Source organism: Brotaphodocola sp. (assembly GCF_050873365.1).
GTDB lineage: Bacteria > Bacillota > Clostridia > Lachnospirales > Lachnospiraceae > Brotaphodocola.
Genome location: NZ_JBNMIQ010000004.1, coordinates 115,344 through 171,739, shown reverse-complemented (window position 1 = coordinate 171,739; position 56,396 = coordinate 115,344). Strand labels below are relative to the sequence as shown.

General features: G+C 49.2%; 43 protein-coding genes (1 of these 43 only partly in view). 41 read left to right on the top strand and 2 right to left on the bottom strand.

Annotated features, from left to right (window positions below; all coding sequences use genetic code 11):
• The first annotated feature begins 254 nt into the window (after positions 1–254).
• The 3 genes from ACR0QT_RS03695 (at position 255) to ACR0QT_RS03685 (ending at position 3,494) form a co-directional block, all read left to right on the top strand.
• On the top strand, positions 255–809 hold the full coding sequence (locus ACR0QT_RS03695; protein ID WP_432629548.1) for a tripartite tricarboxylate transporter TctB family protein: 555 nt from the start codon (positions 255–257) through the stop codon (positions 807–809).
• Positions 810–821: 12 nt separating this feature from the next.
• A complete protein-coding gene (locus tag ACR0QT_RS03690; protein WP_432629547.1) occupies positions 822–2,330 on the top strand; it encodes a tripartite tricarboxylate transporter permease in 1,509 nt (502 codons plus the stop codon).
• 105 nt (positions 2,331–2,435) lie between these two features.
• The gene (locus ACR0QT_RS03685) at positions 2,436–3,494 is read left to right on the top strand and encodes a tripartite tricarboxylate transporter substrate binding protein (RefSeq protein WP_432629546.1); all 1,059 of its coding nucleotides are present in this window, start codon (positions 2,436–2,438) and stop codon (positions 3,492–3,494) included.
• A gap of 334 nt (positions 3,495–3,828) precedes the next feature.
• Here ACR0QT_RS03685 and ACR0QT_RS03680 read toward each other — a convergent pair whose 3' ends face one another.
• Positions 3,829–4,761 carry a LysR family transcriptional regulator gene (locus tag ACR0QT_RS03680; RefSeq protein WP_432629545.1) on the bottom strand — a complete coding sequence of 311 codons (933 nt, stop codon included), beginning with the start codon at positions 4,759–4,761 and terminating at the stop codon, positions 3,829–3,831.
• 270 nt (positions 4,762–5,031) lie between these two features.
• On the opposite strand from ACR0QT_RS03680, the gene ACR0QT_RS03675 reads away from it, so the two are divergent.
• The 4 genes from ACR0QT_RS03675 (at position 5,032) to ACR0QT_RS03660 (ending at position 9,017) form a co-directional block, all read left to right on the top strand.
• A complete protein-coding gene (locus ACR0QT_RS03675; RefSeq protein ID WP_432629544.1) occupies positions 5,032–5,883 on the top strand; it encodes an MBL fold metallo-hydrolase in 852 nt (283 codons plus the stop codon).
• A gap of 86 nt (positions 5,884–5,969) precedes the next feature.
• Positions 5,970–7,250, top strand: a complete 1,281-nt coding sequence (locus ACR0QT_RS03670; protein WP_432629543.1) for an SLC13 family permease — start codon at positions 5,970–5,972, stop codon at positions 7,248–7,250.
• 267 nt (positions 7,251–7,517) lie between these two features.
• Positions 7,518–8,405, top strand: coding sequence for an MBL fold metallo-hydrolase (locus ACR0QT_RS03665; protein ID WP_432629542.1), 888 nt, complete (start codon positions 7,518–7,520; stop codon positions 8,403–8,405).
• Between the two features lie 366 nt (positions 8,406–8,771).
• Positions 8,772–9,017 carry an HPr family phosphocarrier protein gene (locus ACR0QT_RS03660; protein ID WP_432629541.1) on the top strand — a complete coding sequence of 82 codons (246 nt, stop codon included), beginning with the start codon at positions 8,772–8,774 and terminating at the stop codon, positions 9,015–9,017.
• Positions 9,018–9,097: 80 nt separating this feature from the next.
• Here the strand turns inward: ACR0QT_RS03660 and ACR0QT_RS03655 are convergent, their stop codons facing one another.
• The gene (locus tag ACR0QT_RS03655; RefSeq protein ID WP_432629540.1) at positions 9,098–9,973 is read right to left on the bottom strand and encodes a LysR family transcriptional regulator; all 876 of its coding nucleotides are present in this window, start codon (positions 9,971–9,973) and stop codon (positions 9,098–9,100) included.
• A gap of 191 nt (positions 9,974–10,164) precedes the next feature.
• Between ACR0QT_RS03655 and ACR0QT_RS03650 the strand changes: the two genes are divergently transcribed.
• The 34 genes from ACR0QT_RS03650 to ACR0QT_RS03485 form a co-directional block, all read left to right on the top strand.
• Entirely contained in the window at positions 10,165–11,490 is a 1,326-nt protein-coding gene (locus ACR0QT_RS03650; RefSeq protein ID WP_432629539.1) for a circularly permuted type 2 ATP-grasp protein, read from the top strand.
• On the top strand, positions 11,472–12,143 hold the full coding sequence (locus tag ACR0QT_RS03645; protein ID WP_432629538.1) for an alpha-E domain-containing protein: 672 nt from the start codon (positions 11,472–11,474) through the stop codon (positions 12,141–12,143). The genes ACR0QT_RS03650 and ACR0QT_RS03645 overlap by 19 nt, the downstream gene beginning before the upstream one ends.
• A gap of 56 nt (positions 12,144–12,199) precedes the next feature.
• A complete protein-coding gene (locus tag ACR0QT_RS03640; protein ID WP_432629537.1) occupies positions 12,200–13,018 on the top strand; it encodes a transglutaminase family protein in 819 nt (272 codons plus the stop codon).
• Positions 13,019–13,121: 103 nt separating this feature from the next.
• Complete coding sequence (locus ACR0QT_RS03635; RefSeq protein WP_432629552.1) at positions 13,122–14,060, top strand: M14 family metallopeptidase; 939 nt, start codon at positions 13,122–13,124, stop codon at positions 14,058–14,060.
• Positions 14,057–14,992, top strand: coding sequence for a M14 family metallopeptidase (locus ACR0QT_RS03630; RefSeq protein ID WP_432629536.1), 936 nt, complete (start codon positions 14,057–14,059; stop codon positions 14,990–14,992). The genes ACR0QT_RS03635 and ACR0QT_RS03630 overlap by 4 nt, the downstream gene beginning before the upstream one ends.
• A 261-nt stretch (positions 14,993–15,253) precedes the next feature.
• On the top strand, positions 15,254–16,966 hold the full coding sequence (locus ACR0QT_RS03625) for an ATP-binding protein (protein ID WP_432629535.1): 1,713 nt from the start codon (positions 15,254–15,256) through the stop codon (positions 16,964–16,966).
• Positions 16,967–16,971: 5 nt separating this feature from the next.
• Positions 16,972–21,516, top strand: a complete 4,545-nt coding sequence (locus ACR0QT_RS03620; RefSeq protein WP_432629534.1) for a leucine-rich repeat protein — start codon at positions 16,972–16,974, stop codon at positions 21,514–21,516.
• Positions 21,513–22,466 (top strand): AAA family ATPase, encoded by a 954-nt coding sequence (locus ACR0QT_RS03615; protein WP_432629533.1) that lies wholly within the window; start codon positions 21,513–21,515, stop codon positions 22,464–22,466. Before ACR0QT_RS03620 ends, ACR0QT_RS03615 begins: the two co-directional genes overlap by 4 nt.
• Positions 22,459–23,625 (top strand): DUF58 domain-containing protein, encoded by a 1,167-nt coding sequence (locus ACR0QT_RS03610; protein WP_432629532.1) that lies wholly within the window; start codon positions 22,459–22,461, stop codon positions 23,623–23,625. The genes ACR0QT_RS03615 and ACR0QT_RS03610 overlap by 8 nt, the downstream gene beginning before the upstream one ends.
• A 102-nt stretch (positions 23,626–23,727) precedes the next feature.
• Positions 23,728–26,076, top strand: coding sequence for a transglutaminase-like domain-containing protein (locus tag ACR0QT_RS03605; RefSeq protein WP_432629531.1), 2,349 nt, complete (start codon positions 23,728–23,730; stop codon positions 26,074–26,076).
• A gap of 221 nt (positions 26,077–26,297) precedes the next feature.
• Positions 26,298–26,777 carry an S-ribosylhomocysteine lyase gene (locus ACR0QT_RS03600; RefSeq protein ID WP_432629530.1) on the top strand — a complete coding sequence of 160 codons (480 nt, stop codon included), beginning with the start codon at positions 26,298–26,300 and terminating at the stop codon, positions 26,775–26,777.
• A 149-nt stretch (positions 26,778–26,926) separates the two neighbouring features.
• Complete coding sequence (locus ACR0QT_RS03595; protein WP_432629529.1) at positions 26,927–27,511, top strand: sigma-70 domain-containing protein; 585 nt, start codon at positions 26,927–26,929, stop codon at positions 27,509–27,511.
• Positions 27,512–27,951: 440 nt separating this feature from the next.
• Positions 27,952–31,716 (top strand): phosphoribosylformylglycinamidine synthase, encoded by a 3,765-nt coding sequence (locus ACR0QT_RS03590; protein WP_432629528.1) that lies wholly within the window; start codon positions 27,952–27,954, stop codon positions 31,714–31,716.
• 480 nt (positions 31,717–32,196) lie between these two features.
• Complete coding sequence (pckA, locus tag ACR0QT_RS03585; protein ID WP_432629527.1) at positions 32,197–33,804, top strand: phosphoenolpyruvate carboxykinase (ATP); 1,608 nt, start codon at positions 32,197–32,199, stop codon at positions 33,802–33,804.
• A 240-nt stretch (positions 33,805–34,044) separates the two neighbouring features.
• The gene (locus ACR0QT_RS03580; RefSeq protein ID WP_432629526.1) at positions 34,045–34,893 is read left to right on the top strand and encodes a Cof-type HAD-IIB family hydrolase; all 849 of its coding nucleotides are present in this window, start codon (positions 34,045–34,047) and stop codon (positions 34,891–34,893) included.
• 195 nt (positions 34,894–35,088) lie between these two features.
• Complete coding sequence (locus ACR0QT_RS03575; protein WP_432629525.1) at positions 35,089–36,408, top strand: aspartate kinase; 1,320 nt, start codon at positions 35,089–35,091, stop codon at positions 36,406–36,408.
• Between the two features lie 179 nt (positions 36,409–36,587).
• Positions 36,588–38,729, top strand: coding sequence for a M28 family peptidase (locus ACR0QT_RS03570; protein WP_432629524.1), 2,142 nt, complete (start codon positions 36,588–36,590; stop codon positions 38,727–38,729).
• Positions 38,730–38,829: 100 nt separating this feature from the next.
• The gene (locus tag ACR0QT_RS03565) at positions 38,830–40,473 is read left to right on the top strand and encodes a phosphate--AMP phosphotransferase (protein ID WP_432629523.1); all 1,644 of its coding nucleotides are present in this window, start codon (positions 38,830–38,832) and stop codon (positions 40,471–40,473) included.
• 38 nt (positions 40,474–40,511) lie between these two features.
• Positions 40,512–41,747 carry an NAD(P)/FAD-dependent oxidoreductase gene (locus ACR0QT_RS03560; protein ID WP_432629522.1) on the top strand — a complete coding sequence of 412 codons (1,236 nt, stop codon included), beginning with the start codon at positions 40,512–40,514 and terminating at the stop codon, positions 41,745–41,747.
• A gap of 262 nt (positions 41,748–42,009) precedes the next feature.
• Positions 42,010–42,717, top strand: coding sequence for a (d)CMP kinase (gene cmk, locus ACR0QT_RS03555; protein ID WP_432629521.1), 708 nt, complete (start codon positions 42,010–42,012; stop codon positions 42,715–42,717).
• Complete coding sequence (locus ACR0QT_RS03550) at positions 42,714–44,642, top strand: bifunctional 4-hydroxy-3-methylbut-2-enyl diphosphate reductase/30S ribosomal protein S1 (RefSeq protein WP_432629520.1); 1,929 nt, start codon at positions 42,714–42,716, stop codon at positions 44,640–44,642. Before cmk ends, ACR0QT_RS03550 begins: the two co-directional genes overlap by 4 nt.
• A gap of 151 nt (positions 44,643–44,793) precedes the next feature.
• Entirely contained in the window at positions 44,794–45,840 is a 1,047-nt protein-coding gene (locus ACR0QT_RS03545; protein ID WP_432629519.1) for an amidohydrolase family protein, read from the top strand.
• A 235-nt stretch (positions 45,841–46,075) separates the two neighbouring features.
• Positions 46,076–46,393 carry a PadR family transcriptional regulator gene (locus ACR0QT_RS03540; RefSeq protein WP_432629551.1) on the top strand — a complete coding sequence of 106 codons (318 nt, stop codon included), beginning with the start codon at positions 46,076–46,078 and terminating at the stop codon, positions 46,391–46,393.
• On the top strand, positions 46,390–47,214 hold the full coding sequence (locus ACR0QT_RS03535; protein WP_432629518.1) for a DUF1700 domain-containing protein: 825 nt from the start codon (positions 46,390–46,392) through the stop codon (positions 47,212–47,214). The genes ACR0QT_RS03540 and ACR0QT_RS03535 overlap by 4 nt, the downstream gene beginning before the upstream one ends.
• Positions 47,211–47,351, top strand: coding sequence for a hypothetical protein (locus tag ACR0QT_RS03530; RefSeq protein WP_432629517.1), 141 nt, complete (start codon positions 47,211–47,213; stop codon positions 47,349–47,351). Before ACR0QT_RS03535 ends, ACR0QT_RS03530 begins: the two co-directional genes overlap by 4 nt.
• A 126-nt stretch (positions 47,352–47,477) precedes the next feature.
• Positions 47,478–47,672 (top strand): PspC domain-containing protein, encoded by a 195-nt coding sequence (locus tag ACR0QT_RS03525; protein WP_432629516.1) that lies wholly within the window; start codon positions 47,478–47,480, stop codon positions 47,670–47,672.
• Between the two features lie 126 nt (positions 47,673–47,798).
• A complete protein-coding gene (locus tag ACR0QT_RS03520) occupies positions 47,799–48,011 on the top strand; it encodes a small, acid-soluble spore protein, alpha/beta type (RefSeq protein ID WP_432629515.1) in 213 nt (70 codons plus the stop codon).
• A gap of 110 nt (positions 48,012–48,121) precedes the next feature.
• On the top strand, positions 48,122–49,435 hold the full coding sequence (gene cbiD / locus ACR0QT_RS03515) for a cobalt-precorrin-5B (C(1))-methyltransferase CbiD (protein ID WP_432629514.1): 1,314 nt from the start codon (positions 48,122–48,124) through the stop codon (positions 49,433–49,435).
• A gap of 146 nt (positions 49,436–49,581) precedes the next feature.
• The gene (locus tag ACR0QT_RS03510) at positions 49,582–50,796 is read left to right on the top strand and encodes a cobalt-precorrin 5A hydrolase (protein ID WP_432629513.1); all 1,215 of its coding nucleotides are present in this window, start codon (positions 49,582–49,584) and stop codon (positions 50,794–50,796) included.
• A gap of 164 nt (positions 50,797–50,960) precedes the next feature.
• Positions 50,961–52,553, top strand: a complete 1,593-nt coding sequence (gene cobK, locus ACR0QT_RS03505; RefSeq protein WP_432629512.1) for a precorrin-6A reductase — start codon at positions 50,961–50,963, stop codon at positions 52,551–52,553.
• Between the two features lie 127 nt (positions 52,554–52,680).
• Positions 52,681–54,873, top strand: a complete 2,193-nt coding sequence (locus ACR0QT_RS03500; protein WP_432629511.1) for a cobyrinate a,c-diamide synthase — start codon at positions 52,681–52,683, stop codon at positions 54,871–54,873.
• On the top strand, positions 54,870–55,445 hold the full coding sequence (locus ACR0QT_RS03495) for a bifunctional adenosylcobinamide kinase/adenosylcobinamide-phosphate guanylyltransferase (RefSeq protein WP_432629510.1): 576 nt from the start codon (positions 54,870–54,872) through the stop codon (positions 55,443–55,445). Before ACR0QT_RS03500 ends, ACR0QT_RS03495 begins: the two co-directional genes overlap by 4 nt.
• Entirely contained in the window at positions 55,442–56,224 is a 783-nt protein-coding gene (locus tag ACR0QT_RS03490; RefSeq protein ID WP_432629509.1) for an adenosylcobinamide-GDP ribazoletransferase, read from the top strand. The genes ACR0QT_RS03495 and ACR0QT_RS03490 overlap by 4 nt, the downstream gene beginning before the upstream one ends.
• A gap of 79 nt (positions 56,225–56,303) precedes the next feature.
• Positions 56,304–56,396: the start of a bifunctional adenosylcobinamide kinase/adenosylcobinamide-phosphate guanylyltransferase gene (locus ACR0QT_RS03485; RefSeq protein WP_432629508.1), read on the top strand. 303 nt of this gene lie beyond the right edge of the window; 93 of the gene's 396 nt are visible here — the first part of the coding sequence; the start codon lies at positions 56,304–56,306; the stop codon falls past the right edge of the window.

Here is a 56,396-nt window from a genome sequence, read left to right as displayed (position 1 = left end):
ATCTATAAGGGGTCACCTCCGTAGCATTAAACTTTGGTCGGTAAAATGATTTGGGAGGCTTCTTATAGATGTATTTTATTACAACAAAAAGAATGTTGGAAGTATGTTTTTCAACACACCCCAACATTCAGTATAGAACCAAAACAAAAAGGTCTATTGTGAAATTAACTTTGCTTATTCTGTGAATAAAGAATAAATATTGGCAATCTTTCTGTGAATTTGATATAAATAATTCATAAACAAAGAGAGAGGTCATGAAGACATCAACAAAGGAGGAGTCGAGTGATGGCACTGAGAAAGGAGGAACAGAGATGTTTTTCAAGAAGTATGGAGACATTGTAGTCGGTATCTTTTTCATGGCACTGTCCGCAGCTATGATGGTGATGGCGCAGATGCTCCCGAAGTCAAAGGTTATGGAGGTTGGACCGGAATTCATGCCGATGGTAATCGGAGTAATCACCTTTGCACTTGCAGCAGCGCTTACATTCTTAAGCATCAAGAACTTCAAGATGCATAACGCGGAGATCAAGGCAGATGACATAGAGGACTGCGATTACAAGCGTGTGCTTGAGAGCGTGATTCTGATGCTGATCTACGTGTTTGTGATGAAGCCGGTTGGTTTCATTCTTTCCACCCTGGTATTCCTGTTCTGCCAGATGATGGTTCTTTCCCCGGACGACGAGAGAGGAAAGAAGCAGGCAATTTTACTTGCAGTGATCGATGTGGTGTTTACCCTTGTGGTATTCTTCCTGTTCCGTTATGGATTTAAGATCGTTCTGCCGGCAGGAATTTTCTCAATTAATTTGTAGGAGGCGAAAGAGATGCAGGCATTAGGACTTTTGGGAAATGCGTTTGTGAGCATTATGCACCCGGCATCCATTCTGTTGATGATCGCCGGCGTAGCAATTGGTATTGTATTTGGTTCGATTCCGGGACTGTCCGCTTCGATGGCAGTGGCACTGATGTTGCCGTTGACCTTCTCGATGACACCGTCCCTCGGTATGAACACTCTGGTAGCTGTCTACATCGGAGGTATCTCCGGTGGACTGATTTCCGCAATTCTGCTGAACATGCCTGGTACGGCATCTTCCATCGCAACGACGTTTGATGGATATCCGATGGCGAAAAAGGGCGAGGCAATGAAGGCTCTGGGACTTGGAATTGTGTTCTCCGCAATGGGTTCCATCTTCTCCTTCCTGGTACTTACTTTCTGTGCACCGCTTCTGGCAGATGTGGCACTGAAATTTACTCCGGCTGAGAACTTTGGTATCTGCTTCTTCGCTCTGACGATGGTAGCAATCCTTTCTTCCGGAAACATGATTCGCGGTCTTTTAGCTGGTATGCTCGGTCTGATGTTTACCCTGATCGGTATGGCTCCGATCGATGGAACCGCACGTTTTACCTTTGGAAATCCAAACCTGATGGCAGGTTTTGATACCCTTCCTACCCTGATCGGTATCTTTGCAATCTCCGATATCCTGATCACCGCTGAGGCAATGGGTAACGGAAAACTTGAGACAATCCCGATCAAGAAAGTAAAGGGATTTGGATTCAGCATGAAAGAGTTTGTTTATCACCTTCCGAACTTCCTGCGCTCCGCACTGATCGGAACCGGAATCGGTATCCTTCCTGGAATCGGTGGTTCTACTTCCGGAATGCTCTCCTATGTAACTGCTAAGAACATGTCCAAGCATCCGGAAGAGTTCGGAAAAGGATGCCCGGATGGTATCGTAGCAACTGAGTCTGCAAACAACGCAACAATCGGTGGTGCAATGATCCCGCTTCTGGTACTTGGTATCCCGGGTGATGGCGTAACCGCAATGATGCTTGGTGGTTTCCTGATTCACGGTCTGTCCGCAGGACCTCTGCTGTTCGTAAAGAACGGTGATGTCGTATACGGAATCTTCGCTGCATGTATCATCTGTACGCTGATCATGCTGGTTGTAGAGTGGACCTGTATCAAGGGCTTCGTACAGGTACTGAAAGTTCCGAAGCACATCCTGCTTCCGCTGATCCTGGTTCTGTGCTGTGTAGGTGCTTATGCAACAAACAACCGTATCTTCGATGTACAGTCGATCTTGATCTTCGGTGTGGTTGGATACCTCTTCCACAAGTTCAAACTGCCGACGACTCCGTTTGTTCTGTGCTTCCTGATTGGTAGCATGCTTGAGACTTACCTGCGCCGTGGTATCATGCAGTACAAGTCCTTCGGTGCATTCTTCACAAGACCGATCTTTGATGCATTCTTCTTCGTAGCAGTAGGAGTTCTGGTTTGGTCCGTATTTAAGGAGCTGAAAGCCTTCTACGCAAAGAAAAAAGCATTAGGTTAAAAAAGGCAAACAAAAAGGGAAAAGTAAAGACAAGTTAAGAAACTTAGAAAGCAATATAAGCAATATAAAACTATATAAAAAATAAAGGGAAAAGGAGATACAACTATGAAAAAGAGATTTCTGGCAACGGTACTGGCAGGAGCAATGGTAATGGGTTTAGCAGGATGCAGTGGCGGAGCTGACAGCACGACTGCAACGACAGCAGCACAGAAGGCTGACACCGCAACCGAGACCAAGGCTGAGGGTGGCGAGAGCAAGGCAGATGCATCCACCGCTACAAGCGATTGGAAGCCGGCTTCCACCGTATCCATCGTTGTACCGGCAGGTGCAGGTGGTAACACGGACCTTTCCGCTCGTGTATTTGCTCAGTACGCAAAAGAGCTGACCGGTGTTGATTTCATCGTTGTAAACGCAAACGGTGCAGCAGGTTCCGTAGCAGCAAACCAGGTACTTTCCGCAGAGCCGGATGGCACGACCTTCCTGTATGGCCATAACCTCGTAAACGTTGCAAACATTGCAGGTGTAACCGACTACAACTACACCGCATTCAAGCTTGGCCCGACTTTCGCAAAGGATCCGGCACAGCAGTTGTATGTAAACGCTGAGAAGTACAAGAGCTTAGATGAGTTCATCGAGGCAGCAAAGGCAGCACCGGGACAGCTGAAGGCTTGTACTGAGGTTGGTGCATACACCTACTACGAGTTACTTGCATTTGAGAAGGAGGCAGGCATCGATCTGGATCTGGTAGATGTAGGTTCTAACTCCGATAAGATCGCAGCAATGCTTTCCGGTCAGGTAGACCTGATGCCGGGTGCATACATCAACTGTAAGGATTATCTGACTGCTGGACAGTTCGCTTGCCTGGGTGCTCCGACTGAAGAGCGTTATGACCTGATCAAGGACATCCCAACTCTGAAAGAGCAGGGCGTCGATCTGGTATATCCGGACTGTGACTTCTCCTTCTACTTCCCGAAGGATACCTCCGATGAGATCATCGCTTGGTATGAGAACCTCGTTCAGCAGATCCTTGACGATCCGAAGGCACAGGAAGCAGTTGCAAATGTAGATATGATGCCATACTACTTAAGCGCAGCAGATTCTGAGAAGAACGATGAAGAGATCTTCAACACGATCTCGGAGATCGCTAAGAGCGTAGAGCAGTAAGCAGAGTTAGAGATTGATGGAATAAATGATGTGGCTATCCTGTCTATCATGAGATTGCTTAGATTGCCTGAGAATCAACTGAAAATTTGATGATGAAATCCGAGAACCCCGCAGGTGGAAATTCCGCTTGCGGGGTTCTTTTTGCGCATCCACTCTGAGTTCAAGTCGACGCTCGCGGAGACTTGGCGCGTGATTCTGGTCAGCTCTGCTGACATTTTCCAATCAGAATCACTGCGCACCCTCGCGGAGCGTATAACTCAGAAGGGGATTGTCTCCCCTCCTGAGAAAGTTTGCGATACCCCCACCTATAGAGGAGGGGGACATCCACTCTGAGTTATAATCCCAAACTCTTATCCATCTGTCCGCGCACATAGTCGGTGGCGAGTGCGATGAAATATTTTTCCGGTTTTGTCAGGTAGGAACCCTTCAAAAACGAGATGCTTCGCATCCAGCGCAGTCTCGGCGGAACGGTGAAGTAGACGATCTCCTCGCTCGGACGGACGTAGGACTGCGGGAAAAAGGCGGGGGCGATCTGGGATTTCACCATGCTGACAACGGTCGCTGTGCTGATGGATTCAAACAGAATCTTCGGGGAGAATCCGGCGTGAGAGAAGCAGAGATCTATCATATCGCGCATTCGAGTCTCTTTTCCGAGGAGAATAAACGAATTGTCCCGAAAAAGCGTGAGATCGATCTCAGGCAAGGTTTCCCAGCTCTTCTCGCCTGCGAGATGGGCGAGCGGGTGAGAGAATGGCACGCCGAGCACCATATATTCGGAATCCATGTTGATGTACTCGAGATCCGGGTGGACGCTTCGCTCATAGTAGGAGTTGCAGGCAAAGTCCACAACTTTCTGAAGAATCAGTCGCTCCATCTCCTTGACGCGAGCTTCGTGGATCTCAAACGTGATATCCGGGTATTTTTGATGAAAGACGGGGTAAATCTTGGCGAACATTCGAGATCCCGCCTCCGGCGTGTAGGCGATCGAGATCTCACCGCGTCTCTCCTCGGCAATATCATGAATGATTTTATACGTTTCCTTTTTCATGGAAAGCATTTCTTTGGCAGTATCGAGATAGATTTTTCCCGCATAGGTGGGAATCATCGTCCGGTTACGGCGCTCAAAGAGGGGAACTCCGAGTTCCTTCTCAAGGCGCAGTAACTGCTGATTCAGTGCCGGCTGGGTGAGAAACAGCCGTTCCGCTGCCCGGGAAATGCTCTTTTCCTGTTCAATCGCAAGAATGTATTCCAATTGATGAAGATCCATCGCTTTCCTTAACCTTCTTTCTTTTTGCTTTCTTTTTTTGTTTCCTTTTTTCAAATCCCAGATTTTCGAAGTTCGGAGATCGATATCCCGCAAATTTGTTAACAAACTAATCTAATAAATACTTAGAGAAAATCTAATTTTCAATAAGTTGTATTTAGGTATTGATGTAATTATAATAAAAACAGATCAAAAAAACAACGTTGTTGAAAAGAAAATAGTAAAAATAACAAGAGATCCAAGAAGGGTTTTGTTAAAAAGGAGAGTATTTACATGGGATTTCGATGCACACCACCGACAAAAGATCCGGTAGCGACATTGGCATATAAGCCGTGGACACTGGCGATCAAACCGTTTCAGGTAGCTCCTCAGACCTGGTATGTCGCAGGTCAGACCTGGGTTGGCTGTTACCTGATCGATACTGGGGACGGACTGATTCTGATTGACACGGCAATCACGGAGAGCCTCTACATGCTTGTGGATTCGATTTATCGTCTCGGCTATAAGCCGGAGGATATCAAGATGATCCTGATCAGCCATGCGCACTTTGACCACTGTGGTGGAGCACGGGCGATGAAAGAGCTGACCGGAGCACCGCTTTACATGTCCAAGGAAGACTGGGAGTTCATGAAGGCATGTCCGGAGGAGACGATCGCAATCGACAAGGACGATCATCCACAGCCGTTTGAGCCGGATGGCTTCTTCTCAGATGACGAGCCGATTCGCCTCGGAAATGTGGAGATTCGCACAATGCTGACTCCGGGTCACACCGTTGGTTGCACGAGCTTTTTCTGGACAGTGACCAATCCGGCAAACGGAGAGAAATATGTGGTTGGCATGCACGGTGGTGTCGGCGCCAACACGATGAATAATAAGTATTATGTGACAAGCCGTTATCTGACCCCGGATCTGCGTGAGCGTTTCTTAAATGACGCAAAGAAAGTTCGCAACATCCATGTGGATATTGCACTTCCGAGCCATCCGAATCAGATCGAGATCGTGGATCGCGCAGGAACATACACGGATGAGAGTCAGCCATTCCTCGATGACACGATCTGGGCACAGTTCGTCGATGAGAGAGTGCGTCAGGTTCGCGCAGTGATGGAAAAAGAGAACGAAAAGTAAAAGTTTGTGCAACGCATGGACTGTAACGACAGAGGAAACAAACTGGCATCAGGGATTTTTCAAAGGAGAAGTCAAAGGAGAAGCGTATGGAAATGTATATTGTACTTGCGGTGACGCTGTTTATGATGGTGATGTTCGTCTGGCACAAAGTGCCGTTTGGTGTGACGACGATGACCTGTTGTATCGTGCTTGCCGCAACGGGAGTGCTGAAACTTTCAGCAGCCTTTACTGGATTTGGAAACAAGATTGTAGTTTTGATTGCACCGATGCTTGCACTGAGCACAGCACTCACAAAGACGAGTCTCGTCGCCCGGATCGGCACGATGATGCAGACGATGAAGGGAAAGAGTGGAATTGCTCTGATTCTGATGTTCTATGTGGTTGGTATGATTTTTGCACAGTTCATTCCGAGTACCGCAGTCATCAGTATTATGATCGTCTTTCTGATGACGCTCGGAAACACCGGTGATGTGACCGCAAAGAGACTTCTGCTTCCTCTGCTCGGTGTTCTGTGTGCCTGGAAATTCCGTTTCCCGATCGGTCTCGGAGCTTCTACGTTTGCACAGATCAACGGCTACTATGAAGGAATTATTTCTGATCCGTCCATGCAGTTGACGATGATGGATCCGTTCTTCTTTGCAATCCCGTCGATGATCGTTCTGGCAGGTTTCTGCATCTTTGGATGGAAGTTGATGCCGAAGGATGAGGGAGATGTCGATAAGAGCGCTCTGAAAGAGTCCAAGAAGGCAAATGCTCTGACCCACGGTCAGGAGATGTATGTTTATGCAGTATTTGCAATCGTTATGCTGTTAATGATCTTAAACAAATGGACCGGAAACCTTCTGTATCTGGCACCGGGCATGGGGGTTCTTGCTCTGCTCTACGGTGGAGTGATGAAGCCGGATGAGGCAGTAAAGTCGATGACGGTTGATATGATCTGGATGATTGCAGGCGTTCTGGTTGTAGCTGATGCCCTCGGTTCCTCCGGTGCAGGTGATTTGATCGGAAATGCAGTTCTGGCAATCCTTGGTGAAAATCCGAGCTCGATGATGGTAATGTTTGTTTTCTCAACCGCAACGATTGTGATGACAACCTTCCTCTCCAACACCGCAACGCAGGCAGTTCTGATCCCGATCGCAGCATCGATCTGCCTGGCCGGTGGTTGGGACCCGAGAGGCGTTGTGCTGATCATCGGTACTGCAAACATGTTTGCACTCGGATTCCCGTCTGGTTCCGGTGAGGCGGCTGTTGCATTTGCAGCGGGTGGATATAATCCGGTGAAAGTTCTGAAATTTACCGTTCCGTACATGATTTTGGCGATTATCACCTGTGCGCTGACCGCCCAGTTTATGTATCCGCTGTACTAAAAACAAACGGAATCACGGCGCAATCATGACGCGCAAAAACAGAGTTTATAATTTATAAGAAAGAAACTCAGGCTGAGAAGATTTTGATGCTCCTACCTTTATGATGGGACGGTCGAAATCTGTCTCAGCCATTGAAGCATAAAAAGACAGAAAATCAGAAAAAAGAGCAAAGAAACAATCGAAAATGGATTGACAATTTACTCAGCCGATCCTAATCTTGAAAGATTAATAACTAAGCAAACGCAGTAGAAGAGGGGAGAAAAAATTATGTCGATGAAATCGGAGTACGAGGAGTATCGGAATCGTCAGGAGAAAATGAGAAAAAATCCGATGGCGCGTTACTGGATCAATCAGGAATCCCGGTATGTAAAGCCGTTTCAGATGTATGGAAATCTGTATTATGTGGGAGATAGCTGGGTGTGTGCACACATCGTGGATACGGGCGAGGGACTTCTTCTGTTTGATGCCGGAAACTGTGGAAACGGCGCAACTGCAATGCTGATTCAGGCGATCTGGGAGATGGGATTTAATCCGGCAGACGTGAAATGGCTGGTTCTCTCCCACGGACATGTGGACCACATCGGAGCAGTCAATTTCTTCAAGAGAATGTTTGGAACGAAGATCTATCTGGGCGCGTTGGATGCAAAGATGTTCCGTGAGCACCCGGAACTTGCACTTGTGCAGGAGAGCACCGACTACATGGATGAGCTTTTTGTGCCGGATGTGGAGATCCATGAGGGGGATAAGATCAGATTTGGAAACACGGAAGTGGAATTTCATGAGGCTCCGGGTCACACGGAGGGCGTGATTTCCTGCTTCTTTGATGTGACGGACGGCAAGGAGACGAAGCGCGTCGGATACTATGGAGGATTTGGATTTAACACGCTTCAGAAATCGTTCCTGCTTGAGATCGGAGACACCAGTTATTCGATGAGGGAGACGTATCTGCGCTCGATCGAGAAAGTGATCAATGAGAAAGTCGACATCTTCATGCCGAACCACTGCGTCAATGTCGACCTCTTGAACAAGAGACAGTTTATGATCGATCATCCGTCCGAGCCGAATCCGTTCGTCGATGAGAATGCGTGGAAGAATTATCTCCAGATGAAGTATGATGACTTGAAAAAACTGATGGCAGATCCCGCACAGAATTAATCGGTGTCAGAACAATCGCATAAGAAAACAAAAAATGAATGAGTTTTTATCCGCAAAAAACCGCCTTTTTTCTGCAAAAATGGCGGTTTTTTTGATTGTGTTTTTGAATTTGTACAGGCTTTTTTCTGTAAAACGTGGGCAAAGGATTTGTAAAGGACAAAAAAAGAGCGAAACGAGGTGGAACCGATACCGGAATTTGTACAGTTTTCCTATAAAATCAGGGCTTCCCACGCACACACGGAAATTTGACATGGACAGCGAAACATGGTATACCTTTCACAACCAGTAGACATGATGTTACTGTTCAAGCGTTTCGCAAACGGTAATATCATAATTTCTTCCAATTTAGAAAAGGAGTTGTTGATTATGAAGGAAAGAAAAATCAGACTGGCAACATTGGATGAGGCAAAGGCGTTTGTAACAGCAGCAGGAAAGTGCGATTTTGATATTGATGTTTATTATAACCGTGTCGTGATTGATGCAAAGTCGATCTTAGGTGTTTGCAGTCTGGATCTGACAAAAGATCTGACTGTGAGAATGTACGGAGAAAATCCGGAGTTTGAGGCAGTCTTGGACCAGCTTGCACCGGAGAAGAGCAGACAGATTGCGTAAGAGAAAATGATTTGTGAGGAACGAAAGGGCAGGGGAATTTTCCCCGCCCTTTTTTAATTCATAGAAAATTGCGTCCTGTTTTACAGCATTTCCATAAACTGTCGTGCCGCCTGCGAGATCGGCACATTCTCATTGTGTGCGACAACCATCTGTCTTGTCGGAAGCTCCTCCTCGAGGTTGACGACAAACAAACTTTTCTCATTCTCCGGAATGCAGTAATCCGGCACAAAGGCAATGCCGAGTCCGATTCTTGCAAGATCGATTAGAAGGTCGTTGCTTGAAATCTCAATTTCCGGAACAAGGTCAAGCTGGTGGCGCTGGAACATGCTGTGCAGAAATTCGCTCGTCGTGCTCTTGCGGTCGAGCATCAGAATCGGGTAGGTCTGGAGCTCTTTTAAGGAGACACTCTTTCCGCGCAGGGCAGAGTACTCCTCATTTGCGACAAAGACATCGTGGAACTCGCGGATCACACGCACATGATGACCGCTTGAGAGACCGGAGTTCGGATAGTTTGTGATCGCAAAGTCGACCTGACTGGACTCGAGGAGCTTGGCGCAGGCGATTGAGGTCTGATTTGTGACCTTGATATGGACGCCCGGATAGAGGCGATGGAATTCTTTTAAATAGTGAAGCAGATAGTAACGGCAGATCGTGTCACTTGCACCGATGCGAAGCTGACCGCCGTTTAAGGTGTTCGCCTCGAGAAGCTGATTTTCACCCTGACGGATCAGATTCATTGCCGGTTCAATGTGCTTGAGCAGGATCTCCCCCTCCGGTGTCAGCTGAACGCGCTTCGTACTGCGGATAAACAGAGGCTGATTCAGCTTTTTCTCTAAGACTTTAATCGACTGGCTGACCGCAGACTGAGAGATAAAGAGCTGTTTGGAGGCTTCTGAGAAGCTCAAGGTATTTGCGACATGATAGAATACTTTATATAATTCGTAGTTGATATCCATGATTATTAGTTCTCCTTATAAATTAAATTTATTTTATCAGAAAATGCGAAGATTGTAAATGGATAATTTGACAAACAAGAAAAAACGTTGTATAGTGGTTTTATAAAGTAAAGGCGCTTTGGGTCTCCCAGAGCGCCTTTTTCTATATTCGATATCCGCTCGGATAGAACAAAAACAAAGGGGAGACGCTGATGAGAGAACTGATTGAGCACAGAGAGGGAATCAACCGCCTGATGGCACGGTACGGAGTGAAGTTCGGAATTTACAAGAACAACGAATTTCATGAGCAGTTATTTCCATTTGATCCGATGCCGAGAGTGATTTCAGCGGACGAATTCGAGGTCCTGCGAAAGGGATTGACGCAGAGAGTCGACGCGCTGAATGCATTTCTTGCAGATGTCTATGGAGAGAAAAAGATTGTAAAAGATAAGGTGATACCGGAAGATTTTATTTTTTCATCAAAGGGCTATCTCCCACAGTGTGAGGGAATCGTCCCGCCGAAAAAGATTTACAGCCACATTTCCGGAATTGATCTCGTTCAGGCGAAGGATGGCGAGTGGTACATTCTCGAGGACAATTTGAGAATCCCGTCCGGAGCGTCCTATCCGATGATTGCGAGAGAACTGACGCGCCGGGCTTCTCCGAGAACGTTTATCAACAACCACATCGAGGATAACCGCGGTTATGCGTCTATGCTCAAGCAGATGATGGACAATGTGAATACGGGCGGAATCAATGTTGTTCTGACCCCGGGACGCTACAATGCAGCCTTCTTTGAGCACTCTTATCTTGCAGAGCGCTCGGGAGCGATTCTTGCGATGCCTCAGGATCTGTTTGTGGAGAACAACTACCTCTACTATCGCCAGTATGGAGGAAATCCGCTGAAAGTCGGAGCTGTTTACCGCCGGATTTCTGATGAGTACTTAGATCCGATGTGCTTCCTTCCGGAGTCCCTGATCGGCGTTCCGGGTATCATGGAGGTCTACCGGAGCGGTCATGTCGCCCTGATCAATGCGCCGGGCAATGGCGTTGCCGATGACAAGGGAATCTATTACTTTGTTCCGCACATGATCAAATATTATCTCGGGGAAGATGCGATCCTCAAGAATGCGCCGACGTATCTAGCATTCTATGAGAAAGACCGCAACTTCATTCTCGAGCACTTGAACCGTCTCGTCGTCAAGGATGTCTCGGAGGCAGGCGGATACGGAGTTGTCTTTGGAAGCGATTTGAGCGCAGAAAAACTTGAGGAACTTAAGCAGATTATTATCAACGAGCCTCGCCGTTTCATCGCGCAGGAGGTCATCGACTTTATTGACCTCGACATTGTGGACGACAGCAAGGCCGGCGATCATCTTGTGCCGAGAAAGGCGGATCTGAGAGCCTTCGTGCTCACCGGAGAGAAGACGATGGTCTGGCCGAGCGGTCTTACCAGATTTTCGAGAAATCCGGATTCGTTTGTAGTGAACTCATCTCAGGGAGGAGGATTTAAGGACACATGGGTATTATCTCGTTAGAAAAGGCGGATCACCTGTTTTGGCTTGGACGTTACACAGAGCGGGTGTTCACGACATTAAATACATTTTTTACTTACTATGACAAGATGCTCGACATCGAGGACGATGTGTATAAGAAATTCTGTGAGAAATTGGCGATTCCGATGGTGTACAAGGATAAGGAGGATTTCATTCGCACTTATCTCTTTTCCGAGAACGATCCGAACTCGGTGTACAGCAATATGCTCCGCGCATTTGACAATGCGGTTGTGCTCCGCGATGAGCTGAGCAGTAAGACGCTCTCCTATATTCAGATGGCACTCGACTGCATCGAGCACGCGAAGGATTCGCAGGCACTTGTCTACGATCTTCAGCCGGTCATCGATGATCTGTTTGCGTTCTGGGGCTGTCTCGATGACAATGTGGAGGACGAGGAGTGCCGAAACATCATCAAGTGCGGAAAGTATTTGGAGCGCCTTGATCTGTATATGCGCCTCGACTATCCGTACCGCCAGATTGAAAAAGAATATAATAAATTCCTAAACCGCTTGCATAAAATCCGGATTGGGTATAATCTGTCAGAGGTAGATAAGCTGTCTGAGATCATCAATCTGGGAGAAGACTGGAAATCCCGCTATTACGAAGCGATCAATGCGCTGTGGAGAGTCTTTTGAGTCTCTTGACGGAATCTTTAATCTTTTAACTGCAAAAGAGTGACAGAGGTGATGATTTGAAGAATCTGCGTTTTCAATATGAAATGACGCTGACTCTGGACCGGGAGGTGCGGGACCATCATGTTCTGCTTCGCTGTCGTCCGATGGAAAATGAGATCCAACATCTGACTTCCTATACCTGCGAGGTGTCGCCAAAGATTTCGCTTCACCTCTCGCAGGATGGATTTGGCAATCTGGGCTATACAGGAGTCATTCAGGAACCGCACCGTTTTTTCGCGGTGAAGGCGAGCGGAATCGTACAGAAGATAGAGGGACGGTGCACGGATTTTCATCCGATGTACCGCTTTCCGTCTGTCCGCACAATGCCGGATCAGAACTTGCGCGCGTTTTTGCACGATGTCGAGGGAAGGCTTGGCACTCCCGTGCGGACGTTTCAGGACGTCTGTTTTCTGATGCAGTGTCTTCATGAGCATTTGGCATATGTTCCTGGAGCGACGACGACGGCAACGACGGCGGGAGAGGCGCTTGCGGGAGGCAGAGGAGTCTGCCAGGACTATGCACACATTATGATTGCGCTGTGCCGGATTGCCGGCATCCCTGCGCGCTATGTCGCCGGAATGATTGTCGGGGAGGGCGCGACGCATGCGTGGTGTGAGGTCTGGCTGTCTGACGCCTGGATCGGACTGGACCCGACAAATGGCTGTCTTGCGAAGGATTCTTACATCCGTCTCTCTCAGGGGCGGGATTTCGTGGATGGAGCAGTCGATCGCGGATGCTTCGTGGGATTTGCGTCTCAGACTCAGCAGATCTATGTGAAAGTAGAAGAAGTTGAAGAACCAGAAAACAACCCGTCAGAGGAGAGTTCCCCGGTTTAAGTCGGGAACGTTCACCTTGGTGGACCCGATGATGGGAGAGAACGACGACAGAAGTCAGAAATAAAAAACGACAGAAGTAAAGAGGGCAGAGCAAATGGAAGAGATGACGATGGACGTGGTCTCGGTCGGACTTGCGGTGGACGAACAGCTTCGCGTGAAGAAACATGTGTTAGAGCCGGACGGCTATGACGGAAGCGGAAAGAGAATCTGCATTGTGACCGGAACCCACGGAGATGAGCTGGAAGGTCAGTATGTCTGTTATGAGGTAAACCGGAGAATCCGGGAACACAAAGAATGTCTGAAAGGACGGGTGGAGATTTACCCGGCGTTAAATCCGCTCGGTGTGGATTCGATTTCCCGTGGAATCCCGATGTTTGATCTCGATATGAACCGAATTTTCCCGGGAAGTGAGGGCGGAAGTGTCGCAGAGCATGTCGCCGCAAAGATTGTGCAGGATATTGCGGGGGCAGATCTCTGTCTTGACATTCATGCGAGCAACATTTTCCTCAGGGAAATTCCGCAGGCGAGAATCAATGTCAATGTAGCGGAGGGATTGCTCCCGTTTGCGAGACGGCTGAATCTGGATTTTGTCTGGGTGCATGCAGCGGCAACGGTTCTTGAGTCCACGCTTGCGCACAGCTTAAATTCAATCGGCACACCGACGGTTGTCGTCGAGATGGGTGTTGGCATGCGTCTGACGGAAAGTTTTTGTCACCAGCTGACCGACGGAATCTTCTGTGTGATGAAGGACCTTGGAATCTGGGATGGGGAGACGATTGAGCCGAAGGAGCCGATCGTATCTGAGGATGGAAAAGTTGGATTTTTGAATGCCGGAGCACCGGGAATCTTTGTGCCCTGTGTGGAACACTGGAGAAATGTGGAGGAAGGCGAACTCATCGGACGAATCCTTAATCCGCTTGAGGGAACGGTCGAGGAGGAAGTGCGCGCCCCGATTCACGGAATGCTCTTTACGCTTCGCGAGTATCCGGTTGTGTCCTGTGGTTCTCTGCTTGCGCGTGTCCTGGGAGGTGATTACGAATGAGAAAAGAAAAAATTTTCACTCTGAAAAACTGCTACCGGGATGACATGGATGTTTACGGATTTCATTTCGGAAGAGGAGAGAAGTCGGCATGTATCGTCGGAGCGATGCGTGGAAATGAGGTTCAACAGCTTTACATCTGTTCTCAGCTTGTGAAGGCACTCAAGGAACTTGAGGAGAAGGGCGCAATCGTCCATGACAATGAGATCCTCGTGATCCCGTCGGTCAACCACAGTTCGATGAACATCGGAAAGCGGTTCTGGGCGACCGACAACACCGACATCAACCGGATGTTTCCGGGATACAGTGAGGGCGAGACGACGCAGAGAATTGCGGGAGGTGTGTTTGAGGCGATTCAGGGATACAGCTACGGAATCCAGTTCCCGAGTTTCTATATTCCCGGAGATTTTGTGCCCCATATCCGCATGATGGAGACGGGATTCCAGAACCCGAGCCTTGCAAACCTTTTTGGTCTGCCCTATGTTGTGATCCGCAAGCCGAAGCCGATAGACACGGCAACGCTCAACTACAACTGGCAGATCTGGAACACGAATGCATTCTCCGTCTACACGAGTGCGACGGATTACATCGATGAGCCGTCTGCACGGATGGCAGTGGCATCGGTGCTTCGTTTCCTGACGAGAATGGGAATTTTGCGCTACACAAGCCACAGCGGATACATCGCAAGTGTGCTTCGGGAGGACGATCTGACGAATGTGAAAAATGACCTTCCGGGACTCTACCGCAGACATGTGAATCCGGGTCAGGAGGTACACCGCGGGGAAGTACTTGCGTCGATCATCGATCCGCTTGAGGGAGAGGTCATCAGCCAGATCCTCTCACCGACCGATGGCATAGTCTTCTTTGCTCACCATGCCCCGACTGTTATGGAGGGAACGATCATCTTCAAGATCATCCGTCGCCTGCACGAATAAGTGTTTTTTTGCCTCTGCTCACAAAAATTTTGATATATTTTTGTGGGCAGAAGCCTTTTCTAAGGCTATACATCCGTGAAAAATTATTGTATACTAATAACGATATAGAGCTGGAAAGCCATCTTATTGTAAATACATAAAAAGCTATAAAGATGATATATGAGATATATGATATATTAGATAAGATATAAAAGCTATAAGGATATGATATAAAGACGGGATAGAGGGATTTTTTACCGCACATTCGGGGGGAATAATATAATGGAGAAACTCATACAGATTTTGCAACTGCTTGGAAGTTATCGAATCCCGGCAGTTATTTTTAGTGTGGAGGTTTTTGTGGCAGTCTGTCTGCTACTTGCCGGCTTGAGTCTGGGTGGAGGGTACCATTATCGAAATTTCCGTGCGAATCGGGGTGGAAAGCGGGCGCGACAGGCAAAAAAGATCTTCTTTGAGCGTGATCGTGAGCCGGAGCTGTTGATTCGCAGAAAAGACCGCTATCCGGAATTTCAGACAGAGAGCTTTGCCCGAGTGTTCGGTGTGACGAAAGAGCAGATGCAGGCGGATTTAACCTGCTTTTTGGATCAGGTAGAGGAAGACTTTGGAAAGAAGCTCTGGAAATCCTATCAGAGATGGGATGGAAAGAGCGAGTTTGAGACAGAGATTCAGCTCAAGGACAGTGAGCGCTGGTATCGGATTCGGGTGCTCAGAAGCCGGGACGAGCAGTATGACTGGTTCCGCTTTGCAGACATCACGCAGTATCGCACTCAGATCACGCAGACGGAGGAGAAACTTGAGAAGGCGGAGGAAGTCAGCCAGTCCAAGACGACCTTCCTCTCAAACATGTCTCACGAGATTCGTACCCCGATGAACGGTATCATCGGTATGCTCACACTCGCACATGGCAAACTGAACGGTCATCAGGCGGAGCCGTATATTGAGCGGGCGGAACAGCTCTCCCAGTATCTGTTGTCTGTCATCAACGATATTCTCGATATGTCTCGAATTGAGGCGGGCAAGATTGAACTCGAGAAGAAGGCATTCAGTCTTCAGGCGATGGCGGAACAGCTCAGAGCGATGTTCCAGAAAAATATCGAGGCGAAGGGTGTGGCTTTTTCGGTGGAGCTTCAGGATTTTGATCTCGATTGGGTCATCGGAGACGAGCTTCGCCTGTCTCAGGTTCTTGTAAACTTCCTCTCAAATGCCTCCAAGTTTACGAGCAGTGGAGAGATTCGGGTGGTTTTCCGTCAGCTCTTAAAAGAAAATGGAAGAGTCAGTCTGATGATGCGGGTGCACGATACCGGTACCGGAATGGATGCCTCGTTTGTCAGCCGAATCTTTCGACCGTTTGAGCAGGAGAACAGCCACATTGCAAGACAGTATGGAGGATCCGGCCTTGGAATGGCGATCACCGATCAGATTGTGCGCCTGATGGGCGGAGAGATCGTGATTGACAGTATGAAGGGGCGAGGATCAGACTTTACGGTTTATTTGACTCTGCCGATTGCAGAAAACCAGAATGTCGACAAGCAGGCACTCGAGGAGGAGCGTGCTGTGGAGTCGTTTGATTATCAGGGTATGCACATTCTGATGGCAGAGGACAATGAGGTCAATGCAGAGATTGCAGTCAGCATTCTTGAGATGGACGGGGCGAAGGTCGACACGGTTGTGGATGGACAGCAGGCAGTCGAGCAGTTTGAGTCCTGCCCGCCGGGAACGTATGACTTTATCCTCATGGATATTCAGATGCCGGTGATGGATGGAAGAACAGCGTCGAGAGCGATTCGTGCGATGAATCGTCCGGATGCAAAGACGATTCCGATTTTTGCGCTGTCGGCAGATGCGTTTGTGGAAGACCAGAGATTGTCGGCAGAGAGTGGAATGAATGGACATTTCTCGAAGCCGATTGATTTTGAGAAGATGAAGAAAGAGATTGGAAAGATACTGATAAAAGGAAAGCGAGTCGGAGCGTGAATCGTATGAGAGAAGAGAAAAGCGGTCAGAGAAAGGAAAACGGACCGTCGAGTGAGATCGAATCGGAACAAAAGAAGATTGAGAAGATCGATGGAAAAAATACGGAAAAAGACGGATGGAAGAAAAAAATGCCGAGGGGAAGAGTTGTCGCAGGTGCGCTTGCTCTCGTGCTCTTCACCGGAGGGTCTGCCGTTCTCTGGAAAGAGTATCAGGCGGGAGCCCTTTTCCATCCGGAATATTTTTTGAGCCGTCAGGAACTTCGGGGAAACCAGATCTCCTTTGCGGACAGCGATCGCTATGCGAAGAACAATCTGCCGGAGAAGGACTCCTCCGACAATGAGATGCTTGAGAAAGATCCGCAGGCGCAGGAGAAGACGGGCCAGGAGATGAATGACGTCTCTCCGCGTGTCACGATGGATGAATCACAGAAGCAGGCTGGGGATGCCGGCAATCTTCTGCTTGAGCAGATGCCGGAGGCTGGAAATGCGAACGCTTCTGGCGGAGGTCTCTCTGATTTTGAAAACAGTGGAGCAATGATGCTTGTCGCAGGTGGGGATGACGGGGAGCAGGCAGAACACGTCTCGATTGGAAATGTGACGAGTGGTCTGACAGACGGAAAAAATCAGAATCCCCCTGACACGGCGGGATCAATTGTGAGCGGAAAGACCGACAGTGAGAAGGAAAATGGATCGCCATCTTCCGGCGGTGGAAGCAATGGAGGCGGAGGAAACAGTGGAAATGGTGGAGACAATCCATCCGTTCCGGATCATTCGGATAATCAGAATCCGTCAAACCCGGATACACCAAGCCCGAGTCCAACTCCCACACCGGATACGCCGAGCAACAATCCGACAGAGGGAAAGGATTCCAATTTGAGCGATCCGGACTATCCGGACAATTCCGAGAAACCGCAGCTCCCGAAAGACCCGTCGTGGAGCGGAGACTCAACGATCTACCCGTCGTTTCCGGACTCGGGAATCATCTCGGATGAGCGCGCCCAGGATGCCAAACTTGTGCTGATTCCGAGCATTGATAGTTCTGCGGAGACGCTTTATCAGGGAGCGGTTCTCACAAAATGGAAACTGCTCTGCTCGCTCTACGCCTATGTCGATGTGGGAGGAACGAGATACCGTCTGACGGACTACAATGACAATTTCCGCATCGGAGAGTTTCCGGAGACGGCGACGAAGGATATGACCGTAAATTTTTATTTCCGCGGAAATGCAAACTGTCCGTGGCAGGAGGTCTCCTACACGTTTCCGGTCGAGTACAGCAAGATTGTGATGATGGGAATGCCGGACGAGAACGGAAATCGGGAAGTGGTGGATACGATTTATCCGGATGAGGGAAGTGAAATCTATCTGCCGAATGAGACATTGAAACTTGCAGGTGTGGAAAACTGGGAGTCGGTCGGGGACTGGATGACCGAGATGTTTCCGCAGTGGTCTCTGACTGAAGGCGGAGAGGATATAGGAAGCTACTTCAGGGTGGACAAGCCGGGAAGATATGTGTTCTATCCGCTCTCGAGAACCCCACTGCCGGACGGATTTTATGGAGTGTTTGACATCAATGAGGATCGGACAACCGGAAGTCTCTTTTTAGAGCAGAAGCTGACATTCTGGCCATCTAGGCAGGAGCGTTTTGAGATTCCACAGGGAATTCAGGGCGTGGAACAGGATCTGTTCTTCATTGCCGATGATGTGGCGGAGACTGCGTGGATTCCGGAGAGCGTCCAGTTTATCGACAGCCCTGCGTTTGAAGTAAAAAAAGAATATCAGGTATCCGAGCAAAACCGGTATTTTACGGTGAAAGACGGGATGCTTTTTGACAAGCTGAAGAAGGAACTCATCGGAATTCCGCTTGAGTGTGAGAGCGTGGAGGTTCCAAAGGACATCGAGGTCGTGTCTCTGTCGAGCAAGAATTCGATTCAGGAGATGACGTTTCTGTCTGCGACTCCGCCGGAGATCGATCTGAGCTGTCTGAACAATGCGACGCTGATTGTTCCGGAAAGTGCATACGGGCGGTATCTGTTCGCCTGGGGATCAGAGCTTGGAACAAACCATCTGACAACGGGCGGAGAGGAAGAACCCGATTACGATTACCGGGACGGAGCACTGTTCTCGAAGGACGGAAAGACGTTGTATCAGGTTTCCAAAGAAAATTCCGGTCTCTATTTTGTGCCGGACGGAGTGGAGAGCATTGCCTCGCAGGCATTTGAAGTTTCGGAGTACATAGACCGCGTATTTTTACCGGAGAGTTTGCAGAAGTTGGAGTCGGAGAGTCTGAGCGGAGAGAGCCTGACGGAACTCTTTTTTGCATCCGAGGTTCCGCCGGAGATTGAGAAAGACACATTTGGCGAGATTGAGACGGCGCTTGAGCGAGGGCTCCATGTCCGGGTCGCAGAGGGAAATCGAGATGCCTACCTGGAAGCTTGGGGACCGGTTCTCGGAGAAGAGCAGGCAGATAGACTGATTGTGGATGAGCCGTTTGACTTGGTGGAGACGGAGAGCGGTCTGTCGTATCTGAATCTGCCTGACGGAGCCGTTCTTCTTCAGGCACCGGAGGATCTGACTTCATTTGATGACATTGTCGCGGAGGCAGGCGAGGATATTGTCTGGAAGGAGATTGGTGTTCGTGCGTTTGGAGCGTGCGAGTCGCTTGAGACGATTGAACTTCCGGAGACGATTGAAAAGATCGGAAAAGAAGCCTTTGTTCAGTGCAAGAGTCTTCAGATTGCGGTCTGCAAGACGAAGGAAACGATCGAGGTTGGAAAGAATGCCTTCCCGACGATTCGAGCAGTTACCTTTGACGCGTTGAAGGTGAATTTTGCGGAAGATGAAGAAAATATGATTTACACCTCCTGCTATGTGAATAACGACTGCGAGGTATCCGGCGGTAGGATGCCGTATCTGGTCAACCTGTGGGGAACTTCCTACGAGTTGGTGGATTCCGATCAGACCGGACGTTTTCTGTATGGAATGGATGGGGATGTCTCTTACCTGATCGGTGGAACGACCGATGTTTCGGGAGAGATTGTGGCTCCGGAAGGAACGATTCTTCGAGAGATCGGATACTATGCACTCGAAAACTGTGAGGGAGATTTAACGATCCCGGAGGAATCCTCAAGGGGACTGTGGTTTGTCGGTCCGGGAGCGTTCCGAAATTCCGGACTTTCCGGAAGCATCGCGTTCTCATCGGCGGTCTGGAGAATTGAGGAAAATGCGTTTGCCGGATGTTCGGGAGTCACGGAGATTTGCTTTGACGCGGAACCGGATGAGCCGGTCGATGAGACGCCACTTGTGATTGGAGATCAGGCATTTGCGCACACATCGATTGAGGAAATCTGCTTCCCACACACCCTCAGCACGCTTGGTCAGTATGCGTTTTTACAGTGCCAAAATCTGGAGCGGGTTGTATTTACCAGTGAGGAGGCGCCGACGCTTGTGACATTCAGCCGTGGCAGTCAGTATATGTTTGGCTGGGAGGGAAATGACGATCAAGAGGTGACGATCGCCCTCGAGGAGACGGCAGAGGGCTGTGAGCAGGAGTATATCGATAAATGGAAGTTGAGCATGTTCGGCTATCTCTCCAAAGAGGAGATGGCACAGGATATGTCGTTTAATCTGATGATGGATGTCATGCTTGACTGGCCTGGCGAGATCTGGGGAGAGGATGGCGAGTACACGCCGGAATTCACTGCGTACTTTGATGACTATGTGGATGTGAAAGTTGATCAGAAGCTCTATGAGACGGAAGTTCTGCTGAGCGAGATGATGGGAATCGATCCGCCGGAGGAGCCGGACTGGGTACTTCCGAACCCGGATGATTATCTCACGGACAGCACGGAGGAGATTGAGAATCCGGATGAATTGATTGAGGAGATTCTTCCGGCAAATCCGACTGAGGAGGAGCCGGTCAACCCGAGTGATCCGACAGAGGCAGTGGACGAGGTCATCGACGAGATCGGTGAGGATGATAAGACGGATAAGGCCGATGAGATTGAGGATACCGATGAGATCAAGGACTCCGATAAGTCCGACTCTTCGTCATCGAAGGATGAAGATAAGGATGCGGAAGATGGAAATGCCGAATCGCCGGATTCCGATGCGGATGACGGGGAGACACCGGGTGACGAGTCCGATGACAAGTCTGACGATAAATCGGATGGCAAATCGGATGATAAGTCGGATGATAAATCCGGGGAGACAAAAGATGACGGATCTGATGGAAAATCGGATCATGAATCGGGCAATAACTCGGATAATAACTCGGACAATAACTCCGATGAGTCGACGGATGACACGGCGGATGAGACCGGAGATTCGGACATCGAAGACGGTCAGGATGGAGATGATAACGAGGTTGGTGAGGATGCCGATGACAGCAATTCGGATATAAGCTCCGATTTGGAGGATGAAAAAGCAGGGCAGGAAGTCGAGGATTCTGAAGAGGACGCGAAGACTGCACAGGATAAAGAGACGAGAGAGACGACAGAAAAAATAAGAGAGACAGAAAAGACAGAAGAGACAGAGGGGGAATCGCAATCATGATATTGGAACAGTCGGAGCATATCATTCATGAGGTAAAAAAAGTTTTTATCGGAAAGGATGATACCATCCGCCGGGTACTGACAACCATCTATGCGGGAGGTCATATTCTTCTTGAGGATTGTCCGGGAGTGGGAAAGACGACGCTTGCGCTGGCGTTCTCGAGAGCACTCGGTCTGGATTACAGACGAATTCAGTTTACGACAGATACCCTTCCGTCAGACATCACGGGATTTACCATGTACAACACACAGACAGGAAAGTTTGAGTATCGGAGCGGTGCGACAAACTGCAATCTTCTTCTTGCGGATGAGATCAACCGAACCTCTCCGAAGACACAGTCGGCTCTGCTCGAGGCGATGGAGGAGCGGAGTGTGACGGTGGACGGTGTGACACACCTGCTTCCGAATCCGTTTATCTGCATTGCGACGCAGAACCCGATCGGAGCATCCGGAACACAGGCACTTCCGGAGTCCCAGATGGACCGTTTCATGGTGCGTCTCTCGATCGGTTATCCGTCGGATGAGGATCAGTTGAAGATTTTAAGAACGAGAAAATATACGAATCCGCTGGATGACATTCAGGTGGTTTCCGGGGCAGAGAATATCGTGGATATTCAGAATTACCTCTCGTCGATGACGATGAGCGATGAGGTTCTGTATTATCTGATTCATCTGTGTGAGGCAACGAGACAGGATGCAATGGTAGATCTTGGCGTGAGTCCGCGAGGTGTGCTCGCACTGACGCAGATGGCGAGGGCACATGCGATGCTCGAGGAGCGCAGTTATGTGATTCCTGAGGATGTTCAGGCGACGTTTGAGGATGTCTGCGCGCATCGTCTGATTCTCAAACCGCAGGCGAGAGTTGAAGGTGTGACGGAGAGGGATGTGCTTCAGAAGATTTTGATGCAGGTGAAACCACCGTCCGCTCCGAAGAGGTGGAATCATGGCTAAGATCCGGGGTGTCTATGCGCTGGTAGCGGAAGCGACATTGGCACTGTTTCTGTGGCAGAGAGAGTGGTTTGTATTTGGAATTTTTCTTCTTGAGATTCTGTGGTTTGTGGTGCTCTGGCTGTTGATTCGCATGGAGGCGCCTGAGATTCAGGTTTCGATCCGCACCTCCGCAAAGTGGAGGGCGGGAAAACCGCTTCAGATGGAAATTCGTGCGGACAGTCGCCGATTGCTTTCAGCGGGCATTCTTGAGGGAAGTCTGGAATGTGAGAATCTGATGATCGGAGAGACTAAGATTGTACCGATTCGAATGAATCTCTCTGCAAAGTCCATTTCGCTGACGCTTCCGATTGAGACGAATCTGTGTGGCAGAATCCGAATCCGTTTTAAAAATGCCAGATGTTATGATTTATTTGGTCTCAACTGTGCACCTGTTCCCTCGGCAGAAGAATGTCAGATCCTGCTGTATCCGGCGCAGTGTCCGGTCGAGATTATAAAGCAGGGAACTCCGGCAGGAGACAGTCTCGATGGAACGCAGATGGCATCGAAGAAGGGAAAAGATGCGAGTGAGGTCTTTGATCTGAGAGAGTATCACGTTGGGGATGATTTCCGTTCGATTCACTGGAAGCTGACCGGAAAACTCGGGGTGATGATGGTGAAGGAGGCGAGTGATCCGACCCGCCATGATACACTGATTCTTCTTGACATCGGGCGTTCGGATGAGAGAGAGAGAGTTTCCTCTGAGGCACTGAGCTTTGCGTTCTCTCTGACGGCGGGAATCTGTGGAAAATTGCAGGAATCCGGTTTCTTTTTTGACGCGGGACTTCCGGTCAACGGACAGGTCCTGATCCGTCAGGTTTCGGATGAGAGAGAGTACGAAAAAATGCTCGACGCGTGGATGTATCTGGTGATTCCGGAGAAAAGCGGTTCGGGACTCTTGTGGTTTGAGGCAGAAAACATGCAGAGAACATTCCGCAGGGTGATCTATGTGACCGCAGGTACCTGTCCGGAGGCATTTTTCCACTTGCCTGAGAATCTGGACATCACGGCAATCTGTGTTCAGGATGAGGGCGCGATCCGCGTATCTCAGCAGGGCAGAAGAGTGCTGATGGAAGTTTCCACGGAAGAACTGATCAAGAACACATTCCGCGTGGTGATTTAGAATTGAGCTTGTGTCAGAAGTAAATTGGAATGGAATTGAATTGGGATTAGAAGTGAACTGGAATTGGGTTAGAAAGAGTTTTGGTTAGGAGAAGGACAGCTGATGAAGAAGGAAAAGAGGCAGGACAGACAACAGAGATGGAAAAATTATGCAGATTTATTCAGCTATACGGTGTTAGGTCTGTTTCTGGCAATCGGTCTTTTGTTGTCCTGGTTCCGTATAGTTTCATTTTCAACGGAATTTTATCGTTTTTCCATGGAGATTGCGATTGTCGCCGTTCTCTCTGAGACCCTATGTCTGAGGTTCTTTTCAGAGAGAGAAAAAGTGGTTTTGGTGCCTCCGATTGGAGGAGCAATCGTGCTGGGCTTTCTTGCCGGTTGGGATCGGGTTTTGGCGGGAATCAGAGATTATCTCAATGTGATGATTTCATTTTGGAATGAAAAATACAGCGACAATCTCTCCTATCTGGGCTCGTTTGTCACAACGCAGGAGAATTTGACCGCGTTTTGTCTGGTATTTCTTCTTCTCTGTATTGCGGGAAACGGCTATTTGTTGAGCAAGGGAAAACTGATTCCGCTTTTTGGTCTTGTTGTCTTTTATTTTGCACCGGGAATCATTCTCGAGCAATCCTCAGCGCGCGGAAGTATCTGTCTGTTGCTGTTTGCTGTGGGTGTTTGGCTGTTTTTCCTTCAGGCGGGTTCAAGACTGCGCAGAATGATCTGTTTTACAGTGGTGTGGGCGGGATTGTTTGCCATTTATTTTCTGTCACCGGGAGGAAAGAGCGAGGGAATCCGACTTTTTGAGCAGGAGATCTGGCAGAGCATGGCACAGTTCCGTTATGGAAGAGATACCCTTCCGGAGGGCGATCTTCTTCGCGCCTGCGAGATGGAGGACGGAACGAAGGTGACTCTCCGTATCAAGACAGATCACATAAAAAATATGTATTTTCAGGGATTTACCGGGGCAGTGTATCGGAATGGTCAGTGGAAATCACTCAAAAACAACATTTATGCCGGGGAACGCCGTGGTTTTCTGCGGTGGATGAACGAACAGGGAGTCGATCCGAATGCTCAGTATGTGGCGTATCAGCAGGCGGGAGATCACCTTGTTGCGAATGATCCGGATGAGACGGAGATTGAGAAAAACGTTGTTTCTGTCCGAAATGAGGGTGCAAACCGCAAGTATGTTTATACTCCGTATTCAGCAGAAAAGCCGAGCGGGGATAAGATTGCGAGCCGGCAGGACAGCGGATATATCTCAAAAAAGTTTTTTGGAAGCAGATCCTATGAGTTTGCGGAGTATTCGAAAAACATGCCGGGAGAACTTCAGCGTCTCGACTCGTGGGTCTATGCTCCAGTCACGGATGAACAGAGACAGTATCTGGAAGCGGAGTCGGTATATCGAGATTTTGTATATGAACATTATCTGGATATAAACAGTGAGATGAATGCAAAGATGAACGAGCTCTTTCATTCAGACGGGGAGGAGAGCGCGCAGAACGAGAGCATTTATGAGGTGACTCAGCGTATTCGGACAAAATTAAAGCGCAGTACCAGATACCATCCGACTCCTCAGGAAAACTTTGCCGGGGAAGATCCTCTGCTTCGTTTCCTCGAGGGAAAACAGTCTGGAAATTCGGCATTTTATGCGTCGGCCGGAGTCCTTGCCTTTCGGAGTTTTGGGATTCCCGCCCGCTACGCAGAGGGCTATTATCTGGATGGAAATCAGGATGAGGAGCAGGATTGGGATGCGACAAATGGAATTACGCTGACCGCACAGAATACGCATGCCTGGGTGGAGGTCTATGCGGATGGAATGGGCTGGCTTCCGGTGGATGTGACACCTGGTTTCTATTATGACACTTATACGCTTCTTCAGCTGTCTGAGATGCCACAGAAGATTAAGAAAACGGCGGCGCTTGAGGATACGGGAGACCAGGCTGAGGAAACCCTAAAGAGAGGAACGGAGGACGGCGGAAAGAGTGGCGAAAATCCGCAGGAGGAGAGCAGATTGCAGGATACTGTTTGGGGTATTTTCCTGATTCTTCTTTTCCTGATTGAGATTATCTGGATTCTTCTGGAAATTCGGAGAGCCTGGTATGAATACCGGATTTATCATTGCATCGACAAGCCGAACAACGATCAGGTGACAGAGTTTTTGTTTGACCGGATTCAGGAGAATCTATGGGTCTGCGGGATTGATATGCAACCGGGATGGAATAAGACACAGACCGAGCAGTTGGTTCATGAGATTTTTTTGGATGTACCCGCCGGAGTTTATTTGAAGATCAATGATTTGATGGAAAAGTACTTTTACGGTGGAAGTTCTCTGGAAGCGGATGAGAGGAGACTGCTCTGGAATTTCCTGATCCAGATTCGCAGAGGAAAGAAAAATCTCAGTCTGCACCAGAGACTTCGACTTCGATTCTTGATGTTTGGAAAGAATTGTTGACAGGTGATAAAAGAATTGTTAATAATAGTTAATGATAATCAATGATAATCAATGATAATCAATGATAGTCAATGATAGTCGACAAAACTTTTTAGAATTTAGAATTTGGGATTTTTTGGATTTTCAAGATTTTCAGTAAGAGTAGGAGTTAGCGTAGAAGTTAGAGTAGAAGTTAGAGTAAAATTTGAGTTAGAGTAGGATTTATTGGAGGAAAAATTAAGATGGAAAAGATTACGAGCTTTACGATTGATCATTTAAAATTGCTTCCGGGTGTCTATGTGTCCCGCAAAGATAAGGTGGGCGAGTCGGTTGTCACGACGTTTGATATCCGAATGACAAGACCGAACTACGAGCCGGTGATGAATACGGCTGAGGTTCATGCGATTGAGCATCTCGCAGCAACGTTTCTGCGCAACCATGAGCCGATCAAGGACAAGGTGCTCTACTTCGGACCGATGGGATGCCGGACGGGATTTTATCTGCTTCTTGGAGGCGACTACGATTCCACGGACATCGTACCGCTGATGAGAGAGCTGTTTAGTTTCATCGCAAATTATGAGGGAGAGATTCCGGGTGCATGCGCAAAGGATTGCGGAAACTATCTCGATATGAATTTGTCGATGGCAAAGTACTGGGCAAAGCGTTATCTCGAGGAGGTTCTTGATAACATTGATGAGTCCAGACTCGTTTATCCGGAGTAAATGTTGGAAAAATAAGAATTACAATTTATAATTATTAATTCTTTGAGATAGCGACATCTTCGAGATGCAAAAGTTCACAAGAGTCAGATATGACAAAATAAATGAAACAAGAAATAAGAAGTAAGAAATAATGGAGAGAGTAGAGTAACATGCACGACGATATTTATCAGATGTATTTGGAAGAGATTGAGGCGATCCGCCCGTGTACAAAGGAAGAGCAGGATCAGCTCTTAAAAAAGATCGCGCAGGGAGATGATTCTGCGCGCGAGCGCCTTGTCGAGGGAAGTCTCGGACAGCTTGTGGAGCTTGCAAAGGAGTATGACGGTCAGGGCGTTCTGATGGGCGATCTGATTCAGGAGGCAAATATGGCACTTCTGACGGCGCTTGCAGAGATGACGGGCGCAGGAGATGGCGATTGCAAGGTTCCGGCAGATTTTGAGGCATTTTTGAATGCTTCCATTCGTCCGGCACTCGATGCGATTGTGGAAGAGCAGAAGGATGAGAAAGAAGTCGGGGAGGAGCTTGCAGCTCGTGTCAACGTGCTTCAGACGGTATCTCAGGTTCTGCTCAAAGAGCTTGGTCGTGAGGCGACGCTTTCCGAGCTTGCGGAGAAGATGAAGATGACTGAGGATGAGATCCGCGATATTATGAAACTTGCGCTCGATGCAGTCAATGTGAGCCAGATGCCGGCGATGACCGAGGATGAGGCTGAGGACGAAAACGAGAATATGTAAATGTAAGAGGGCGTGGATGAGAGAGGGGCTCCTACGGCAGGTAAAGTCCTTCAAACGCGCTCTCGCTCCGGGCTCGGCGTAGCGGTGCATAAGGCTGTAAAAGACACAGCCTAAGCACCGACGTCTCGCACGGGTTTGCAGGACTTTCCTGTCTCCGGAGCCCAAACGTGACGACTTGACTTGTAATCTGTATTTTGATAAATGATTATAAAAATGTTACGTCCTTATTCAAAGAATAAATAAATTAGTAATATTAATAAATACCATAAGATATATTAATTTTATTTATAATATATCTTATGGTATTATTGTTTATAAGTGAGAGTAAGGCGATAACTTGGGAAAAATTATTTTTTCTGAGTTACGGTTCACAAAACAAGGTATGAGAATCATGGAAACAGATGAGAATCCATCCAGATAAATTTCCACGGGAGGTACTTATGAGCGTTAGACGAGTGTATGTAGAAAAGAAGCCGGAGTTTGCAGTCAAGGCAGGCGAGCTTCGCGAGGAGATCAGCAGTTATCTTGGAATTGAGACAGTGACTGGTGTGAGAGTGCTGGTGCGCTACGATGTTGAGAACCTGTCTGAGGAGACGTACCGTCAAGCACTGGTGACGATTTTTTCCGAGCCACCGGTGGATTTCGTGTATGAGGAGACGTTCCCGCATGCGGAGGACGACACGATTTTCTCTGTGGAATTCCTGCCGGGACAGTTTGACCAGAGAGCAGATTCTGCGGAGCAGTGTGTGAAACTCTTAAAGGAGACCGAGGAGCCGGTGATCCGCACCGCTACAACTTATGTGCTGTCCGGAACGCTGACCGAGGAGCAGAAGGCGTCAGTCAAGAGCTTTTGTATCAACCCGGTGGATTCGAGAGAGGCATCCGCAAAGAAGCCGGAGACTCTTGTGACCGTGTTTGATACCCCGGCAGATGTCGCTTCGTTTGACGGATTTACCGAGTTTGGTGAGGATGAGTTAAAGAGCTTATATGATTCCCTGAATCTTGCAATGACATTTAAAGATTTTCAGCATATTCAGAAGTATTATGCAGGGGAGGAGCACCGCAACCCGACCGTGACCGAGATCCGTGTGCTCGATACCTACTGGTCTGATCACTGCCGTCACACGACATTCTCGACTGAGCTCAAGGATGTGACGATCGAGGGTGGCGATTACAAGGATGCGATCGAGGGCACTTACAAGCAGTACCTTGCAGACCGCGAGGTGATCTACAAGGGTCGCGATGACAAGTTTGTCTGCCTGATGGATCTGGCACTTCTTGCAATGAAGAAACTGCGCGCAGAGGGCAAGCTCAAGGATCTCGAGGTTTCTGATGAGATCAATGCATGTAGCATTGTCGTTCCGGTGACGATCGACGGTGTGACCGAGGAGTGGCTCGTAAACTTCAAGAATGAGACGCACAACCATCCGACTGAGATTGAGCCGTTCGGTGGTGCCGCAACCTGTCTGGGCGGTGCAATCCGTGATCCGCTTTCCGGACGTACCTATGTTTATCAGGCAATGCGTGTGACCGGTGCCGCAGATCCGACCCGCCCGCTGTCTGAGACCTTAAAGGGCAAGCTCCCGCAGAGAAAGCTCGTGACCGGCGCTGCAAGCGGTTACAGCTCTTATGGAAACCAGATCGGTCTTGCAACCGGCTATGTAAAAGAGATTTATCATCCGAACTATGTGGCAAAGCGCATGGAGATCGGTGCGGTTATGGGTGCTGCTCCGAGAAAGGATGTGAAGCGTCTGACTTCCGATCCGGGCAACATCATTGTTCTGCTCGGTGGACGTACCGGACGTGATGGTATCGGTGGTGCAACCGGTTCTTCCAAGGTACATACCGAGGCTTCGATTGAGGTCTGCGGTGCAGAGGTTCAGAAAGGTAATGCACCGACCGAGAGAAAGATCCAGCGTCTGTTCCGCCGTCCGGAGGTCAGCAGTATCATCCGCAAGTGTAACGACTTCGGTGCCGGCGGTGTCTCTGTTGCAATCGGTGAGCTGGCAGAGGGACTTGAGATCGATCTGGATAAGGTTCCGAAGAAGTACGCAGGTCTTGATGGAACCGAGATCGCAATCTCCGAGTCTCAGGAGCGTATGGCAGTTGTGCTTGACAAGGAGCATGTGGAGGAGTTCCTCGGCTATGCACAGGAGGAGAACCTCGAGGCAGTTCCGGTTGCAGTTGTGACCGAGAGCCCGCGCCTTGTGATGCGCTGGAGAGGGAAGACGATCGTTGATATCAGCCGTGCTTTCCTTGACACGAACGGCGCTCACCAGGAGGCAAGCGTTGTGCTTGAGACTCCGCAGAAGAAGGACAGCCTGTTTGCAAGAGCAGAAGTCGGTGATGTAAAAGAGAAATGGATGAACGTGCTGTCTGACCTCAACGTATGTTCCCAGAAGGGACTTGTCGAGATGTTCGACGGTTCGATCGGAGCAGGTTCCGTCTTCATGCCGTATGGCGGAAAGTATCAGCTGACCGAGACGCAGGCAATGGTTGCAAAACTCCCGGTTCTGAAAGGAAAGACCGATACCGTGACAATGATGAGCTATGGATTTGATCCGTACCTGTCAAGCTGGAGCCCATACCACGGCGCAATCTACGCAGTTGTCGATTCTGTTGCAAAGATCGTTGCAAACGGCGGTGACTACACGAAGATTCGTTTCACCTTCCAGGAGTATTTCAAGCGCATGACCGAAGATCCGACCCGTTGGGGCGCTCCGTTCTCCGCTCTGCTCGGTGCTTACAGCGCACAGCTTGGATTCGGACTTCCGTCGATCGGCGGAAAGGACAGTATGTCCGGAACCTTCAACGATGAGCATCACGGTGAGATCAACGTTCCGCCGACCCTCGTCTCCTTTGCAGTTGATGTGGATCATTCTGGAAACATCATCACTCCGGAGTTCAAGAAGCCGGGAAGTAAGATCGTAGTCTTCAAGATTGAGCGCGATGAGAACGATCTTCCGGTTTATAGTCAGATGATGGACGGTTATGCAAAGCTGACAAGAGACATCCGTGCAGGCAGAATCCTCTCCGCATATGCAGTTGAGAGAAATGGTCTCGCAGAGGCAGTCAGCAAGATGGCATTCGGTAACAAGCTCGGCGTGAAGATCGAGCACAACGTTGACCCGAGAGATTTCTTCTCAGCAGGTTGGGGCAATATCGTCTGCGAGGTTGCCGATGGCAAGGTTGGCGAGCTTGAGATCGGTTACACCGTGATCGGTGAGGTGACTGACCGTGCAGTCTTCGAGTATGGCCCGGTTTCGATCTCCATCGAGGACGCGATTGCAGACTGGACAAAACCGCTTGAGGATGTCTTCCCGACCGAGTCCGGCGTAAAGCAGACGAAAGTCGAGGAGAAGCTCTACAACGCAGACCAGATCTATGTATGCGCACACAAGATCGCACAGCCGACCGTCTTCATTCCGGTATTCCCGGGTACGAACTGTGAGTACGACAGCACGAAGGCATTTGAGCGCGCAGGTGCAAAGGTGATCACCCGCGTCTTCAAGAACCTCTCTGCAGAGGATATCCGCGATTCTGTTGAGGCATACAAGAAGGACATCGCAAAGGCACAGATCGTGATGTTCCCGGGCGGTTTCTCCGCAGGTGATGAGCCGGAGGGAAGTGCAAAGTTCTTTGCAACCGTATTCCGCAATGCCGTTATTAAGGAGGAGATCGAGAAGCTGTTGAATGAGCGCGACGGTCTGATGCTCGGTATCTGTAACGGTTTCCAGGCACTGATCAAGCTCGGACTTGTTCCGGAGGGCAAGATCGTGGAACAGCATGCAGATTCCCCGACTCTGGCAATGAACACGATCGGTCGCCATATCTCCAAGATGGTTTACACGAAGGTTGTGACGAACAAGTCCCCGTGGCTCGCAGGCGCAGAGCTCGGCGGTGTTTACTGCAATCCGGCATCTCACGGCGAGGGACGTTTCGTCGCAAACGAGGCATGGATCAAGAAGCTGTTTGAAAATGGACAGGTAGCCACCCAGTACGTGGACGATCAGGGTCAGCCGACGATGAACGAGTTCTGGAATCCGAACGGTTCCTACATGGCAATCGAGGGTATCACAAGCCCGGATGGAAGAATCCTCGGCAAGATGGCACACTCCGAGCGCCGTGGCGATTCCGTGGCAATCAACATTTACGGCGAGCAGGATATGAAGATTTTCGAGTCCGGTGTGAAGTACTTCAAGTAAGAGAGAAGGATAAGATCTATAACGAGTAAACAGAGTGCATCTGCAGGCAGATCCGCGTGTTGGCATGAGTTTGCGAATGTAAAAGACACTCTCATGATGGGCAAATCCCCGTCATGGGAGTGTCTTTGATTATGGAAAGATTTCTTGTTTGTTGGTGGGTTGCGGGTCGAACATGTGCGGATGATGCGCGGATCATATGCCGAATACGAACCGAATACGAGCCGAATATGTGCCGGGATAAGTCCGAGAAAGAACAGGTATACTGTCTTTTGTATACAAAATAAACAGAGGTTGTACAAAACTGACAAATTTTCTTAGATATAATTTGGAAAAATTAAGAGTTGCTGGAAATTGTATTGTTGACAATTTAACAAAAAAGTGCGATAATTAGTCGCGTATGGCAACGTGAATATGGGAATGGTTGAGCCCAGTTTACGGTTGATTATCACAATTTACATCAGGAAGGCGAGGTCAGGTAAAATGGCAGTAGTTGATTTAAGCAAGTATGGCATTACAGGAACCACAGAGGTTGTTTACAACCCTTCTTATGAGATGTTGTTCGAGGAGGAGACAAAACCGGAACTCGAGGGTTACGAGAAAGGCCGCGTGAGTGAGCTTGGTGCAGTGAACGTTATGACCGGTATCTACACCGGACGTTCCCCGAAAGACAAATACATCGTGATGGATGAGAATTCTAAGGATACTGTTTGGTGGACCACCGACGAGTACAAGAACGATAACCATCCGGCAAGCCAGGAAGCCTGGAACGCAGTGAAAGAGATCGCAAAGAAAGAGCTTTCCAACAAGCGTCTGTTCGTAGTAGATGCATTCTGCGGAGCAAACAAGGATACCCGTATGGCAATCCGTTTCATCGTAGAAGTTGCATGGCAGGCACATTTTGTAACCAACATGTTTATCAAGCCGACTGAGGAAGAGCTGAAGGACTTCGAGCCGGATTTCGTTGTTTACAATGCATCTAAGGCAAAAGTTGAGAATTACAAGGAGCTGGGTCTGAACTCTGAGACCGCAGTTATGTTCAATATCACCAGCCGTGAGCAGATCATCGTCAACACCTGGTACGGTGGAGAGATGAAGAAGGGTATGTTCTCCATGATGAACTACTATCTGCCGTTAAAGGGTATTGCTTCCATGCACTGCTCTGCAAACACCGATATGAACGGTGAGAACACCGCAATCTTCTTCGGTCTGTCCGGTACCGGTAAGACCACTCTGTCTACCGATCCGAAGCGTCTGCTGATCGGTGATGATGAGCACGGTTGGGATGACAACGGTGTATTCAACTTCGAGGGTGGTTGCTACGCAAAGGTAATCAACCTGGATAAGGATTCCGAGCCGGATATCTACAACGCAATCCGTCGTGATGCTCTGCTTGAGAACGTTACCCTGGATGAGACCGGCAAGATCGATTTCGCTGATAAGAGCGTAACCGAGAATACCCGTGTATCTTACCCGATCGATCACATTGAGAAGATCGTTCGTCCGGTTTCCGCAGGTCCGGCAGCTAAGAACGTAATCTTCCTGTCCGCAGATGCATTTGGCGTACTTCCGCCGGTATCTGTACTGACCCCGGAGCAGACTCAGTACTACTTCCTGTCTGGATTCACCGCTAAGTTAGCAGGTACCGAGCGCGGTATCACTGAGCCGACCCCGACCTTCTCTGCTTGCTTTGGACAGGCATTCCTTGAGTTACATCCGACCAAGTATGCAGAAGAGCTCGTTAAGAAGATGGAGAAGAGCGGAGCAAAGGCTTATCTGGTAAATACCGGATGGAACGGAACCGGCAAGCGTATCTCCATTAAGGATACCCGTGGTATCATCGACGCAATCTTAAACGGCGACATCAAGAATGCACCGACTAAGAAGATTCCGTACTTTGATTTCGAGGTTCCGACCGAGCTTCCGGGTGTTGATTCTGGAATCCTTGACCCGCGCGATACCTATGCAGATGCTTCCGAGTGGGAGGCTAAGGCAAAGGATCTGGCAAGCAGATTCATCAAGAACTTCGCAAAATATGAGAACCATGAGGCTGGTAAGGCTCTGGTTGCAGCAGGTCCGAAGGCTGAATAAGATTGTGATAACCATTCCGTAGGTCTGCGCGTCCACGCAGAATAAAGAAAAGGTTATAGATTATCGGAATAGAAGATGTGACGGCGCACTTCGGATTCAAGGGAAATCCGGAGTGCGCCGTTTTTTGCGTTATCACCACTATCACCAATTAATTAACTCAATACCATGCATTTTTTAGATGTGTCTGGGTTTTGTTTGTTTTTTGAAAACGGGTTCTGGCACATCTCAGGGGAGAAAAAAATGAACGAGAAGAGAGAATATGATCTGATTGCGTTTGATATGGATGGAACTTTGCTCAATTCTGAGAAACAGATTAGCGAGAGGACGTTAAAGGCGATTGATCGGGCGGTTGAGGCTGGAAAGATCGTCATTTTGAATACGGGACGGGGACCGGCGGAGTTAAAAGAGTATCTGCCGATTTTGCCGAAGGTGCGCTACATCAACGGTCTGAGCGGAGGACTCGTCTATGACAGAACAGACAATCGCAAGGTTTATGAGAGGGAGTTTTCGCCGGAGACGGTGAGGAAGATTCTTGAGATTGGAACGCAGGAAGATGCGATGATTCATTTTCTGACGGATCGCTCGATTGTCCAGATGGATCAGTGGGCGCGCATGGATCATTACGGGATGGGGCAGTATCAGGCGATGTTTGCACGCGTTGCAGAGCGCTGGGAGAATATTTGCGAGCAGTATTTTGCAGATCCGTTCCCGATTGATAAGTTGAACCTCTACCATGCGACCGCAGAGGGGCGCGCGAGAACTGAGAAACGCCTTCGCGATGCCGGAATCGAGCTTGAGATGGCAGAGGCAGAGACGACCTCTTTGGAGCTCTCTCCGGTCGGCGCAAACAAGGGAAGCGGACTTCGCGCTCTCTGTGAGTTTTTAAATCTGCCTGTGGAGCGGACAATCGCGGTCGGAGATGCGGACAATGACCGCCAGGCACTCGAGATCGCAGGGCTTGCAGTTGCGATGGGAAATGCCACACCGGAGATCAAGGCACTCTGTGATGTCGTTGTCGCAGATTGTGATCACGACGGATGCGTGGAGGCGATTGAGAAGTATTTGTTGGGAGAAAATTTGAATCCTTGATTTCTGTGACCGTAAAATCAGTGTGTGTCCTTGTTAAACGGACATTTGACTCTCGTACAAGGAAAAGTACTTGACAGATCCGAGGAATTCAAGTATGATTTTGCATAAACGATTTCTTTTATCGAATATCTAACGGCATCAGGGCATGACTTGGAGAGAATGGTAAAAAATAATTTACGAGGAGATAAGGCGATCATGAAAAAAGTAGTGAAGTTTGGCGGAAGCTCTCTGGCGAGTGCGCGTCAGTTCAAAAAAGTGGGAGACATCATTCGGGCAGATAAGACCCGCCGTTATGTCGTTCCGTCTGCACCGGGCAAGAGAAACAGCAAGGATGAGAAAGTAACCGATATGCTGTATGCATGCTATGAGGCAGCATCCACCGGCGGAGCATACAAGAAGATCTTAGAGCGTATCAAGGAGCGCTATCAGGAGATCATCGATGGTCTGGATCTGAACCTGAATCTGGATCACGAGTTCGATACGATCGAGCAGAACTTTGTGAAGGGCATCGGTCGTGACTACGCAGCTTCCCGCGGAGAGTACTTAAACGGTATCGTGATGGCAAACTACCTCGGATATGAGTTCATCGATTCCGCAGAGGTGATTTTCTTTGATGAGAACGGCAACTTTGAGTCTGAGCTGACGAACAAGGAGCTGTCTGAGCGTTTGGAGCATGTTGAGCGCGCTGTCATCCCGGGATTTTACGGAGCAAAACATGACGGCACGATCAAGACCTTCTCCCGTGGTGGTTCTGATGTGACCGGTTCGATCGTGGCACGTGCGATTCATGCAGACCTCTATGAGAACTGGACCGATGTATCTGGTTTCCTCGTAGCAGACCCGAGAATCGTCGAGGACCCGGCTGTCATCGAGACGATCACTTACAAAGAGCTTCGCGAACTCTCCTACATGGGTGCAGGTGTTCTCCATGAGGACGCAATCTTCCCGGTTCGCCGTGAGGGAATCCCGATCAACATCCGCAACACGAACAAGCCGGAGGATAAGGGTACTCTGATCGTGGAGAGCACCTGTCGCAAACCGCACTACACAATCACCGGAATCGCCGGAAAGAAGGGCTTCTGTGCAATCAACATCGAGAAGGCGATGATGAATGCAGAAGTTGGTTTTGGGAGGAAAGTGCTTCAGGTATTTGAGAAGTATGGCATTTCCTTCGAGCATATGCCGTCCGGAATCGATACGATGACGATCATGGTACACCAGTCTGAGTTCGAGGAGTATGAGCAGTCCGTGATCGCAGGCATCCACCGTGCAGTTGAGCCGGACAGCGTTGAGCTTGAGGCAGATTTAGCACTGATCGCAGTTGTAGGACGTGGTATGAAGGCAACCCGCGGTACTGCAGGAAGAATCTTCTCCGCTCTCGCACATGCCCGTGTCAATGTCAAGATGATCGATCAGGGTTCGAGTGAGCTCAACATCATCATCGGTGTCAAGAATGCAGACTTTGAGACCGCAATCAAGGCAATCTACGACATCTTCATTCTCGCAGAGATCTAAGAAATCACAAAAAGTTCGACGGAATGTTTACAGGGACATTCTGCCGAACTTTTTCCATTTTGGGAATTCTTGAAAAAAATACCGCCTTATGCTACAATTCCAATATTAGAAAGTGACTCTGGAGAGTAACTCCAAAGAGTGATTTTAGAGAGATATTTTAAAAGGAAATCGGAATGATTATGAGACAGTTGGGCAGAAATGTTTCTATCAGGATGACGGCGGGGGCTGTGGCGCTGCTGCTTGCAGGGTGTGCCGGTCCTTCCACGAGAGTCCTGCCCAGAGTAGATACAAACCCGGAGTACCAGATGCCGGGAGATATTCCTGTTCTGGAAGAAGTCAATACTTTTTACCTTCAGGAAGAACTCGCGAGACTGACGCGTTCTCCGCGCCCCTCGGGAAGTCGCGGAGAGAGCAGTGCGTCCGCTTACATTCGTCAGCTCCTTGGAGATTACGGTTATGAGACGGCATTTCAGCCGTTTCAATATGGACGGGAGGATGGGACGGTCGTCTCCGGCACCAATGTGACCGCCGTGCGCTCTGCGTCCTCGCCGGATGCGGATATTCTGATTTTGTGTGCACATCACGACACGGCGATCGGAAGTCCCGGAGCGGTGGATGACACGGCCGGGGTGGTAACGATGCTGGAGACGGCAAGGCTTCTTGCAAGACTTCCATCCGACACGGAACTGCGATTTGTGAGTTTTTCCGGACATGAGGAGCAGAACCTTGGCTCTCGCCACTATGTCAGCACGATGACCGAGGAGGAGAGAAACCGCGTGATCGGGGTGATCGATCTTGATCGGCTCGGCGCGATGACGGGCGGAAACATTGTTCTCGGAACCGTCGACCGGAAGGAGACGATGCTCGGCGATCTGCTTCTTGAGGCATCGAGGGAGATCACGGACACGAGCTGGTCGTATGAGCGCTGTGCCGGTGGGGATGCCTCATCGTTTCTTCGCGGGCGGATGCCGGCCGTGACAGTCACGAGACGGCAGAGCAGTTTCGGGGAGAGAACGCCGTATGATCGCGCGGAGACGGTAAATATTGAGGACGTGGCACAGATCGTCGATGTCATCTGTCAGGCGGTATCGAAGATCATGAGTCCGGAGACTCCGTCAATGACGGCGAAGGCACATTATTACAACAATTTCCATGATTTTGCATATGTGCAGGCAAAGGATCAGGGGATTCCGTTTGGGGTAGATCCGGAGCGGTTTGCGGAACTTCTCGGAATGGATGGCATGCTGAGTGCGGAGAACACGACAAAGACCGGAGTGCGGATTCAGAATTATCAGTTCCCGATGAAGTGGTTCGGTGTGGATCAGACGATTATCACGAGCTGTTATTTTTCAGATGGGAAACTGGACAGCCTCTCGATCGAGGCAGACCGCGCCGGAGTCGATTTTGAGGATATGAAGGAGAGGCTCAGTGCCTGGTACGGAGAGCCGAGGGATGCCGGGAGCGGACCGTCGGGGACTTCGTTTGAGTGGACGGATGCACTTTTTCGGAGAAGTTTTCTTCTGACACCGGGGCAGGATGGATTTGATCTCGAGGTTTCTCCGTGGGAGCCAGGGCGTTCGATTCTGGAACAGCGGACGGTCAGCGGGACTTTGCTTGAACCGGGAGTCTCCGACCCGAGAGGGCGTCTGCTCTGCGCATTTACGTCGAGACTGCTTCCGGAGGATGCCGTTGAGCATATCGGCTGTCTGACGCTTTACACGGACGGAGTCGGCGGTGAGACCTGTTATCTTCAGCGAATGCCGTCTGAGGATGAGGATGCAGAAAAGGCGCAGGATACGCAAAATGCTCAAGATGCTCAAAATGCGCAAAATGGCGCACAGGAAAAACCGGCAAAGTGGGAGATCGGCATTGACTTTAATGACGCGATGACGGAGAATGGAAGGTTCCGCGATCAGACGGAGACCGCAAAGATGATTGTCCGTCTCTACGGTCAGATTTTGGAACAGGAAGATCCAGAGCGGTATCGGGATGGATTTGAGGCGGAGACTGCCGACGGCATTTCAGATGATCCGGATCAGGGACTTGGGATCGGGGAGGCACCGGGAGATTTCACCGAGGAACTGCCACCACCGCCGAATTTTGAGGACAGCTTCTGGATGTATGTACTCACGGACTGGCAGAGAAAAGAGCAGTCTGTGGAAGCCGAGGGCGGACCGGCGAGGGAAGTTCCCCAGACGGATCTCTGGGAGAAGCGAATTCGCTATTTTGACCGTTTCCCGGAGCTTGTTTCCTACCGCTGGCATGTGCGAATGGCATTGAAACTGGATGTCACGGAAGAGAATGAAGAGGCGGGGGAATGATGGTGCAGTGATGGTACAGTAATGGTGCAGAATAGACAGATCTGATAGACAGATGCGAGATTGGCTGGATCGGGCGATGCGATCAGAAGGGAGAAGCGCAATGTTAGAAAAGATTGATCTGTGCAAAAGTGTAGACAAAGCGGTTTATCGCAGGGAGCATGAGGAGTATCAGGAGCGTCTTGGGGCGCTTCAGCGCAGTCTCAAGACAGCGGGAATCCCCGTCATTATCCTGTTTGAGGGTCTCGGCTCAGCAGGAAAGGGTGTGCAGATCAACCGTCTGATTCAGGCGCTTGACCCGAGAGGGTTTGATGTGTATGCGAGCAGTCGCCCGACGGAGGAGGAAGCGATGCGCCCGTTTCTGTGGCGTTTCTGGACGAGGACACCGGAGAAGGGGCGAATCGCGGTCTTTGATCGAAGCTGGTATCGCCGGGTTCAGATCGACCGTTTCGACGGCATCACGAAAAAGAGCGAACTGCCGGAGGCATACCGCGACATCTGTTCTTTCGAGAAACAGCTGACCGATGACGGAACGGTGATCATCAAGCTCTTTCTTCTGATCTCCCAGAAGGAACAGAAGCATCGCTTTAAGCGGTTGGAGGATTCATCGGAGACCGCATGGCGCGTGACGGAGGGAGACTGGCGCAGAAACCGCGAGTACGATCAGTATCTGAGAATCAATGAGGAGATGATCGAGAAGACCGACACCGGATATGCGCCGTGGAACATCATCGAGGCGACGGATAAAAATTATGCGACACTCAAGATCATTCGCTGTGTGACGGAGAAACTTGAACAGGCGCTTGCGACGTACCGCGCGAACCAGATGAAGGCAGATGCAAGTAAAAATGCAGATCAAAGTGCAAGTAAAAATGCAGGTAAAAATGCGGGGCAAAATACAGATCAAAATGCAAATCAAAGTATAGATCCGATCAAGGCAGAGACAACCTTGACTGCGGGAGGGCGCACCGCAACTGAGCCGAAGACGGACTGGGGCTATGAGAATGGCATCCTCTCGGGCGTGGATCTGACAAAGACGATGGATCGCGACACCTACAAGCAGAAGATCGATCAGCTTCAAAAGCGTCTTGAGATTCTGCACAGCGAGATTTACCGGCTGAGAATCCCGGTGGTTCTGGGATTTGAGGGCTGGGATGCCGGAGGAAAGGGCGGTGCGATCCGCCGTCTCACAAGCCATCTCGACCCGCGCGGGTATCAGGTGTGCCCGACCTCTGCGCCGAGTGACACGGAGAAGCGTCATCATTACCTGTGGCGTTTCTGGAACCGGATGCCGAAAGAGGGACATATCGCGGTCTTTGACCGGACTTGGTACGGCAGAGTCATGGTGGAGCGAATCGAGGGATTCTGTACGGAGGAAGAGTGGCGCAGGGCTTATCAGGAGATCAATGAGATGGAGGCACATCTTGTCAGCTCCGGTGCAGTCGTGCTCAAATTCTGGCTTCACATCGATAAGGATGAGCAGGAACGCCGTTTCCGTGAGCGCATGGAGAATCCGGAGAAACAGTGGAAGATCACCGATGAGGACTGGAGAAACCGCGAAAAGTGGGATCAGTATGAGCTTGCGGTCAATGAGATGCTTGTGCGCACGTCGACGACGTATGCGCCATGGATCGTCGTTGAGGGAAACTGCAAGTACTATGCGCGTGTAAAAGTGCTTGAGACCGTTGTGGAGGCACTTGAGAGAAAGATTCAGGAGAAGACTCAGAGCGGAAATGCGAAAAAGTAACAGATAAAAAGACAAAAAAGCAAGATGGAGGAAAAACGATGAGCCGTGTGGCAGTAATCGGAGGCGGTGCGGCCGGAATGATGGCAGCGATTGCTTCGGCAGAGGCCGGGCATGAGGTGAGCCTGTACGAGAAGAATGAAAAACTGGGAAAAAAACTGTTTATCACAGGAAAGGGACGCTGTAACGTTACGAATGCCTGTGCGACGGAGGAACTGTTCGACCATGTTGTCACGAATCCAAAGTTTCTTTACAGTAGTTTTTATGGATTGACGAATTATGATGTCATGGACAAGGTGGAACAATGGGGTTGTCCGCTCAAGACAGAGAGGGGAGAGCGCGTTTTTCCGGTTTCGGATAAGTCCTCCGATGTGATCCGGGCATTCAGCTCTCGCCTGCGCGAGGTGGGCGTGGACGTTCATCTCTATTCCGAGGTCGAGGGGATTGAGATCAAAGACGGTCGTGTGAGCGGAATTCGTTTGAAGAAAGAGAAAAAGGCGGTTCCGGTAGACGCCGTGATCGTGGCAACCGGTGGAATGTCGTACCCGACGACGGGATCGACCGGAGACGGCTATGAATTTGCGAAGAAGGCGGGGCATAAAGTCACGGAGCTTTCCCCGGCGCTTGTGCCGTTTGTTGTGAAAGAACAGCAGACTGTTAAACAGCTTCAGGGACTTTCTCTCAAAAATGTGAATGTCTCGATTCAAAAAGGGGAAAAATCTATCTATGAGGAATTCGGCGAGATGCTGTTTACGCACTTTGGAGTCAGCGGTCCGGTGCTTCTCTCCGCGAGCAGTTACGTCGCAAAGACACTGAAGAAAATGCCACTTACGCTCTCGATCGATTTAAAGCCGGCGCTCTCGAGAGAACAGCTCGATGCGAGAATCCTGCGCGACTTTGATGAGATCAAGAACAAGCAGTTTAAGAATGCGCTGATCCATCTTCTGCCGAGCAAGCTCGTTCCGGTGATTGTGGAGCGCAGTGGAATCTCTCCGGAGAAACAGGTTAATGAGATCACGCGTGTGGAGCGCGAGCAGATCGTCGAGGCGATGAAGAATTTCCGCCTGACGCTGACGGGACTGCGCGACTTCAAGGAGGCGATCATCACGCAGGGCGGTGTCAGCGTCAAGGAGATCAACCCGTCGACGATGGAGTCTAAGCTGGTCGGTGGACTTTACTTTGTCGGGGAGGTCTTGGATCTCGATGCCGTCACCGGTGGATTCAACTTGCAGATTGCGTGGTCGACCGGACATCTCGCAGGCATCTCAATTGAGTAGAAAAGATACGGGAGAGAAGACTTTGCAGAGAAAATTTCGGGAATTTCATAGAGAAGATTCCAAGGAGGAGATTTCATAGAAGAGATTTCGTAGAAGAGATTTCATAGAGGAGATTGAGATTCCATAGAGAAGATCCTGTAAAGAAAATTCCGTGGAGAGGATTCCGTAAAGGCGAGCAGGGAAAAGTTGGCGGTAAAGAATCAGGAACCGACAGGAACAACACAGACAGAAAAAACAAAGAGGGAAAGGAAGATAGAAGGAAATGGAAAACACAAAGGCATTTAACATTGCGATTGACGGACCGGCAGGTGCGGGAAAGAGCACGATCGCGCGTCTGACCGCAGGAAAGTTGGGCTTTGTCTATGTCGATACCGGGGCAATGTACCGTGCAATCGCGCTGTATATGCTCAGAAATGGAGTTCCGGCGACCGATAAGGAGAAAGTTGCGGCAGCGGTCAAGGATGTCGCAATCACGATCCGCTATGAGGAGGGCTCTCAGCGCGTTCTCTTAAATGGCGAGGATGTGTCCGGACTGATCCGCACAGAAGAAGTTGGAAATACCGCTTCCTTAGTCAGTGCAGTTCCGGCCGTGCGCGAGCATCTCTTAAAACTTCAGAGAGAGCTTGCAAGCTCTACCGATGTGATTATGGATGGCAGAGACATCGGAACCTGCATCCTTCCGAATGCGGATGTGAAGATTTTCTTGAGTGCAAGCTCGGCTGTGCGTGCAAAACGCCGTTACAAGGAGCTGACCGAGAAGGGAGAGACGTGTAATCTCGAAAAAATTGAGCAGGATATCATCAAGCGCGATGAGCAGGATGCAAACCGCCCGATCGCCCCGTTAAAGAAGGCGGAGGACGCCGTCCTGATCGACAGCTCGGAGATGACGATTGCCGAGGTGGTAGGCGCAATCTTTGCAGAAGCAGAAAAGAAGGGACTCAAACTGCCGGAAGGAGCACTTGAAAAATGAATCTGACAGTGGCAAAGACGGCGGGCTTTTGTTTCGGCGTCAAGCGCGCGGTGGACCGCGTGTATGAGCAGATTGAGACCGCAGAGAAGCAGGTCTACACCTTTGGTCCGATCATCCACAACGAGATGGTCGTCGAAGATCTCGCAAAGCATGGCGTGAAGGTCATCGACTCGGAGGAGGAGCTTCGCGCACTCAACGATGGCGTGGTTGTGATCCGCTCCCATGGAGTCGGAAAACGGATCTACGATATCCTGAACGAGAGAAACGTCACGATCGTGGATGCGACCTGTCCGTTTGTGAAGAAGATCCATCTGATCGTTCAGAAGCAGAATGCCGAGGGACGCCGTGTCCTGATCATCGGCAATCCGACGCATCCGGAGGTCGAGGGCATCCGCGGATGGGGAGCAGAGGACACTCTGGTCGCAGAAAATGCGGAAGAACTTGAAAATCTGCCCTTAAAAACAGGCGAAAAACTGTGTGTTGTAGCCCAGACGACATTTAATTACAATAAATTTCAAGATTTAGTTGAAAAATTGACAAAAAAGGGTTATGATATACTTGTTTTAAATACGATTTGCAATGCAACACAGGAAAGACAAGTGGAGGCTAGGCGTATTGCTTCTGAGGTTGACGCTATGATTGTCATAGGAGGCAGGAATAGTTCCAATACACAGAAATTGTACGAAATATGCCAAAAGGAATGTAAGAACACTTACTTTATCCAGTCACTCGGCGATTTCAATCCTGAATGTGTGAATTCTGTGAGCAGCGTAGGTATTACAGCAGGGGCTTCGACCCCAAATCAAATAATTGAGGAATTGAGGAGGTTCATACTAATGCCAGAATTAAGTTTTGAGCAAATGTTGGAGGAGTCTTTAAAGACAATCCGGACAGGAGAAATCGTCACCGGTAAAGTGATTGACGTAAAAGAAGATGAGATTGTCTTAAATATAGGCTATAAGTCCGATGGTATCATCCCGAGAAGCGAGTATACCAACGAGGCAAATGTGGATCTGCGCACCCTGGTTCAGGTTGGCGACGAGATGGAAGCAAAGGTCGTTAAGGTAAACGACGGTGAGGGTCAGGTTGCTCTGTCCTACAAGAGACTTGCTGCTGATAAGGGCAACAAGAGACTGGAAGAGGCTTTTGAGAACCATGAGGTTCTGACTGCAAAGGTAGCACAGGTTCTTGACGGTGGTCTGAGCGTTGTTGTTGATGAGGCTAGAGTCTTCATCCCGGCAAGCCTGGTATCCGATACCTATGAGAAGGATCTGAGCAAGTACGCTGGTCAGGAGATCGAGTTCGTTATCACCGAGTTCAATCCGAAGAGAAGACGTATCATCGGCGACAGAAAGCAGCTGATGGTTGCTAAGAAGGCTGAGATGCAGAAAGAGCTGTTCGAGCGCATCCATGTTGGCGATACCGTTGAGGGTACTGTAAAGAACGTTACCGATTTCGGTGCATTCATCGATTTAGGTGGCGCTGATGGTCTTCTGCACATCTCCGAGATGTCTTGGGGCCGTGTAGAGAACCCGAAGAAGGTATTCCACTCTGGCGATAAGGTAACCGCTCTGATCAAGGATATCAGCGGTGAGAAGATCGCTCTGAGCTTAAAGTTCCCGGAGCAGAATCCGTGGGTAAACGCAGCTGAGAAGTATGCAATCGGCAACGTAGTAGAGGGCCGTGTTGCTCGTATGACCGATTTCGGCGCATTCGTTGAGCTGGAGCCGGGCGTAGACGCACTGCTTCATGTATCCCAGATCTCCAGAGATCACGTTGACAAACCGTCTGACGTTCTGAAGATTGGTCAGGAGATCGAGGCAAAGGTTGTTGATTTCAACGGCGAGGACAGAAAGATCAGCCTGAGCATCAAGGCTCTTCAGGCAGATCATCAGGATGATACTGACGCAGCAGATCAGAACTAAGAATAAACACGTTTCAGGATGAATGGCATAGGGCATCGGACCGCAAGGTCCGGTGCCTTTTTATACGATAGGAAATTGCGTCCGATCATATAAAAAACGTTCCGCTAGGATGTGCACTCGGCGCATTCTTTTTTAATAGGGGATTAAATTTATGGGGAAGGGTGAAATTATGGTTATTGATTGTCATGCGCATCATGTAGTAGCACCTTATAACACAAAGTATTTGGAGTGGTTGAAGGAGACTGGGGATAAAAAATTTGGACCGTTTTTCTTATGGTCAAATCCGGCATTTGAGGACAGTCAAATTCGCTATCAGAAGATGAGTGAGAATGGGATTAGTTGTTCCCTTAATACGTATTCAGCAAATATTACACAGATCATTGATGTGGTAGGAAAAAATGATCGGCTGGATGCTGTGAGAAACTTAAATGATCGGATGATTTCTCTGTGTAAAGAGAGTGGCGGGAGATGGATGACGACAGCGCTGGTTGATCTGCGCCTTGGAAAGGAGGCACTGAAAGAGATTTTGCGTTGCGCAGAATTTGTCAAAGGATATTCTGTTCTGACTTCTTATCAGATGGATGGAAGATTGTGCTTTCTGGACGACGAGCGATTTGAACCGTTTTGGGTAGAGGCAGAGGCGTCCGGCAAGCCGGTGTTTATCCATTTCAGCAATCTCTATAAAATCAATGATCCGAATGCCCCTTTGCCGGGATATATGAACGATACTCTTTTGTATGCCGGAATGGGACAATTGATGGAGGATGCTATGTGTGTGGCAAGACTGGTTCTTTCCGGCGTGTTTGACCGTCATCCGAGATTGAAGATCGTGATCGGACAGCTTGGCGGAATGTATCCGTTTATGCTCGAGCGAATGGAGATGCTGTATACGATGTATGAGCGGGGAGCAAGTCATGCAGGTCTTTGCGTGACGGACTTAACCGATCCGGAGCACTTTTTGAGAAATATGAAGAATTATACGGAAAATATCTATGTGGATACGCATTCGATGAGTGTACAGTCCGTCGAGTGTGCGATGAAGGTTTTAGGGCAGGATAAGGTGCTTTTTGGTTCAGATTACCCGATTACACCAGACAGCTGGGGAATGAAGCATGCAAAGAAAGAATTAGAAAAACTGCCACAGGATCTTTATGAAAAGGTCATGTGGAAAAATGCACAGAAACTGTTGGATCTTTAAAAATTGAGAGCGAATATGAAAAAGAAAATCAGATGGATTTCCACTGGTTTTCTTTTTTTGTTTCATAAGAAATTGCATCCTGTGAAAGAAAAATGTTTTTCATAAAGATATCTTGACAACATATGTTATATGCTGTATAGTATAAACACAAACAATATTATACAACATATAATATTGATTTAAAAATAAGATAAGACAGAGTACGATGAGAAGAATGGAGGAGGTTGAGACAGAGATGGTATTTAACACCGGCGCAGCACTTCTCGATGCGATTGTTCTGGCGGTAGTTTCCCGTGAATCGCAGGGAACTTATGGATACAAGATCACGCAGGATGTTCGGGAGGTGCTAGAGATTTCGGAGTCGACTCTGTATCCGGTACTTCGCCGTCTGCTAAAGGACGACTGTTTAGAGACGTATGATCTTGCGATTGACGGTAGAAATCGAAGATATTATCGGATCACGGAGAGTGGAAGAGCTCAGTTGAATCTGTATCGCGGGGAATGGAATAGCTATATGCAAAAGATATGCAGGATATTGGAGGAGGAGACATGACACGGAGAGAATTTATTAAACAGCTTGAATATCTGCTTCAGGACATTCCCGATGAGGAGAGGGAGGAAGCAATCGCCTACTACCGGGATTATCTTGAGGAAGCAGGAGATGAGGGCGAGGAGGAAGCCTTAAAAGAGTTCGGAAGTCCGGAGCGGGTTGCAGCGATTATCCGTAGCGATCTGAATGGAAATCTCGAGGACGGAGGGAGCTTTACGGAGAGCGGATACGAGGATGAGCGGTTTCGCGATCCGAACACCCAGATGACCGAGCACAAAGATCTTCCGGATGCGATCGATGTGGAGTGGACCGAGCACCGGGAAGAAGAGAAAAAGTCCAAAGAAGCGAATGCCTATGAGAACTCGAAATTTCATGATTTTTCGGATCTCAATGAAGATAAGGGGACAGACTCAGCGGATTCGATGTCTCCGAGAGAGCGCAGAAGACGGTTTTTTAAGGTAGGGATTCTGATTGCAATTCTTGCAGTCCTCTCACCGCTTGTTATTGGAACGGGAAGTGTTTTTATGAGTATTGTGCTTGCGTGTGCCCTGTCGGTGGTGGCAGTCCTGATCGGAGTTGGAATTTTGACAATCTCAGCTTTTGTCGGAGCCGTGATTTGCTTTGTCTGGGGAATCGGAAGTAGCTTTTTCCATATCGGAGCCGGATTGTTTATCTTTGGTGCCGGACTTCTGTCACTGGGACTTGGACTGATCGGTTTTGTGCTCTCGTGGTTGCTCTATCTGCACTTCTTGCCGTGGTGTCTGAGAGGAATCGTAAACTGGATCAGTAGAATTTTGCACGGAGAAAGGAGATTCGCGAAATGATGAAGATGAGTAAATGGATGAAGTGGACTTTGATTGTAGGCGCAATCTTCTGTCTCATTGGAGTCGGAGTCATGACCTGTGGGGCGATGATGGGCGGAATTTCCAATATGGAAGTTGCGTTTCATCGGATGCTGTAATAGAATGCTGTAATGAGCGCGAAAGAAAGACAAGCGCCTGCACCAGCATGAGGTTGCAAGTTTATGGTAGAATAGTAGAATCAGCATCGTAGAAAAAAACAGAAAGAAACGGAGATGAATGAATTTATGAATCGAAAATTATATCGTTCTTCCACGAATCGAATGATTTGTGGAGTGTGTGGAGGAATCGGAGAATACCTTGGCGTGGATGCGACTCTGGTGCGCCTGATCTGGGCGATCGTCGCATGTTCCGGAACAGGACTTCTCGCCTACATCCTGGCAGCTGTGATCATTCCGGAGAATCCGGGAGTTGGATATTAAAAGAAATCCCATTGATAGGGAGATTTTCAACGGATGTTTGATCGTGACTGTGAAAGGACGGAACAGTTGCGAATAAAGTTGTAAGAAAACGGGCATACTCCAAGCGAAAGGAGTGTGTCCGTTTTTATGTCGAAAAAAAAGAAACAGGAAAAAAATATATTTGATCCGGAGCATATGACACAGGAAGAATTGCTGAAATTTGAGATTGCGGAGGAACTGGGCTTGAAAGAGAGAGTTCTCTCCGGCGGATGGAAGGCGCTGACCTCAAAGGAGAGCGGGCGAATCGGTGGACTGATGACGAAGCGAAAGAGACAGCTCAGAGAAGAAAGTCTCCAGTAGCACTTTATATGATACAATAACTTGAATACAATAACTGGAAAATTCCGAGTTTTCTTGCAAAATGGAATAATATTTTTTATAATAGAGCCAAGAAAAAACCGGAGGAAGATATGGAAGAGAAGAGACTGCGGAGCGGATTTACCACAGGGGCATGTGCGACGGCTGCGGCAAGGGCTGCGGCCGTTTTTCTATTGAGTGGAACTCTGCCGGAGCGGGTGGAGGTGATACTTCCAGAGGGACAGCATGCGGTCTGGAAGCCGGAGTATGAGAATGAGGAGCCATGTCGGGGGTATCTGCGCGTCCAGAAGGATGCCGGGGATGACCCGGATGTGACGCACGGGTCCTGGGTCTATGCGCGCGTGACGATCCTCACGGAAGCAGAACTTGAAAAGAAGCGACAGACGGGGAGCGGGTATTGGCTGGAAGAATATCCGGAAGTCTATCTCGACGGTGGAATCGGAATCGGGATCGTGACAAAGCCGGGGCTTTCCTGTCCGGTCGGTCACTATGCGATCAATCCGGTTCCGAGAAAAATGATTCTCTCTGCGGTCGAGGAGGAACGGAATCGATTGGGTTTTCGCGGATGTCTGGGAATTCAGATTGCGATTCCGAGCGGAGTTGAGCTTGCAAAGAAAACGTTTAATCCAAAACTTGGAATTCAGGGAGGAATCTCGGTTCTCGGGACAACGGGAATCGTGAAGCCGATGAGTGAGGAGGCACTGCTTGCGACGATCCGCCTTGATATTCACATGAAGACGGTCGCGAACGAGAAGGTTCTTTTGATGGCTCCGGGAAATTATGGAGAGACCTTTTTGAGAGAGGCGATGGGAATTCCGATGGGAGAAGCTGTCCTGTGCAGTAACTTCGTCGCAGACTCGATGCAGATGTTGAGAGAAGAAAATGTCAGAGAGCTCCTCTTTGTGAGCCATATCGGAAAATTGATCAAAGTCTCAGCCGGAATCCCGAATACCCATTCCAAGTACGGAGATGGGCGAATGGAGGAGATGGCGCGTCTGACGGCACTGAGACTGGGAAATCCGGAAAGACAGGAAGCGCAAGAAGAACAAGAACAGAAGGCAGAGTTAGAAGAGCGAGAAAGACAAAAAGATCAGAAAAACCAAGAAGATCAGGAAGGACAAAAGAGACAAGGAGAACCGGAGGAGAACAGAGCGCTTTTGGAACAGATCCTTAGCTCCAACACAACAGATGAAGCCCTGGAACACATGAATCAGGCAAGAGCCGGTCTTGCAGAACAGATTCTTACGGATTCCGCAGAGTCTGCCAAGGCTCATCTGGAACGATGGGCAGGCGGAAATCTTCACGCGGAGGTTGTCACGTTTTCCTCGGCGCTTGGAATCACGGGAAAGAGCAGGGGAGCGGATGAGATGTTTGAACGATGGCAGAGCCAGAAAGTCGAAACGTGAAACGGCGGACGGGCAAACGATCGGAGATCGGAGTGAACAACCTGAACAACCAGAGCGTGAAAAGTCAAAACGTGAAAGAGTGTGAAAAATCATTTGGAAACCGATAGAACGATCAGAATAAATAAGAAAAGTACAGAGAAGAAATAATGAAAATTGCAGGAATCAGTTTTACGAGAGCAGGCAGTGAGCAGTTGCGAAAAATCCTTGGCGGGTTAGAGCAGGATGGCGAGGAGTGCAGGGGTTACATATCAGAGCGTTTTCTGATGGAAACGGAAGACGCGTGGATTCAGGTGCGAACGGACTCGGTAGGTGATTGGACATCCAAGCACTTTGAACAGGCGGATGCGCTGATCTATGTCGGAGCAGTGGGGATTGCGGTTCGGGCGATCGCCCCTCATTTGAAAGATAAGATGACAGATCCGGCAGTGATTGCAGTCGATGAGCAGGGACATTTTGTGATCTCGCTTCTGTCCGGTCATGTCGGCGGTGCGAATCGTCTGACAGAGCGAATCGCAAACATCATAGGTGCACAGCCGGTTGTCACAACGGCATCGGATGTGCAGGGAAAGACGGCGATCGATGAGTGGGCGAAAGATCGGAATCTTGTGATCTCGGATCGGGAGCTTGCAAAGGAAATCGCGGGTGCAGTCGTAGATGGAGAGAAAGTTGGATTTTTCAGCGATTTCCCGGTTGAAGGAGAATGTCCAGATGGGTATGAAAACCAGATCGAGTGTGAGCGAAATGTCTGGGTGACCGATCGCTTAAATCCAACTTGCATGCTTCCTTTGAGTCCAATTTCCACGCTTCGTCTGATTCCGCAGTTTGCGACGCTTGGAATTGGATGTCGAAAAGGGACTTCGCTTGAGGCAATCCGGACGGCAGTCACGGAAACTTTAAAAAAAGAAAATCTGGATCTTCGCAGTATGAGGCAGATCGCAAGCATTGATTTAAAGCGGGAGGAAGCGGGACTGATCGCATTTGCAAATGAGCAAAATCTTCCGTTTGTCACATACTCGGCGGAGGAGCTTTTGGCTGTTGAGGGAGATTTTACGGAGTCCTCGTTTGTGCGTCAGGTGACCGGAGTCGGAAATGTCTGTGAGCGATCCGCAATTCTTGGTGCGAGCCAGTTTGCTGAAATTGCGGAATCTCAAAAGAAAAGACGAGCAAGTCAGGAAGGCAGAAATCAAGAAGATAGAAATCAGAAAGGTCGCAATCAGGAAGGTCGCAAAGACAAAGAATGTAATCATAACCATTTTGATAATCAGAGAAAGGTGGAGCTTGTGATTCGCAAGACTGCGTGCAATGGGGTGACAGTCGCAGTTGCCGGAGCAAAGTTGCCGATTCTGCCGGTGCGCAAGTAGGAAAAGGGATTGCTGGATACAGGCAGAGATTTTCTGAATGGAAAATGTTGTATGATACAGAAATGGTAGCAGATCATTTAGGACATCTAAGCGGGAATCCTCGGCCATTCAATGACCGAGTAATTTACAATATTGAGAGAAAAGGCGAAAGGATTCGTTTTTGTATGGATTGTATGGAAAAAAAGGGAAGAATTGTGATATTCGGAGGAACTTCGGAGGGACGGGAACTTGCAGAGACTGCACAGAGCAGTCAGGTGCCGGTGCTTGTCAGCGTGGTCTCTGAATATGGAGAAAGCCTTTTGACAGAGAGCAGATGGGTTGGTGTTCATCAGGGTGCTCTCGATGCAGATGGGATGAGAGAATTTCTGAAAAATGAGAATCCGCCGTTTGTGCTTGATGCGACCCATCCGTATGCGAAAGTTGTGACGGCACAGGTTCGAGCAGTCTGCGAGGAACTTGATCTTCCGTGTTATCGCGTGCTTCGGGAGGAAGAGGCGCTCGAGGAGGGGATGTACCGTGTTGCCTCGACGCAGGAAGCTGCGGATTTTCTGGAAGGACAGACTGGAAATATTCTGCTCACGACAGGAAGTCGGGAACTTCATGTATTTGCCGAAAAAGAAACTTTGCTTCCGCGCCTTTTTGCGAGAGTACTTCCGGACAGCAAGGTTCTCGCCCAATGCGAGGAGATGGGAATTAGCGGTTCGCATCTGATTGCGATGCAGGGTCCCTTTTCAGTTGAGATGAATCAGGCACTTTTGCACCAGACAAAGGCAGTCTGGATGGTCACGAAAGAATCAGGAGCACGAGGTGGATTTCAGGAAAAATGGCAGGCATCAAAGCTGTGTGGAGTCAAATTTCTTGTGATTAATCGTCCGGAGAATGAGGAGGGAATTTCCCTTGCCGAGGCAAAACAGCTTTTGGAAAAACATGCAGATGCGACAAAATTGACGGAACAGTATGTCTTGGGCGAGCAGAGCGACTTATCTGGGCAGAACGAATTAACGGAACAGAGCGATTTAATTGGTCAGAGCGAATTAACTGGCCAGAATGATTTAACAGAACAAAATAAATTAACCGGGAAAAGCGGGGAGAGCGCGCGAAATCTGTTCTTGATCGGAATGGGAATGGGCGGTGGAGATGATCTGACCGTCAGAGCCGTGCAAACTTTGCGAGAGTGCGAGGTGGTTTTCGGTGCACCGAGGATGTTGCAGGATGTGGCGCAGTATGCAAAACAGGCTCAAAAGGTTCCACTTTTTCAGGCGACAGCGATTGCGGAGTGGCTTGCGAATCGTGAAAATTTAAAACAGGGATATTCAGCGATCACAAAAGTCGCCGTGATTCTCTCTGGGGATACGGGATTTTATAGCGGAAGCAGTGCACTGGTAAAGCAGTTTTCAGAGAGCGGGTGGAAGGTGCATGTGCTTGCGGGCATTTCCTCCCCGTCAGCGCTTGCGTCCCGCATGCAGACAAGCTGGGAGAACTGGCATCTTTCGAGTGTGCACGGGCGAAGCTATGAGGCAGAAAATCTGAAAAACTTGCTTGACCAACATGAGAAAGTTTTCCTGCTTCTCGGCGGAACCGGAAGTTTTCTGGATGAAGTCTGTGAGAAACTTGTAAAGATCGGGTATGCGGATGCCTTAGTTACTGCTGGAATTCGCATGGGGTATGCGGATGAAAGACTGGTCTTGGGGCGAGCAGAGGAACTTCAACATCAGCCGATTAGAGAGCTGACGGTTGCATTGATTGAGAGAAAGTAAACAGCTCTAAATTTTCTGGATCTTGAAGCAGAGTTTGGAGCGGAGCCTGAGAGAGAACCGAGAAACACGATTACTTTAATTGCAAAGAAATATAGGGAAGAAATACATGGAAGGAATACAGGGATAGATGAGAGATGAATGGTTTGTGCGCGGGAAGATCCCGATGACGAAAGAAGAAGTCAGAGTTGTCTCGCTTGCAAAGCTGGAAATTGCGCCGGACAGTGTGATCTATGACATCGGTGCAGGGACCGGCTCAGTGACCGTGGAGGCAATCTGCATGGCACCGCAGGGGCAGATCTATGCATTTGAGCAGAAAGAAGAGGGCTGTGAGCTGATCCGCGAGAATCTGAACCGTGCCGGGATTTCAGAACAGCAGGCGGTTGTTGTGGAGGGAAGAGCACCGGAAAGTCTTGCGGGCTATCCTGTTCCTGACCGGGTATTTATCGGGGGGAGCGGAGGAAATCTCCCGGAGATTCTGGATCTTTTATTTAAAAAGAATCCGTCTGTCCGCATTGTCATCAATGTGATCGCACTTGAGAGTCTCAGCCAGATCACAGAGTACTGTGCACGCCGAAATTTGATTCCTGATGTGACCTGTATTCAGGCATCCCGTGCAAAACAGCTTGGCGCGTACCATCTGATGCAGGGAATGAATCCGGTCTATGTGATCACGCTTGACGGGAGAGAGCGAAGGGAAGAAAAGCGGGAGGGAATTCCGAGACTTCTGCTGACCGCTCCGTCGAGTGGGAGTGGAAAGACCGTGATCACCTCGGGACTTCTCGCCCTGTTTTCGAGAATGGGACTTTCCTGTGTCTCTTTTAAATGTGGACCGGATTATATTGATCCGATGTTTCATCGATATGTGCTCGGAATCCCCGGAAGCAACCTCGACAGCTTCTTCCTTGAGGAAGATGGAGTCAGACAACTCTTTGAGGAGCGCAGTGCCGGTCATGAGCTTGCGCTGATTGAGGGCGTGATGGGATATTATGATGGGGTAGCGGGAACGTCGTTTCAGGCTTCAAGCTATGAGATTGCAAAGATCACAGATACACCGGTGATTCTTGTCGTGGATGCCAAAAAGAGCAGTCGCTCCGTGTCCGCACTGATCAAGGGATTTTTGGAGTATCAGAAGGACAGCCGGATTGTCGGAGTAATTTTAAACAGAACCTCCCCGATGATGACAGAGAGGTTGAGACCGCTGATTGAGGAGCTTGGAGTGAAGCTGATCGGTGCAGTTCCGGAATGTCCGGAGGCACAGCTCGAGAGCCGTCATTTGGGACTCACACTTCCAAATGAGCAGAAGAAACTTCGCACACATATGGAGGCACTTGCGGACCGACTCGAACAGTACCTGGATATTCCGGGACTTCTTGAACTTGCAGGAATAGCGGAAGACCAGAGTGGTCATGCGAAGAATGAAGAGAGTGGTTATAAGAAGAACAATAATAAAAAGAACGATAATAAAAAGAACGATTGTGAAAACACGAATTCAGAGAATACGAATTCCGAGAACACGAATGCAGATTCAGAGGATACAGGCGATTTGACGGAACAGATTTCACCGTCGTCTTCATCGTGTTCATCGTTTTCGACTCGTCGAATCGGAGTTGCACAGGACGAAGCCTTCTGTTTTTACTATCAGGAAAATCTCGAATTTTTGAGACAGAACGGCTGGGAGATTGTGACATTTAGCCCGCTTCATGATGCAAAACTGCCGGAACATCTCGATGCATTGCTTCTCGGCGGTGGGTATCCGGAACTGTATGCAAGGGAACTCTCAGAAAATAAATCCATGCTTGAGAGCATCCGAATTGCAGGGACAGACCAGACAAAAAGAATCAAGATTCTTGCAGAGTGTGGAGGATTTCTCTACCTGCACCGCACACTTGAAGATCCGGAGGGGAAAAAGTGGCAGATGGTCGGTCTTCTCGATGCCGATGCATTTCGGACAAAGAAACTTTCAAGATTTGGATATATCACGTTGAAAACAAATCAGACAAATCCTGCTATGTCGTCAGATCAGATGGAGTTAAAAAAACCGGATGAGACAGATGAAATCAAATGCAAAGAGAAAACGGAACATGGAGAGTCAGCGGGCATTTCAATCCGCGGACATGAGTTTCACTACTGGGACAGCACAGATCCGGGAACGGCGCTTCTTGCAAAAAAGCCTCTTTCGTCGAGAAACTGGGCGTGTATGCATGTGAATGACCGGATGATTGCCGGATTTCCGCACCTTTATTATCGGTCTGATCCAGAGTGGATTCTGAGCTTTTTAAACGGTGGAGAGTGTGCGAGCGAAGGAGAAAATAAGGAATGATTCATCTGATTACCGGCGGGAGCGGGAGCGGAAAGTCTGCATTTGCAGAAACTTGCGTGATGCAGGCTGGCGCTTCTGAGCGATTTTATATTGCGACGATGAAGGTCTGGGGAGAAGAGGGACGGCGACGGGTCGAGAAGCACCGAAAGATGCGTCAGGGAAAAGGATTTGTGACGATTGAGTGTGAGACGGATTTGAAATCTCTGTGTCTGAGCGATTATCGAAAAAAATCAAATCCCCGATTGAATTCTTCCACTTCCGTGCTTCTCGAATGTATGTCAAATCTCACGGCGAATGAGATGTTTGAGAAGGGCGGAACGAGGGCGGAAATTTGTGAGCGAATTCTGGATGGAGTGCAGAGTCTCGCAGATCAGACGGATCATCTTGTGATAGTCACGAATGAAATTTTTTCAGATGGGTGCAAGTACGATGAGGATACCGTTCGCTATATCGATTTGTTGGCAGAGATTAACCGGAAACTCGCAGGAATCGCAGATGAGGTGACAGAGGTTGTCTTTGGAATTCCGGTTTGCCTGAAAAAAGAATTAGAGAGAGGAGGCAGGTTGCGATGAAGCAAAAAAAAGGAAACTGGCGGGAGAGCTTTATCATCGCTTTTTCGATGTATTCGAGGATTCCGATGCCACGGACCGAGTGGACGGAAGCGGGAATGCAGTATGCGCTCTGTTTTTTTCCGGCGATCGGAATTGTGATTGGAGTGGTTGTGTGTGCCTTTATGTGGATTGCACAGCGAATCGGAATTGGTAAGATTGCTGTCTGCTGTATCGGGACAGCAATTCCTTTGCTGATTACCGGCGGAATTCATATGGATGGATTTCTTGACACAACAGACGCGCACAGTTCGTTCGCGGACAGAGAAAAGAAACTTGAGATCTTAAAAGATCCAAATACCGGTGCCTTTGCTGTTATCGGCTACGGAGTTTATCTGCTTCTCTATCTCTCCGCGTGGTCAGAACTCAAGATTGTTGCATTTCCGGCAGTCATAAGCATCTATGTGATGACGAGGGCGTTAAGCGGATGGTCGGTTGTGGGATTTCCAAAAGCAAGAAAAAATGGACTTGCAAGCACGTTTGCATCGGGTGCGAGAGATCGCACGGTGAAGCAGACGATGATTCTGTGGTGGGTTCTTGCGATGGCATTTCTCGTGTATTTTGCAGGTTGGCTTCCGGCAGTGCTGATGGCAGGAGCAGAGCTTCTGGTGTTCCGGCATTATTATCATATGGCGGTGAATGAATTTGGCGGAATGACCGGTGATCTTGCGGGACATTTTCTGCAATCAGCGGAACTTGTGATGTATCTGGTGATCGCGGGATACGGCGTGCTTGTGTGGTAAGGGACGCAAGGTTAAACAAGATTTAATGAAAGCAAGAAATGAAAGCAAGAATATTTGAGCAGAGAAAGGGAACAGAACGATGATTTTGATTGTCGGAGGACGTGGGCAGGGGCAGACCGAGTATGCGAAGCAGTGCTTGAACAGCTTGAATGAAAGCAAGGCGGATGGATTT

Coding starts and splice junctions, on each gene's coding strand:
- cmk (WP_432629521.1), top strand. CDS start 42,010: ATGGAAAACACAAAGGCATTTAACATTGCGATTGACGGACCGGCAGGT.
- ACR0QT_RS03645 (WP_432629538.1), top strand. CDS start 11,472: ATGGGTATTATCTCGTTAGAAAAGGCGGATCACCTGTTTTGGCTTGGA.
- ACR0QT_RS03560 (WP_432629522.1), top strand. CDS start 40,512: ATGAGCCGTGTGGCAGTAATCGGAGGCGGTGCGGCCGGAATGATGGCA.
- ACR0QT_RS03665 (WP_432629542.1), top strand. CDS start 7,518: ATGTCGATGAAATCGGAGTACGAGGAGTATCGGAATCGTCAGGAGAAA.
- ACR0QT_RS03635 (WP_432629552.1), top strand. CDS start 13,122: ATGACGATGGACGTGGTCTCGGTCGGACTTGCGGTGGACGAACAGCTT.
- ACR0QT_RS03685 (WP_432629546.1), top strand. CDS start 2,436: ATGAAAAAGAGATTTCTGGCAACGGTACTGGCAGGAGCAATGGTAATG.
- ACR0QT_RS03675 (WP_432629544.1), top strand. CDS start 5,032: ATGGGATTTCGATGCACACCACCGACAAAAGATCCGGTAGCGACATTG.
- pckA (WP_432629527.1), top strand. CDS start 32,197: ATGGCAGTAGTTGATTTAAGCAAGTATGGCATTACAGGAACCACAGAG.
- ACR0QT_RS03695 (WP_432629548.1), top strand. CDS start 255: ATGAAGACATCAACAAAGGAGGAGTCGAGTGATGGCACTGAGAAAGGA.
- ACR0QT_RS03620 (WP_432629534.1), top strand. CDS start 16,972: ATGAGAGAAGAGAAAAGCGGTCAGAGAAAGGAAAACGGACCGTCGAGT.
- cobK (WP_432629512.1), top strand. CDS start 50,961: ATGGATTGTATGGAAAAAAAGGGAAGAATTGTGATATTCGGAGGAACT.
- ACR0QT_RS03610 (WP_432629532.1), top strand. CDS start 22,459: ATGGCTAAGATCCGGGGTGTCTATGCGCTGGTAGCGGAAGCGACATTG.
- ACR0QT_RS03595 (WP_432629529.1), top strand. CDS start 26,927: ATGCACGACGATATTTATCAGATGTATTTGGAAGAGATTGAGGCGATC.
- cbiD (WP_432629514.1), top strand. CDS start 48,122: ATGGAAGAGAAGAGACTGCGGAGCGGATTTACCACAGGGGCATGTGCG.
- ACR0QT_RS03690 (WP_432629547.1), top strand. CDS start 822: ATGCAGGCATTAGGACTTTTGGGAAATGCGTTTGTGAGCATTATGCAC.
- ACR0QT_RS03660 (WP_432629541.1), top strand. CDS start 8,772: ATGAAGGAAAGAAAAATCAGACTGGCAACATTGGATGAGGCAAAGGCG.
- ACR0QT_RS03540 (WP_432629551.1), top strand. CDS start 46,076: ATGGTATTTAACACCGGCGCAGCACTTCTCGATGCGATTGTTCTGGCG.
- ACR0QT_RS03605 (WP_432629531.1), top strand. CDS start 23,728: ATGAAGAAGGAAAAGAGGCAGGACAGACAACAGAGATGGAAAAATTAT.
- ACR0QT_RS03680 (WP_432629545.1), bottom strand. CDS start 4,761: ATGGATCTTCATCAATTGGAATACATTCTTGCGATTGAACAGGAAAAG.
- ACR0QT_RS03590 (WP_432629528.1), top strand. CDS start 27,952: ATGAGCGTTAGACGAGTGTATGTAGAAAAGAAGCCGGAGTTTGCAGTC.
- ACR0QT_RS03570 (WP_432629524.1), top strand. CDS start 36,588: ATGAGACAGTTGGGCAGAAATGTTTCTATCAGGATGACGGCGGGGGCT.
- ACR0QT_RS03650 (WP_432629539.1), top strand. CDS start 10,165: ATGAGAGAACTGATTGAGCACAGAGAGGGAATCAACCGCCTGATGGCA.
- ACR0QT_RS03510 (WP_432629513.1), top strand. CDS start 49,582: ATGAAAATTGCAGGAATCAGTTTTACGAGAGCAGGCAGTGAGCAGTTG.
- ACR0QT_RS03600 (WP_432629530.1), top strand. CDS start 26,298: ATGGAAAAGATTACGAGCTTTACGATTGATCATTTAAAATTGCTTCCG.
- ACR0QT_RS03495 (WP_432629510.1), top strand. CDS start 54,870: ATGATTCATCTGATTACCGGCGGGAGCGGGAGCGGAAAGTCTGCATTT.
- ACR0QT_RS03525 (WP_432629516.1), top strand. CDS start 47,478: ATGAATCGAAAATTATATCGTTCTTCCACGAATCGAATGATTTGTGGA.
- ACR0QT_RS03625 (WP_432629535.1), top strand. CDS start 15,254: ATGGAGAAACTCATACAGATTTTGCAACTGCTTGGAAGTTATCGAATC.
- ACR0QT_RS03615 (WP_432629533.1), top strand. CDS start 21,513: ATGATATTGGAACAGTCGGAGCATATCATTCATGAGGTAAAAAAAGTT.
- ACR0QT_RS03500 (WP_432629511.1), top strand. CDS start 52,681: ATGAGAGATGAATGGTTTGTGCGCGGGAAGATCCCGATGACGAAAGAA.
- ACR0QT_RS03580 (WP_432629526.1), top strand. CDS start 34,045: ATGAACGAGAAGAGAGAATATGATCTGATTGCGTTTGATATGGATGGA.
- ACR0QT_RS03670 (WP_432629543.1), top strand. CDS start 5,970: ATGGAAATGTATATTGTACTTGCGGTGACGCTGTTTATGATGGTGATG.
- ACR0QT_RS03550 (WP_432629520.1), top strand. CDS start 42,714: ATGAATCTGACAGTGGCAAAGACGGCGGGCTTTTGTTTCGGCGTCAAG.
- ACR0QT_RS03530 (WP_432629517.1), top strand. CDS start 47,211: ATGATGAAGATGAGTAAATGGATGAAGTGGACTTTGATTGTAGGCGCA.
- ACR0QT_RS03490 (WP_432629509.1), top strand. CDS start 55,442: ATGAAGCAAAAAAAAGGAAACTGGCGGGAGAGCTTTATCATCGCTTTT.
- ACR0QT_RS03630 (WP_432629536.1), top strand. CDS start 14,057: ATGAGAAAAGAAAAAATTTTCACTCTGAAAAACTGCTACCGGGATGAC.
- ACR0QT_RS03565 (WP_432629523.1), top strand. CDS start 38,830: ATGTTAGAAAAGATTGATCTGTGCAAAAGTGTAGACAAAGCGGTTTAT.
- ACR0QT_RS03535 (WP_432629518.1), top strand. CDS start 46,390: ATGACACGGAGAGAATTTATTAAACAGCTTGAATATCTGCTTCAGGAC.
- ACR0QT_RS03520 (WP_432629515.1), top strand. CDS start 47,799: ATGTCGAAAAAAAAGAAACAGGAAAAAAATATATTTGATCCGGAGCAT.
- ACR0QT_RS03575 (WP_432629525.1), top strand. CDS start 35,089: ATGAAAAAAGTAGTGAAGTTTGGCGGAAGCTCTCTGGCGAGTGCGCGT.
- ACR0QT_RS03655 (WP_432629540.1), bottom strand. CDS start 9,973: ATGGATATCAACTACGAATTATATAAAGTATTCTATCATGTCGCAAAT.
- ACR0QT_RS03545 (WP_432629519.1), top strand. CDS start 44,794: ATGGGGAAGGGTGAAATTATGGTTATTGATTGTCATGCGCATCATGTA.